At 66.4% G+C, this 52,691-nt stretch carries 44 protein-coding genes and 2 pseudogenes; 19 read left to right on the top strand and 27 right to left on the bottom strand.

The annotated features are described in order from the left end of the window. Nucleotides 1-1,446: 1,446 nt before the first annotated feature. The 6 genes from VI480_RS15655 to VI480_RS09145 form a co-directional block, all read right to left on the bottom strand. Complete coding sequence (locus tag VI480_RS15655; RefSeq protein ID WP_416246669.1) at nucleotides 1,447-2,103, bottom strand: DUF2290 domain-containing protein; 657 nt, start codon at nucleotides 2,101-2,103, stop codon at nucleotides 1,447-1,449. A 25-nt stretch (nucleotides 2,104-2,128) separates the two neighbouring features. Beyond that, the gene (locus VI480_RS09165; RefSeq protein WP_323672527.1) at nucleotides 2,129-4,291 is read right to left on the bottom strand and encodes a DEAD/DEAH box helicase; all 2,163 of its coding nucleotides are present in this window, start codon (nucleotides 4,289-4,291) and stop codon (nucleotides 2,129-2,131) included. Nucleotides 4,292-4,433: 142 nt separating this feature from the next. Further along, nucleotides 4,434-5,345 carry an alpha/beta hydrolase gene (locus VI480_RS09160; RefSeq protein ID WP_323672526.1) on the bottom strand — a complete coding sequence of 304 codons (912 nt, stop codon included), beginning with the start codon at nucleotides 5,343-5,345 and terminating at the stop codon, nucleotides 4,434-4,436. 48 nt (nucleotides 5,346-5,393) lie between these two features. Continuing rightward, complete coding sequence (locus VI480_RS09155) at nucleotides 5,394-7,685, bottom strand: penicillin acylase family protein (RefSeq protein ID WP_323672525.1); 2,292 nt, start codon at nucleotides 7,683-7,685, stop codon at nucleotides 5,394-5,396. Nucleotides 7,686-7,808: 123 nt separating this feature from the next. Further along, complete coding sequence (locus VI480_RS09150; protein WP_323672524.1) at nucleotides 7,809-8,732, bottom strand: TIGR01777 family oxidoreductase; 924 nt, start codon at nucleotides 8,730-8,732, stop codon at nucleotides 7,809-7,811. A gap of 87 nt (nucleotides 8,733-8,819) precedes the next feature. Then, the gene (locus VI480_RS09145) at nucleotides 8,820-9,602 is read right to left on the bottom strand and encodes an enoyl-CoA hydratase/isomerase family protein (protein ID WP_323672523.1); all 783 of its coding nucleotides are present in this window, start codon (nucleotides 9,600-9,602) and stop codon (nucleotides 8,820-8,822) included. A 197-nt stretch (nucleotides 9,603-9,799) separates the two neighbouring features. Between VI480_RS09145 and VI480_RS09140 the strand changes: the two genes are divergently transcribed. From VI480_RS09140 to VI480_RS09130, 3 genes are read left to right on the top strand one after another with little or no spacing between them, the layout of a single operon-like run. Next, complete coding sequence (locus VI480_RS09140; protein ID WP_416246668.1) at nucleotides 9,800-10,567, top strand: DUF169 domain-containing protein; 768 nt, start codon at nucleotides 9,800-9,802, stop codon at nucleotides 10,565-10,567. A gap of 55 nt (nucleotides 10,568-10,622) precedes the next feature. Continuing rightward, complete coding sequence (locus VI480_RS09135) at nucleotides 10,623-11,033, top strand: VOC family protein (protein WP_323672521.1); 411 nt, start codon at nucleotides 10,623-10,625, stop codon at nucleotides 11,031-11,033. A 16-nt stretch (nucleotides 11,034-11,049) separates the two neighbouring features. Then, nucleotides 11,050-11,493 carry a rhodanese-like domain-containing protein gene (locus tag VI480_RS09130; RefSeq protein WP_323672520.1) on the top strand — a complete coding sequence of 148 codons (444 nt, stop codon included), beginning with the start codon at nucleotides 11,050-11,052 and terminating at the stop codon, nucleotides 11,491-11,493. A 48-nt stretch (nucleotides 11,494-11,541) separates the two neighbouring features. On the opposite strand, the gene VI480_RS09125 is transcribed toward VI480_RS09130, so the two are convergent. Beyond that, nucleotides 11,542-12,090, bottom strand: a complete 549-nt coding sequence (locus tag VI480_RS09125; protein WP_323672519.1) for a DsbA family protein — start codon at nucleotides 12,088-12,090, stop codon at nucleotides 11,542-11,544. A 145-nt stretch (nucleotides 12,091-12,235) separates the two neighbouring features. Here VI480_RS09125 and VI480_RS09120 point away from each other — a divergent pair, with 145 nt between their 5' ends. After that, complete coding sequence (locus VI480_RS09120) at nucleotides 12,236-13,492, top strand: acyl-CoA dehydrogenase family protein (protein ID WP_323672518.1); 1,257 nt, start codon at nucleotides 12,236-12,238, stop codon at nucleotides 13,490-13,492. 32 nt (nucleotides 13,493-13,524) lie between these two features. Here VI480_RS09120 and VI480_RS09115 read toward each other — a convergent pair whose 3' ends face one another. The 6 genes from VI480_RS09115 to VI480_RS09090 form a co-directional block, all read right to left on the bottom strand. After that, the gene (locus tag VI480_RS09115; RefSeq protein ID WP_323672517.1) at nucleotides 13,525-13,947 is read right to left on the bottom strand and encodes a MaoC/PaaZ C-terminal domain-containing protein; all 423 of its coding nucleotides are present in this window, start codon (nucleotides 13,945-13,947) and stop codon (nucleotides 13,525-13,527) included. Between the two features lie 14 nt (nucleotides 13,948-13,961). Continuing rightward, complete coding sequence (locus VI480_RS09110) at nucleotides 13,962-14,501, bottom strand: FAS1-like dehydratase domain-containing protein (RefSeq protein WP_323672516.1); 540 nt, start codon at nucleotides 14,499-14,501, stop codon at nucleotides 13,962-13,964. 83 nt (nucleotides 14,502-14,584) lie between these two features. Then, nucleotides 14,585-15,415 carry an alpha/beta hydrolase gene (locus VI480_RS09105; RefSeq protein ID WP_323672515.1) on the bottom strand — a complete coding sequence of 277 codons (831 nt, stop codon included), beginning with the start codon at nucleotides 15,413-15,415 and terminating at the stop codon, nucleotides 14,585-14,587. A gap of 4 nt (nucleotides 15,416-15,419) precedes the next feature. After that, nucleotides 15,420-16,715: an O-acetylhomoserine aminocarboxypropyltransferase gene (locus VI480_RS09100; RefSeq protein WP_323672514.1), complete on the bottom strand. Its 1,296-nt coding sequence runs from the start codon at nucleotides 16,713-16,715 to the stop codon at nucleotides 15,420-15,422. A 43-nt stretch (nucleotides 16,716-16,758) separates the two neighbouring features. Beyond that, on the bottom strand, nucleotides 16,759-19,107 hold the full coding sequence (locus VI480_RS09095) for a xanthine dehydrogenase family protein molybdopterin-binding subunit (RefSeq protein ID WP_323672513.1): 2,349 nt from the start codon (nucleotides 19,105-19,107) through the stop codon (nucleotides 16,759-16,761). Between the two features lie 50 nt (nucleotides 19,108-19,157). After that, entirely contained in the window at nucleotides 19,158-21,401 is a 2,244-nt protein-coding gene (locus VI480_RS09090) for a CoA transferase (protein WP_323672512.1), read from the bottom strand. Nucleotides 21,402-21,526: 125 nt separating this feature from the next. Between VI480_RS09090 and VI480_RS09085 the strand changes: the two genes are divergently transcribed. Further along, a complete protein-coding gene (locus tag VI480_RS09085) occupies nucleotides 21,527-22,330 on the top strand; it encodes a class II aldolase/adducin family protein (protein WP_416246667.1) in 804 nt (267 codons plus the stop codon). A 34-nt stretch (nucleotides 22,331-22,364) separates the two neighbouring features. On the opposite strand, the gene VI480_RS09080 is transcribed toward VI480_RS09085, so the two are convergent. The 3 genes from VI480_RS09080 to VI480_RS09070 form a co-directional block, all read right to left on the bottom strand. Further along, nucleotides 22,365-23,792, bottom strand: coding sequence for an NAD-dependent succinate-semialdehyde dehydrogenase (locus VI480_RS09080; protein WP_323672510.1), 1,428 nt, complete (start codon nucleotides 23,790-23,792; stop codon nucleotides 22,365-22,367). A gap of 156 nt (nucleotides 23,793-23,948) precedes the next feature. After that, a complete protein-coding gene (locus tag VI480_RS09075) occupies nucleotides 23,949-24,938 on the bottom strand; it encodes a hypothetical protein (RefSeq protein WP_323672509.1) in 990 nt (329 codons plus the stop codon). Then, nucleotides 24,938-25,489, bottom strand: coding sequence for an HIT family protein (locus tag VI480_RS09070; protein WP_323672508.1), 552 nt, complete (start codon nucleotides 25,487-25,489; stop codon nucleotides 24,938-24,940). The genes VI480_RS09075 and VI480_RS09070 overlap by 1 nt, the downstream gene beginning before the upstream one ends. Between VI480_RS09070 and VI480_RS09065 the strand changes: the two genes are divergently transcribed. Both VI480_RS09065 and VI480_RS09060 read left to right on the top strand, forming a co-directional pair. Further along, a complete protein-coding gene (locus tag VI480_RS09065; protein WP_323672507.1) occupies nucleotides 25,488-26,087 on the top strand; it encodes an HhH-GPD-type base excision DNA repair protein in 600 nt (199 codons plus the stop codon). The genes VI480_RS09070 and VI480_RS09065 overlap by 2 nt on opposite strands. Nucleotides 26,088-26,346: 259 nt before the next feature. Next, a complete protein-coding gene (locus tag VI480_RS09060) occupies nucleotides 26,347-28,176 on the top strand; it encodes a vWA domain-containing protein (RefSeq protein ID WP_323672506.1) in 1,830 nt (609 codons plus the stop codon). A 112-nt stretch (nucleotides 28,177-28,288) separates the two neighbouring features. Here the strand turns inward: VI480_RS09060 and VI480_RS09055 are convergent, their stop codons facing one another. Continuing rightward, a complete protein-coding gene (locus VI480_RS09055; protein WP_323672505.1) occupies nucleotides 28,289-29,887 on the bottom strand; it encodes an AMP-binding protein in 1,599 nt (532 codons plus the stop codon). 61 nt (nucleotides 29,888-29,948) lie between these two features. Between VI480_RS09055 and VI480_RS09050 the strand changes: the two genes are divergently transcribed. After that, nucleotides 29,949-30,875 carry a carbohydrate kinase gene (locus tag VI480_RS09050; protein ID WP_323672504.1) on the top strand — a complete coding sequence of 309 codons (927 nt, stop codon included), beginning with the start codon at nucleotides 29,949-29,951 and terminating at the stop codon, nucleotides 30,873-30,875. A gap of 19 nt (nucleotides 30,876-30,894) precedes the next feature. On the opposite strand, the gene VI480_RS09045 is transcribed toward VI480_RS09050, so the two are convergent. Further along, nucleotides 30,895-31,704, bottom strand: a complete 810-nt coding sequence (locus tag VI480_RS09045) for a methyltransferase domain-containing protein (RefSeq protein WP_323672503.1) — start codon at nucleotides 31,702-31,704, stop codon at nucleotides 30,895-30,897. Nucleotides 31,705-31,802: 98 nt separating this feature from the next. Between VI480_RS09045 and VI480_RS09040 the strand changes: the two genes are divergently transcribed. Next, nucleotides 31,803-34,241 (top strand): xanthine dehydrogenase family protein molybdopterin-binding subunit, encoded by a 2,439-nt coding sequence (locus tag VI480_RS09040; protein ID WP_323672502.1) that lies wholly within the window; start codon nucleotides 31,803-31,805, stop codon nucleotides 34,239-34,241. 88 nt (nucleotides 34,242-34,329) lie between these two features. Continuing rightward, nucleotides 34,330-35,217 (top strand): 3-keto-5-aminohexanoate cleavage protein, encoded by an 888-nt coding sequence (locus VI480_RS09035; protein WP_323672501.1) that lies wholly within the window; start codon nucleotides 34,330-34,332, stop codon nucleotides 35,215-35,217. Between the two features lie 35 nt (nucleotides 35,218-35,252). Here VI480_RS09035 and VI480_RS09030 read toward each other — a convergent pair whose 3' ends face one another. After that, nucleotides 35,253-35,453 (bottom strand): ferredoxin, encoded by a 201-nt coding sequence (locus tag VI480_RS09030; protein ID WP_416246666.1) that lies wholly within the window; start codon nucleotides 35,451-35,453, stop codon nucleotides 35,253-35,255. Between the two features lie 179 nt (nucleotides 35,454-35,632). Between VI480_RS09030 and VI480_RS09025 the strand changes: the two genes are divergently transcribed. After that, on the top strand, nucleotides 35,633-37,978 hold the full coding sequence (locus tag VI480_RS09025; RefSeq protein WP_323672499.1) for a molybdopterin-dependent oxidoreductase: 2,346 nt from the start codon (nucleotides 35,633-35,635) through the stop codon (nucleotides 37,976-37,978). Nucleotides 37,979-38,205: 227 nt separating this feature from the next. Here VI480_RS09025 and VI480_RS09020 read toward each other — a convergent pair whose 3' ends face one another. The 3 genes from VI480_RS09020 to VI480_RS09010 form a co-directional block, all read right to left on the bottom strand. Continuing rightward, nucleotides 38,206-39,357, bottom strand: a complete 1,152-nt coding sequence (locus VI480_RS09020) for a type I restriction endonuclease (protein ID WP_323672498.1) — start codon at nucleotides 39,355-39,357, stop codon at nucleotides 38,206-38,208. 197 nt (nucleotides 39,358-39,554) lie between these two features. After that, nucleotides 39,555-39,929, bottom strand: a complete 375-nt coding sequence (locus tag VI480_RS09015) for a hypothetical protein (protein WP_323672497.1) — start codon at nucleotides 39,927-39,929, stop codon at nucleotides 39,555-39,557. 93 nt (nucleotides 39,930-40,022) lie between these two features. Continuing rightward, nucleotides 40,023-41,141 (bottom strand): type I restriction endonuclease, encoded by a 1,119-nt coding sequence (locus VI480_RS09010; protein ID WP_323672496.1) that lies wholly within the window; start codon nucleotides 41,139-41,141, stop codon nucleotides 40,023-40,025. 897 nt (nucleotides 41,142-42,038) lie between these two features. Here VI480_RS09010 and VI480_RS09005 point away from each other — a divergent pair. Continuing rightward, on the top strand, nucleotides 42,039-42,467 hold the full coding sequence (locus VI480_RS09005) for a molybdopterin dinucleotide binding domain-containing protein (protein ID WP_323672495.1): 429 nt from the start codon (nucleotides 42,039-42,041) through the stop codon (nucleotides 42,465-42,467). A 37-nt stretch (nucleotides 42,468-42,504) separates the two neighbouring features. On the opposite strand, the gene VI480_RS09000 is transcribed toward VI480_RS09005, so the two are convergent. Beyond that, entirely contained in the window at nucleotides 42,505-43,782 is a 1,278-nt protein-coding gene (locus tag VI480_RS09000; RefSeq protein ID WP_323672494.1) for an ATP-binding protein, read from the bottom strand. 514 nt (nucleotides 43,783-44,296) lie between these two features. Between VI480_RS09000 and VI480_RS08995 the strand changes: the two genes are divergently transcribed. From VI480_RS08995 to VI480_RS08985, 3 genes are all read left to right on the top strand, one after another. After that, complete coding sequence (locus tag VI480_RS08995; protein WP_323672493.1) at nucleotides 44,297-44,650, top strand: hypothetical protein; 354 nt, start codon at nucleotides 44,297-44,299, stop codon at nucleotides 44,648-44,650. A gap of 397 nt (nucleotides 44,651-45,047) precedes the next feature. Continuing rightward, nucleotides 45,048-45,347 carry a DUF2442 domain-containing protein gene (locus VI480_RS08990; RefSeq protein WP_323672492.1) on the top strand — a complete coding sequence of 100 codons (300 nt, stop codon included), beginning with the start codon at nucleotides 45,048-45,050 and terminating at the stop codon, nucleotides 45,345-45,347. Between the two features lie 31 nt (nucleotides 45,348-45,378). Next, nucleotides 45,379-45,705, top strand: coding sequence for a hypothetical protein (locus VI480_RS08985; RefSeq protein ID WP_323672528.1), 327 nt, complete (start codon nucleotides 45,379-45,381; stop codon nucleotides 45,703-45,705). Here VI480_RS08985 and VI480_RS08980 read toward each other — a convergent pair. From VI480_RS08980 to ilvD, 4 genes and pseudogenes are all read right to left on the bottom strand, one after another. After that, a pseudogene (locus VI480_RS08980) lies at nucleotides 45,671-46,171 on the bottom strand (dihydropteroate synthase); the annotation flags it as partial. The gene VI480_RS08985 and the pseudogene VI480_RS08980 sit on opposite strands and share 35 nt — an antisense overlap. 102 nt (nucleotides 46,172-46,273) lie before the next feature. Beyond that, the gene (locus VI480_RS08975) at nucleotides 46,274-46,822 is read right to left on the bottom strand and encodes a thioesterase family protein (protein WP_323672491.1); all 549 of its coding nucleotides are present in this window, start codon (nucleotides 46,820-46,822) and stop codon (nucleotides 46,274-46,276) included. Between the two features lie 65 nt (nucleotides 46,823-46,887). Next, nucleotides 46,888-48,366 carry an MFS transporter gene (locus tag VI480_RS08970; RefSeq protein WP_323672490.1) on the bottom strand — a complete coding sequence of 493 codons (1,479 nt, stop codon included), beginning with the start codon at nucleotides 48,364-48,366 and terminating at the stop codon, nucleotides 46,888-46,890. An 85-nt stretch (nucleotides 48,367-48,451) separates the two neighbouring features. Further along, nucleotides 48,452-50,287 carry a dihydroxy-acid dehydratase gene (gene ilvD / locus VI480_RS08965; RefSeq protein ID WP_323672489.1) on the bottom strand — a complete coding sequence of 612 codons (1,836 nt, stop codon included), beginning with the start codon at nucleotides 50,285-50,287 and terminating at the stop codon, nucleotides 48,452-48,454. Between ilvD and VI480_RS08960 the strand changes: the two genes are divergently transcribed. The 4 genes and pseudogenes from VI480_RS08960 to VI480_RS08945 form a co-directional block, all read left to right on the top strand. Then, complete coding sequence (locus tag VI480_RS08960; protein WP_323672488.1) at nucleotides 50,286-50,408, top strand: hypothetical protein; 123 nt, start codon at nucleotides 50,286-50,288, stop codon at nucleotides 50,406-50,408. The genes ilvD and VI480_RS08960 overlap by 2 nt on opposite strands. An 18-nt stretch (nucleotides 50,409-50,426) precedes the next feature. Further along, entirely contained in the window at nucleotides 50,427-50,732 is a 306-nt protein-coding gene (locus tag VI480_RS08955) for an arsenate reductase family protein (RefSeq protein ID WP_416246665.1), read from the top strand. 19 nt (nucleotides 50,733-50,751) lie between these two features. Continuing rightward, complete coding sequence (gcvT, locus tag VI480_RS08950; protein WP_323672487.1) at nucleotides 50,752-51,894, top strand: glycine cleavage system aminomethyltransferase GcvT; 1,143 nt, start codon at nucleotides 50,752-50,754, stop codon at nucleotides 51,892-51,894. Nucleotides 51,895-51,963: 69 nt separating this feature from the next. Then, nucleotides 51,964-52,691: pseudogene (locus VI480_RS08945) on the top strand (glycine dehydrogenase (aminomethyl-transferring)); the annotation flags it as partial.

Below are 52,691 nucleotides of genomic sequence, written 5' to 3'. Positions count from 1 at the left end.
TCACCAACCACGCCAACTTCGAAGCCCGCGGCATCCTCGCCACCTAACCTGATGCCACCGATCCCAGCAGCCCCATCCCACAAAAACGCGAAGGCTCGATCTTGTTATAGCGATTTCCTCACTTTCGGCGAACGACATCGCGTACTGTTGGCCAACTTTCGAGAGGGACACACCGTTGAGAATCGAACGACGTCGATGGATTGCCGCCCAGCTCTCAGCTCCTATGGCTCTACCCGCTGCGGCTTGGACATATTCCAAGAGGGCGTTCCGGGACGGCGCGGGGCCGTGGCCTGAGTTTGACTGTCCGGGCGGGTGTGGCTATCGCAGTCAGCTCCGATGCCACTGCGCAGCCGGACATCGACAGCGCAAACACGCTCGCAGGCATGGCCGGCACAAACTCTCCGAATCGCGCCGGCCCTCACCCTGGCGTAAGTCGGCAAACCAGCGTGAACGGCTCTGGGCCGCGGCAAGCACATACACCGTGGGCGTGACCGCAGCCGTGCCCGATGCCAAGGCCGCACCATGACGGGCATCGTCCAGCCGAACCGTCGGCTCACTGCACGGCTCGTCGGACTTCACGTCAGCGGCGGTACCCCAGCAGACGCCAGCATCGCAGAGAAGTGCATCGGCGCAAGCCACAAGGCCACCTCCAGCTCCTTCATACGACACAGCCAACCCGAAAGAAAATCGTGAAGTCAATCGCGAAACTCCTTCCGCTACTGTTCCTGGCTGGATGCGCTGCAGCCGGGGCAGACACCGAGATAAAGCCCAACTCCGTAGCGGGACTCATTGACAACACTGAATGTGAATTAGTCATGCATCCACGATCGACTACTAATCTGGTACTAGAGGTCAGGTTTGACTATACGGCCCGGAGCGACGAAACCAAGGACCGCAAATTCAGGATCAGCACTTGGATATCGAAGAACCATAAGTGGTCCAGCGAGAAGAAACTCAATATCACTGATTCTAGCAACATGGACCTTGGCGAACTCCAAGCATACGTAGTACAAACTAAGCACATCGTCAGAGCAGGTGCCCAAGCAACGCAGGGTCACGGGTATAAGTGCAAGGTCAGTTTGAGATAGCGCATCGGATAGCACAACTGGTCTGCGGTAGTGGTGCCTAACGTTAGACATCTGTGCGGGCCGGCGCCGAGGTCACGATGATTTACCGAACCGACTTTGAATTCCTACCGGAACGCCCATTACCTGACTGTCGCGTAGCCAACAGCACACGCCCTCCCGATATCAGAGCCGTCCTTAAAGTCAGATCACGGACGAAGTCAACAAATCACGTGTCACACATACCAGGGCCGTCGACAACCATTGTGGCATACGGTATTCGCGGGGCCGAAACCCAGTCTCGCTCGCTATCGGTCGAGTCGTTTTTTCGGACCAGATCGCGCGCCGCCGATAGTTATTTCAACAACGCTCCAGACCAGTCTCACCGTTTCAGACATGGCACCCCTATGTGTACTAGCTTCTGCTCAGCACTCGAGATTGTAGCCGGGAACAATTTAGTGATAGACGGAATTGAGAGTCCTGCAGCAAGAGTTCCCTTTGAGTAGAAACTGTGCAACAAGAACGAGAAGAAGCCCGTCGGTGACACGCCCGCACTAACAGGTATCCTGCAAGCATCATACTGTCCCAATGTTAGATGCGAAACTGGATGTAGCACACTTACTGGGACCCCTGGTCGAGCGTCGAAGTCAAAGCGTAAGGGCACCGTAACGGTCGATTTGGAAATTACATCAGCGTAGATCCGCTCCTGCTCATATAGGCCAGGGTCATTTTGAAATTCCATGAGATCAGGCGAAGGAAAATACGCCAACCGATGCCGCAGCAGTACAGAATCTCGAAACTCATATATTAGTTGTATTAGCGCACCATCCAACATCCGAACGTTGAACGAGCGAGATTCACGCAAAGATTCATAGAGTTCCACATAGGGCACGTCCTTTAACGACGAACCTAGGTAGTTAATGCCAGATATGCTTACCAACCAATCTGTACTTCCCTGTTGTTTTTCGTACGCGTTGTTCTGATCATCGGCGAGACCACTCTTGATCAGGGAAGCTACTAGGCGGTTAATCTCGCCCACCACACGTCGAGACAGTCTTGTCACGTTAGTTGGTGCGGCGCGCCTCGTCGAGAAGATCCAAGAGCTGTTGGCGCTGTCGGCTTGAAATATCCTCGAGCCTCAACATTCCCTCATCGAGGTTCTTGATGAGATCGGCGACCGCCTTGCGACCTGTATCTCGGCTTATCTCTTCCTCATGCGACATGTCGCGATGAACTACCTTTAGCTGCGCTAACTGTTCATTTGTCGGATACCCGAACGCAAGTGCGAAATCCTCGTTGCAAACGCGGGTATATTCCTCCATCAAAGATTCCATGCCGGATCCAACTCCCGATACCCTTAGCCACGCGGTACTACGTGTGATCGCGGTAAATAGACGGTTGCGCATTCGTGCGAGATTTGCTGTTGCATAGTATGACTGATCGGCATTGACCACATACACCATGGCAGCTTCGTTACCTTTTGCCCGATAGATTCCGGTGCATGTGACAGATTCCTCTTGCCGAAATTCGTCGGAATCGGTATCGACGCCTGCAATGTGGCTTCGAATTCCAAGGTCGTGAAGTCGCGCCCGAATGCGCCCTAGTCGACGTCTTGCTGTAATAGGATCAGTGTTGATGATCATGATGTCAGCATGACGCAGACCATCAACGACTAAGTTCACCTTGATTTGCTCAGCGACCCATATGGCCTGCCGTGATTCGTCACCAAAACGCTCAAACCGAATCATGTCGTCCAACTTGGAGTGATTTTCGAGAAACAGAGGGCTCGTCGTTGGATTCCGTTCAAGCCTTACTAGTTCGCCCGCTGAAATGGTTCCCCCCACCGCCTCATAGCCGACATCCGCCCAAAGTTCCGACCTATCAAACATTTGCACCAGCCCGGTGTCCTCATCGAGTGGGTCTCGATATATCCCGAATCCGAGCGCGTGTGCGGCCACAAGAATGGGACGCGGATTCCGATAGCACACACCCAAAATGATGTCGCGTTTAGCCGACTCTTCGCTCTCCTGCTCGAAGCTAACTCTTACTCTTCCGTTATCATCAGTGCCAAAGATGTCCGCTGCAGTTGGCAAACCCTCATTGGTTAGATTTTGGAGCTCGTCATAGGCGTACACGAGTCGTTTCGGTGGCTTCAGGAACTGATAGCAGAGTCGCAAGAATTCGGGCGGCAGGTCTTGCGCTTCATCTACGAGTATCACATCATATGTTTCAGTTGACAACTCGACTTCATCTAATGCAGCTGTTACCGCCCCCACGAACGCGTTGTCGTATCCAAATCGATTCCTAGCACTCTGAAAGTCAAGGTAGTCAAGGCCATTTGTGCGGCAGAATTCATAGTAGATGCCATCACGGGATGTGTTTCCTGGGGCACCCCACGAATTGACAACCCGGATCTGGCTCCAATCCGGTTCTTCACCTGTCTGCTCAAGAACGAAGTTATGAATCAACCGCGTGTAGAAGCCCTTCAGAGAACGAGTGTGAAATGTTACAGCTATGCGCCAATCCGGGTTTCGGGCGTGGAGATATGCAGCCTTAAGTGCAAGAACAATAGTCTTGCCAGACCCGGCGAGGCCACGAATTCGCTGAACTCCTTCGACCGTCTCGATGACTGCTGTGCCTTGGCTACGGTCTAGAGTTGCAATCGAATTCTCGAGCGCCTCAAGTCGCTGCGCACGAGGTCCATCAGTAGGGTTGCGCCTTGCACCTGCAGGCCGGCGAATAGTTGTAATGTTTTGTAGAGCCGAGAGCGCATGGCGGTAAACGGATTCGTTTGCGCGTTTCCACTTCAACTTCGTCAAGTACTCGTCGATATTCGAGCGATTGAGAAGTGGATGCTCTCCCTCGAGTTTCCCTTCTGTTACAGCCGGTGCAAAGGTAGCTGTTGAGATTGGAATACTCAGCTTTCGTTCAGCTATCAAGTCCCTATGGCGCAAGAGGCGAGCGGTAAGTGCACTGTATGCGTCATCTTGTCGCCTTTCAAGATCACCTGTATCGACACCCTCGATGAGGTCGAAGCAGATCAACCCCATGGAAGGAGACACAAGAAGCGCGTCAATGAATATCGGACCATCTGTAGAGGCCATCACCGGATAACCGACGAAGAGCTGTCCAGCGCGCGGTTCCCGATGCAGCGCCTCGATGAGCGCTTCTGATGCAACGGGCTTCGTGCTCGTTCCGCGGATTATGTCGAGCGTCTTGGCGTTCACGCGTCTGTGCTCCTAGCTGTCACGAGCGCCGGTGAAGTGATCCGGGGACCTGGCGACAGTCTTGCAGAACTGTGACCGAACTCACTCTGAATTTGCCTGGACGCTCTCCACCTTCGCTCGGAACGCGAATCCGACTGGACAGCTACGCACGATGTGGCACTGACTGAGCCCCGCTCATCAGGTAGGTGGCAGCCTCGGTGAGGGCTTGGTCGGCCTCTGGCAGGTCGTGGTAGTGCCAGGTGTGCCAGAGGTGCTCCCACAATTGGAGCGTGACGCTGGTGCCCACGGCCGCGGCGCGAGCTTGCATCTCGACCGCCTGAGAGGCGAGCGGCTCATCGGCGGCCGCTTGGACGAGCACCGCAGGCAACCCGCTGAGATCGGCCCGCAGCGGAGACAGGCGAGGGTCAGCAGGGTCGGCATCGGCGGCGTAGCAGTCGATGAGGCGGCTTCCCTCGTCATCGACGAGAGAACTGCCGGGCACCGCAGCGTGGTCGAGCAACGGACTGAACAGCGCGACCGCTGCTGGCTGAGAGCCTCGAGCGGTGGCCGTCACAGCGGCGCCGAGCGCGAGCGCTCCCCCGGATGAGTCGCCTGCGAGCGCCACGGGGGTGTCGTCGCCTGCGAGCGCGAGGTACACGGCCAAGACATCGTCGAGGGCTGCCGGGAACGGATGCTCCGGCGGTTGGCGATAGTCCACCGACATCACACGCAGACCGCTGGCCGCGAGACGCGCTGTGATCGGGATTGCAACCGCCGCGCTGCCCAGCACGTAGCCGCCGCCGTGTGCATAGACCATCATCGGTGCACCTGCATCCGGCGGCGGACCCGCAACCAGGCATGCCACGCCGCCGATCACCTCCCGCCGGTGCGGCACATGCGGATCGTCGTCTTCGCCCCAGAGTGCATTGGTCTCGGCTCGCCAGCGCGCCACCGCCGCGTGGTCGGAGAGATCGGGCATCGTGATCGGCACCGATGGCTTGCGTCGCGCCTTGTAGGCCTCAGCCTCTGACGACAGGCGGTGCCGACGGATGACTGGCGCAGCGTCTGTGCTCACGCTGACCAGGCGATGGAGCCGGCGCAGCGGTATAGATGCGGTGCCGGTCTAGATCTCGTGCTCATGGGCAGTGACGGAGGCCACAGCTTGCGAGCTGTAGGCCATCGGGATCAGCTCGCAGGCCAGCCAGGCCTGCCGCTGGTCGAGGTCGTGGCCGCTGCCGCGTACGCCCGACACGCCATGGGGAACCACCCAGCCGGAGCTGTCCCAGTCACCGAGGTCGAATGCGTACCGGGCGACGGAGCCGTGAATGGCTCGCTCGCCGGTCTCTGGCGCGGTGCCGCCCTGGCGGACCGTGTCACCGTCGCCGGCGCAGCCGTCGATCGGCGGGTGCAAGTCCCGTGCCGCGGCGAGTGCCGAGGCGAGCGGGTGCGGCGAGCCCATGCGGTGCACCCGTCCCCACGTCCATTCGCGGGGGTCGTCGCCGAGGCGCTGCGACAGCTCGGCTGCGGTCTCGTCCACGCAGGCGCTGATCGCCATCCGACGTCCGATGGGATTGTCCAGCCCCGGCACGACGTCGAGATTCCGCTCACAGAGCATGCGCGTGGCGGCACCCGCCGCCATGCGGCTGGCCTCGGCGGCAGGGGGCCATCCGGCAGCGCCGAGCTCGGCGCCGGCGATGCCGAGCCGCTCGACAATCGCCTCGATAAGCCGGCGCTTGACGACCGCGTAGATGGTTGCCGGAGCCGAATCGGCGGTCGTGCGCTGATCCCATGCGGCCAGCATGTCCAGCAATCCATGGGACAGCTCATGGCCGCACTCCACGGCGTATTCCGTGATCAAGCCGAGCACCTTCGGGGCTACCAGCGAAGTGACGTCACCGTGCACCGCACTCATGTCGGCCGCTGTGGCGCTGGTCATCGGCATCAGCAGCTCGCAGATGCGGTCATGACGGCTGGGGCCGGCGAAGTCGAGCGAGATGTAGGGGCCGCCGTCGGCGGTTCGGTTGTTGGCCGTCACCAGGAAGCCACGCTCGGGATCGGTCCATGCAGGAAGGTCCTCGAACGGCACCGGCTCGAGTCCATCCCAGGCGAATTCGTCGGTTCCGGGCACCGGCGTCCAGCGGCTGGCCGCAGAGCGCTCGATGACGCGCCCACGGATCTTGAACGCGATCGAACCTGCCCGGTCGGCGGCCAGCAGGTTGTTGACCGGCAGCACCCACCGCCGGACTGCCTCGATCAGCTCGGCCGTCGCGCCTGCGACCAGCATCGGCCAGAGGGCGTCCAGCGTCGTGTCGGCGCCGAACATGCCGGTCCACTGCATCGAGAGCGCGACGCCGTCGGCAGGGTCGCCGAGCACCACCGGACCCCGCGGTGTGGAACCGCAGAGCACCTCGACGGTGCCTTCGCCACGGATCTCCAGCGTCTCGTGGCGCCAGTCAACGGTCGTGCCGTCCGCCAGCCGCCACGAGCCAGCGCCCGCTGCGAAGCGCTCGACGAACACATCGGTGTCGTCGCACATGCCATGGGTGATGCCCCAGGCCACTTCGGCGTTGTGGCCGAAATGCGGGAAACCCGGAACGCCGGGGAAGCCCATCCCGATCGCATCGAACTCGTCGCAGCGGAGGTGGCACTGGTGGTACACGTTCGGGAACTCGATGCCGCGGTGTGGGTCGCCAGCCAGCAGCGGCTTTCCGCTGGCGGTGCGCTCACCGCTGAGCGTCCACGAGTTGGAGGCGCCGTCGGAGTCCATCGCGGCCGCCAGCGCCGCCATGTCGGCTGCGCACGCATCGAGCACGCTCGCTGCATCAGCCAGCAAATCGGGTCGCGGGCCGTCTCCGGGCACCATCGCCGCATCGGCCTCGATGTCGCCGACCGTGGCCATCACAGCTTCAGGGCCGGCTTGGGCCATGATCCGCCCCCGCCACAGCTTGCGGGTGAGGGTTCCCATGAAGATGTGGCGCAGCTTGTACACCGCAACGCAGTGCCACGGTTCCCATGGTTCCGGCGGGGCTGGGTGATGCTCGAATTCAGCCGGGAGCGCGTCCTCGTGTGTAGCGAGCCATCGGTTCACGCCCCGCGCATAGGCCTCGCACATCGCCTGGGCACGCGTCTCCAGCGCCCAGTAGTCGGCTTGGGCAATCGTGGCCATGCCGAGCCGGCGGAAGAAGGCATCCTCCCGGGCACCGGCCATCCCGACCACCTCAGCCCAGCGCCCCAGCGCCCGGCGCCGGTCCCACTCCATCTGCCAGATCCGATCGTCGGCCGCCACCCAGCCCTGCGCCTCGAACGCAGCCTCGGCCGACGGCGCCTCAGCATGGGCGATGCCCCACCGGTCACGCCGGACCGTCACGCCCAGAGCGCCAACGGCGCCGCTGCCAGGACCATCGCTCTGTGCCATGCCGGTCACGCTAGAAGGCCGAAGGCCACGCGTGGCCAGTCCCACGCGATCGATCGCTTGCAGCGCGAGCGCATGCGCGTGCCGGATGTACTGCTCACGGCCGGCGACCGCGGAAGCGCTGTGTCAGATCGCGTCGGCGAGAGCGCCTGGGAGATCGGGGTGGCTGAATTCGAAGCCGTCGTCGGTCAGGGCGTCGGGCATGACCCGTGTCGAGTCGAGCAGCAGTGCTTGGCCCATCTCGCCGAGTGCTGCTCGGATCGCGAACCGGGGTGCCGGCATGAACGACGGGCGTCCTAGCGCCGCGCTCAGCGCACGCTGGAAGTCTCGCTGGCGGACGGGATTGGGGGCCGTCAGGTTGAACGCCCCACTGGCGTCACTGTCGATGAGGTGACGGACGGCCCGCACCTCGTCTTCGAGGCTGATCCAGCTCCACCATTGACGGCCGGATCCCAGCGGACCGCCGGCACCAAGCCGCGTGATCTTTGCCATCCGCTTAATGGCCTCGGCCCCGGGCCCCACGACGAGACCGGTGCGGATGCGCACCAGCCGCACGCCGGCGTCGGGAATCGGCACGGCTGCACGCTCCCAGCGCATGCACACGTCGGCCAGGAAGCCGTCGCCCGGCAGCGACCGCTCGGTCAGCTCCTCTTCGCCCCGGTTGCCGTAGAAGCCGATGGCCGAGCCGCAGACGAACACCGATGGCTTGGCGTCGAGCTCACGGATGACCCCGGCAAGCAGGCGGGTGGAATCGACGCGGCTCGACATGATCGCCGCCTTGCGCGCCGGCGTCCACCGCCCCCCGATGCTCTCGCCCGCCAGGTGGACGATGGCATCCGACCCCTCCAGCGCGGACGCGTCAATCGTCCCTGCGGCCACGTCCCACGCGACTGCTCGCTCGGCCGCTGCTTCATCTGCGGCTAGCGCACCGACCGGATCGGGCCGCCGGGAGATGCCGACGACCTCGTGACCATCGGCACGCAAGCTCGTGGCCAGCGCCCCGCCGATCAGCCCGCGAATGCCAGTGATGGCGACTCGTAAGCGATACATCAGGTCCATCATGTCGCGCCGGGCCGCCCCCGCAGGGACGCGCAGCGCGGCCGCGCGGACTAGTGCCCGACGGGCCTGATGCTCGGGCTACCGACCGACGAAATTGCCGGGGCGGCGTTCGCTGACGGCCTTCATGCCTTCGCGGGCGTCTTCGGTGCCGGACAGGCGGAGCTGCTCGGCGGCTTCGCGCTGGGTGACCTCGCGCACCTTGTCGCCGAGGCCGAGCCGCAGCGTGGCCTTGATGGCCCGCACCGCCAGCGGCGCGTTGGCAGCGATCTCACGCGCCACTTCGATGGCGCGGTCGCGCACCTGATCGGCGGCCACGCACTCGTCGGCCAATCCCAGCTCCACCGCCTCGTCGCCTTTGTAGCGCTTGGCGCCCAGCAGCACCTTCGCGGCGCGCTCGGGGCCCAGCAGCAGCGGCATGGTCACGCTCATGCCGAAGCCCTGGTGAATGCCCAGCGAGGCGAAGTTGGCGCAGAACCGCGCTTCGGGGCAGGTAATGCGGATGTCGGGCACCATCGCCAGGCCCAGGCCGCCGCCGATGGCGGGGCCGTGAATGGCCCCGACAATCGGCAGGGTCACGTCGAAGAGCCGGCCCGACCCTTGGTACAGCTGCAGCGTGGCGCTGCCGCCGACCTTCTCTTCGGCACCGCCGCCGACGCCCTCGCCGCCCAGGTCGGCGCCGGCGCAGAACGAGCGGCCCTCGGCCGCCAGCACGGCACAGCCGATGCTCATGTCCTCTTCCAGCTCCACCATGGCGTCGGCAATGTCGTGCACCTGGCGGTAGCTCAGGAAGTTGTGCGGCGGGCGATCCATGACCACCAGCCCGACGCGCCCGTCCCGCTCGATCCTCAGTCCGTCTGCCATTGCCCCGTCTCCGATCACCCGGTCTGCTGACCCAGTCTCTGCTCGCTCGGCGGCTCACGCTAGTGGTCGCCGAACTAGCGTGACCGTTCGAACACGGCAGCCGGAAACTCCGGGAACTTCACGGCCGCCGTGCACACGAGGGGGCAGCCGTGACTCAGACCGACACCGCCGACGCAACGAACGAAACCGCAGCGCACGTGCGCACGGCGTCCATCGACTGGGACGAGCTGCTGGCGCGTCTGCAGGCCGTGCTGCGCATCCGCACGACGCCGATCGGCATGAAACTCTTCGAAACGGTCGAGGCGATGAACGAAGTGCCGCGCGTGCGCCGCCCCAACGCCATCCACACCACCGATCAGATCGTGGGGATGGCGTGCCGGCTGAACTGGACCGTCGGCATCACCATGGACGACCTGGTCGGCGCGCAGTGCGGCGCCGTGATCGGGCTGCACCCCCAAGACGACAAGTGGCTGTCGGGCGACCGCATGGCCGGTGTTTGGTACGAGACCCTGGAAGACGCCTCCGCGCACCAGCACGCCATGGACTTCGTGCCCTACGGCACCTATGAGGCGATGGTGGTCTCGCCGCTGTCGTCGAAGCGGCTTGACCCGCCCGATGTCTGCATGATCTACGCCACCCCGGCGCAGATGATCATCTTTATCAACGGCCTGCAGTGGCGCGAGTACAAGAAGCTGGAATGGGGCTGCGTGGGCGAATCGGCCTGCGCTGACTCGTGGGGCCGGGCACTGCGCACCGGCGAGCCCAGCGTGTCGCTGCCCTGCTTCGCCGAGCGGCGCTACGGCGGCGTGATGGAAGACGAGCTGCTGATCGCGCTCACACCCGAAGACCTGGTTGTTGCTGTGGAGGGCATGGAGGCGCTGGCGCGGAACGGTCTGCGCTACCCGATCCCGCCGTACGGCATCCAGACCGACGCCCGCGCCGGCCTCGGTGCCAGCTACGACTGAGCACGCCGGCCGACCAACCTGATCAAGCGCAGAACGAACACAGACAGGGGACAACGTGGCACTGCAACCGACCAAGGAAGGCTTCGACTTGGGCATCGTCACCAGCAACGGTGACGAGATGCTCGCGTTCTACCGCGACGTGCTCGGACTGGAGTTCGAGGCGACGCTCAACATGGAGCAGGTGGGCATCGCCCAGATGCACCGGCTGTGGGCAGACAAGAGTCTGCTCAAGCTCGTGGTGCCTGTGGCCGACGTGCCGACGGGGGCCACAGGCGGCATCACCGGCGCCACCGGGCTGCGCTACTTCACGTTCAACGTCGGCAACTTCGAAGAGGTCATGACCGCCTGCGAGGATGCTGGGGCCAACATCATCTGGCGACGGCTGGAAGCCCGACCTGGCGTGGTAGTCGGCATGGTCGAGGATCCCGACGGCAACTGGGTTGAATTCATCGACAACCCCGGCTGATCATCGAAAGCCCGCTATGCCTGATCCACGGCGCACGACGATCCACCATCTCCTGGACGACGCACGCTCGGGACTGGAGCGAGTCGCTCCTGCTGAGCTGGCCAATCTGATGGCGGCCGCGAGTCGCGCCGAGGGCGGACGGCTGCGGGTCATCGACATACGGCCGCGAGATGACCGGGAGAGGACCGGCGTCATCGAAGGTTCCGAGCACATCGGGCAGTTGGTGCTGGAGTGGCGCCTCGACCCGGACTCGGGCGCTTCGGAGGGAACCGCTGCAGATTTCGACGACCACCTCGTCATCCTCTGCAACCAGGGCTACAGCTCGAGCCTTGCCGCAGCTCAACTGCAGCGATTGGGCTTCAGGCGGGCAACCGATCTCGACGGCGGAGTCGAAGGCTGGATCGAGGCCGGTTTGCCAGTAGTGCCGCCACCCGAAGCGAGCGGCAGGCCTGCCGACTAGCTGAACGGGCTGTCGACTGGCGCAGCGACGCCTGCCGCCGCGCGACGCTCAGCCGGTGGCTGGTGCCGGCCGCTCGCGCAGTCTCGTGATGACGTCGGCCATGAAGTCGTCGTCCTGCGCCCCCGGTATCACGAGCCGACCGTCGAACAGCCAACTCGGTGTGGCGCTGATCCCCCACTCATTCGCTCGGGTCATCGATGCGCGCAGTGCCGGCAACAACTCGTCGTTGGCCACCACTCGGCGCAGCACGGCGGGATCGATGGCCACGTCGGACGCCAATTCGACCAGCACATCGGGATCGGCGACATCGAGCTCATCTTCCCAATAGGCCGCATAGAGCCGGTCGTGATAGCGCTCGGCGGCGTCGGGGTCGGCATGCTCGACGGCCAACGCGGCCTGGTGTGCCTTGGCGCTGTTTCGCAGGCGCTTGGGCACCACGAACGTGATGCCTTCGGCCTCGGCCATCGTGGCGATCCGCTCGAAGCTCATGCGGACATCGACGCCCTCGAGCGGCACTTCGGGATGGATCTCGTACGCCAGCCAGGTGATGTCGAGGTTGTGCCGTTCAGCCAGACGGACCGCCCGGGCCCGTGCCAAGTGGCACCACGGTCACAGGTAATCCGACCACACCAGCACCGACATCGCCTCAGCAGTCGTCATCGCCTCGACCTCCGTGGCACATCCTCGCACACCGGCTCCTGCGGCTCGGCGGGATCACAGGCCGCCGGGTAGGTTGCCGCGCATGGACTTCACCATCCCCGCGGACATCGCGCAGCTGCTCGACGACCTGGACACGTTCATCGACGACGTCATCAAGCCCATCGAGAACGAAGACGACAACATCCGCTTCTTCGACCACCGGCGAGAGGACTCGCGCACAGACTGGGAACGCGAGGGCTTGCCCAACGCCGAGTGGGAAGCGCTGCTGGTGCGGATGCGCAAGGAGGCCGACAAGGCGGGGTTCCTGCGCTGGCACCTGCCGAAGCGCTTCGGCGGCAGCGACGGCACCAACCTCGGGATGGCCATCATCCGGGAGCATCTCGCTCGCCGCGGCTTGGGATTGCACAACGACTTGCAGAACGAGAATTCGATCATCGGCAACTTCCCAACCGTGCTGATGATGGAGCGCTACGGCTCAGAAGCCCAGCAGGAGTACTGGATCCCCAGGATGCTGGAAGGCCAGGCCCGCATCGGGTTCGGCCTGACCGAGCCGCTGCATGGCTCAGATGCCACCTGGATGGAGACCACGGCCGTGCGCGACGGCGACGAGTGGGTGATTAACGGCGAGAAGTACTGGAACACCGGCCTGCACCACGCCACCCACGACTACATCTTCGCCCGCACCTCGGGGAACCCCGGCGAGGGGCACGGCATCACCTGCTTCATCGTCCCGGTGGACACACCCGGCTTTGCGGTCGAGAAATTCATGTGGACGTTCAACATGCCCACCGACCACGCCCATGTCCGGCTGACCGATGTGCGGGTGAGCAACGACGACATCCTGGGCGCCGAAGGCCGGGGCCTGCAGACGGCGCAGCTGTTCGTGCACGAGAACCGGATCCGCCAAGCGGCGTCATCGGTGGGCGCCGGGCTGCACTGCATCGACGTGGCCGTCGACTATGTGAAGAACCGCACCACGTTCGGCAAGCCGCTGGCGCAGAACCAGGCCATCCAGTTCCCGCTGGCTGAGCTGTACACCGAGGCCGAGATGACCCGGGCACTGATCTGGAAGACCGCTTGGCAGATGGACGAGGGCATCGACCACATGGAGATCACCGACAAGGTGGCCATGTGCAACTACCGCGGCAACCGGTTCTGCTGCGATGCGGCGGATCGGGCCATGCAGAGCTGCGGCGGCAACGGCTACGGGCGCCATATGCCGTTCGAGCACATCTACCGGCACCACCGCCGGTACCGGATCACCGAGGGTTCAGAGGAGATCCAGATCCGCAAGGTCGCCGGCAAGCTGTTCGGCTTCGCCGGCAGGGCGAAGGGCTAACACAGCGCCGGAAGGGCGAAGGGCTAGCGCCGTCAGTCGTCGAGACGGGCGGTGGCTTGGCCGGTGAGAACTGGCCGGTCGTCCTGGTTGGTGGTGGTGATGGTGAGATCGACCACCCTCTGGCCGTCCTCGTCACGGATGTCGGCAACCTCGGCCTTGGCGGTGAGGGTGTCGCCTGGCCACACTTGGCTGGTGAACCGCACGCCGTAGTAGGTGAGGCGGCCGTCGCCGACGAAGTTGGTGACCATGCGGCCGGTCATGCCCATGGTGAGCATCCCGTGGGCGAACACCGTCGGGTAGCCGGCCACCTCGGTGACGAACTTCTCGTCGGTGTGGACGGGGTTGTAGTCGCCAGACGCTCCTGCGTACTGGACGATCTGGGTGCGGGTGAGGTCGTCGACGATCTGCTCGGAGTAGCTGTCGCCGACGTTGAGCTGCGATGCGCTGAGTGCCATGTCTGTCTTCCTTCCTAGTCCTCAATGACCTTCTCGGTGACGACGCCGACGCCCTTGGCCGTGATGACCAGCTCGTCGTCCTCGTCGCGGTACTCGGTAACGGCCTCGGAGAACTTGAGAATGCCTGCCCGCTTGGACTGCTTCTCCCACCGCTCGCCGTCGTAGGTGACCGTGTGCAGCACGTCACCGGGCTTCAGATGCCGGTGATAGGTGAAGTGCTGCTCGGCGTGCAGGCCTCCTGCCGCGGCACCGGACTGCTTGTCGCCCTCACGCTCGTCTTTGACGTCGTCGCCATCGGCTTCGGACAAGTCACGCACCAAGGTGCCCGAGGCGGTGCGGCCGCTGCCGAACCACTTCTTGTCGGGTTTGGGGCGCAGGAAGTAGTCGGGGTCGAATTGCGCACTCGACTGGGCGAAGGTCGGCGGCGCGATGATCGAGCCGACCTCAGTGCCAGCCGCGTATTCGGGGTCGCTGTAGATCGGGTTCGTGTCGCCGATGGACCTCGCGAACATCAGGATGTGCGAGGCCTCCACGGGAAATCGCTCGACTGCCATGTCCGGCTCCTTTTGCGGCAGGTTGCGTCAGATCGCCGCCGGACCATGATGGCAGCCACGCACGCACGGCGCAGCCGAACCGTTCAGGCCAGAGCCTTCGCCAATGCGCCGCGGACGGCGGCCGGATCCTCGTTCATCATCATGTGACCGGCTCCGGCAAGGTGAACGACGTCGCAGTCCGCGAAATCGGCGATCAGCGCCCCGGCCGCTCGGGGCGGCGTCATCTTGTCCTCGCTGCCGACGATGACCGTGACCGGGCACTGGACCCGGGCAGCGACGTCGCCGGCCTCGTAGGCGGCGCAGGCAGACAGGTCGGCGTGGATCACGCCGTCATCGGCCCGTTCCAGCAGGGCCACGCTGCCGCCGAGCATCCACAATCCCGGCGTGGGGTTGGTAGCAACGTGAGCGCGGTTGCCGTGTCCCCATGCCGTCATGAGCTCTGGTGCCAGCAGCTCGTTGTTCTCGGCTGCGCCCAGCAGCGCCGGATGGACGGGCATGCCGGCGGCAGTGCCCAGCAGAACCAGCCGGGCGATGCCATCGGGATGTGCCGCGGCCGCCTCGGTGCACACCAGCGATCCCATCGAGTGACCCACCAGTCGGACTTCGTCGCAGCCAAGCTGCTCGCGCACGGCCGCGATGGCCTCGGTGAGCCAGGCAGCCATCTCGGCGACCGAACCCAGCGGCTCGCCGTCGCTGTTGCCGTGACCCGGCAGGTCGATGGCGAGCGGCGTGTAGCCGTGGTGCGCCAACCAGCGGGTCTGCAGCTGCCACACCGTCCGGTTCATGCCTGCGCCATGCACGAGGAGTACTACTGGCGCTTCAGCTGCTGACGCCGCGTCGGGAACCACGCCCCCGGCGGCCACACCGACGGCCTGACCGCGGACATCGAGCGAGAAGGCTTCGGTAGCTGTCATCGGTTCAACCCTTCTGCGATGCCCGCAGGGCGCGGGACAGGTCCGAGATGATGTCGCCCGGGTGCTCGAGGCCCACCGACAGCCGCACCAGGTCCTCGCCGACGCCGGCAGCGACCAGATCCTCAGCGCTCATCTGCTGGTGGGTGGTGCTGGCGGGATGGATCACCAGCGTCTTGGCGTCGCCCACGTTGGCGAGATGGGAGGCCAGCCGCACCGCCTCGATGAAGCGCCGTCCGGCCTCGCGGCCGCCTTCGACGCCGAAGCTCAGGATTGCGCCGGCGCCCCGCGGCAGCAGCCGCTTGGCCAGCTCGTGGTCGGGGTGCGACGGCACCGACGGGTGGCTCACCCAGCTCACGGCGTCGTGGGAGGTGAGGAACTCGATCACCGCCTCGGTATTGGCGACATGGCGGTCCATGCGCAGAGGGAGAGTCTCAACGCCCTGCAGCAGGTGGAATGCCACCGCCGGGCTCATGGCGGCGCCGAAGTCGCGCAGACCCTCCGCTCGGGCCCGCATCGACAGCGCTTGGGGACCGTACTCGTCGGTGAAGGCGATGCCGTGGTAGCCCGCATACGGCTCGCTGAGCGTCGGGAACTTGCCCGAGGCGGCCCAGTCGAAACGGCCGCCGTCCACCACGACGCCGCCGATCGCCACGCCATGCCCGCCGAGGAACTTGGTGGCGCTGTGCATCACGATGTCAGCGCCCAGCTCGATGGGGCGCATCAGATGCGGCGTGGTGAAGGTGGCGTCGAGCATCAGCGGCAGTTCGGCCTCGTGCGCCACTGCGGCCACGGCCGGGACGTCGAGCACCTCGATGTTGGGATTGCCCAGCGTCTCGGCGAACAGCACCTTGGTGTTGGGCTGTATGGCCATGCGCCACGCATCGAGATCGCGGGGATCCACGAACGTCGTGGTGATGCCGAAGCGGGGCAGCGTCAGGCTCAGGATGTTGTGAGTGCCGCCATAGATGTTGCGGCTGGCCACGATGTGATCGCCCGCTGAGGCGATGGTGGCGCACGCCAGGTGGAACGCCGCCATGCCGCTGGCAGTGCACACCGCGCCGACGCCGCCCTCAAGCGCGGCGATCCGCTCCTCGAGCACGGCCACCGTGGGATTGGAGATGCGGCTGTAGATGTGGCCGGGAATCTCCAGGTTGAACAGGCTGGCCGCCTGCTCGGTGTCGGTGAAGCTGAACGACGTGGTCTGGTAGATCGGCACGGCTCGCGCCCCGGTGGTCGGGTCGGGCCGCTGGCCGGCGTGCAGCGCCAGCGTGTCGAAGTGCAGGAAATCCGGCTCGACCATGGGTGCCTCCGGGGTCGCTTGCCTGCATTCAAGCACTGCTTTGCTATTGAGCGGCTCGAATCGCTTCCCAGACGCGCTGGGGTGTGACGGGAATGTCGATGTGGGTCACGCCGAGGTGGGCAACGGCGTCGATGACGGCGTTCTGAACGGCGGGCGGGGCGGCGATGGCCCCGTTCTCTCCGATGCCGCGGGTGCCGAGCTCATTGCGTTCGGTCGGCGTGCCGAGCCGGGCGGTGTCGATGGGCGGCAGATCGGCGGCGGCCGGGATCAGGTAGTCCACGAGCGTGGTGGTGCGGGGCGTGCCGTCGGCGTCCCACTGCCCCGCTTCCATCAGCGCCTGGGAGATGCCGGCGACCGCGCCGCCGTGCTGCTGACCCTCGACCGATGCCTCCGACAGCATCCGCCCGCAGTCGTCCACGGCAGCAAACGCCAACAGCTCGACGCGGCCTGTCTCGGCGTCGACCTCCACGACTGCGGCGTGGGTGCCGTAGGGATGGGTCACGCCGGCGCTGCGCTCGGTGACGGTTGCGCTGATTCCCTCCGGCGCCGCAGCAGCAATGTCGGCCCAGCTGGTCAGCCGGGATGGCACGCCGGCAACGTGCGCGCCGTCGGGGGTGAGACTGATGTCGTCGGGGCTGGCTTCGAGCAGTTCTCCGGCCACTTCGCAGATGCGCGCACGCAATTCGGTCGCGGCTTCGGCGATCTGGCTGCCCAGCACCGACGCGGTGCGCGAACCGCCGGTCACCCCGCCGTACGACGATGTCGCCGAGTCGGCGTCATTCACCCGCACGGCGCCTTGGGCGATCCCGACCCGGGCGCTCGTGATCTGGGCCCACAGGCTGTGATGCCCCTGGCCGTGGCCGTGGCTGCCGCAGGTCACCAGCACGCTCCCGTCCGCGCCCAGCTCCATCGAGGCGTAGTCGGGGTCGTCGCCGCTGCCTGCGCTCTGGCTGTAGCAGCCGTAGCCGATCCCGATCAGTGCCGAGCGGCTGCTAGCGGCCCGGCGTTCGGCTGCCATCGCCTGCCAGCGCTCGACGTCGATGAGTTCTTGCGCTGTGTCGAGCGCACGGTGCGGGTCGCCGCTGTCGAGCACGATGCCGGTGCCCGTGTCGAACGGCAGCTCGTCGGCACGCAGCAGGTTCCGGCGGCGGACATCGGCGGGGTCGAGGCCCAGCTTGCGGGCACCGGCGTCGATGGCCCGCTCGAGCGCAGCGTTCACCTCGGGCTGGCCGGCGCCGCGGTAGGCACCGGTCGGCGGGGCATTCGTGACCGCGGAGCCGATGCGATAGCGCAATCGCGGCACCCGGTACAGGCCGGTGCTCTGGCGGTAACTGGCCGCCGTCAGCATCGGTGCCATGTGCGGGTACGCGCCGGCGTCGCACCACATGACCACGTCGATCCCGACGATGCGGCCGTCGGGGTCGAAACCCATCCGGATGCGGTGCCGCTGGCCCCGCCCGTAAGGCATCGAGACGAACTGCTCCTGGCGGCTCTGCACCCAGCGCACCGGGCGTTCCAGCAGCTGAGCGGCTCGTGCCGCCACGAAGAACTCCGGCACGGGGTCGCCGCGGCCGCCGAACCCCCCGCCGACCTGCGATTCGCGAACTCGCACTGCCGTCACCGGGATGCCCAGCAGGCGCCGGTACAAGTACGGCGCGCTGTGCACGCCTTGGCCGGTGCTCCAGATGTCGATCTCGCAGTTGGGCGACGCCCCCTGCGCCAGCGGCGTGCCCCGGATCAGCTCGAACGGAGTTGCGACGATGGCGCACGGCTCGATCGGCAGCGACGTGATCCGGTCGTTCTCGCAGACCAGCTCCACCACGCACTGAGCGCCGGCGCAGGGATCCTCACCGGGTGCGGCTGGGGGCGCAGCAGCGTCGTCGAGCACCGTGGGCGGTGACAGGAAGCCGCCGCCGTCGGGGGGATCCAGCGGTCGCACCACGTTGGTTCCTGCATCGGGAAACAGCAGCACGTCGCCGGCTGCGGCCTGCTCGGCGTCGATGACCGCCGGCAGCTCGTCTATCTCGACGGCAACCAGCTCAGCGGCGTCGAGGGCGTGCACGGGCGAGTCCGCCAGCACGACAGCGATCGGCTCTCCGACAAACCGGACGCGCTCGGTGGCCAGCAAAGGCCGGGCCATCTGGCCGCCGAGCGTGGTGGCCCGGTAGTACTCAAGCGGCTCCAAGCCCAGCCCCGCCGCTTCGAAGACCGCAACGACGCCCGGCGCCTGCTCGGCTTCGCGCAGATCCACGTTGCGCAGGTCGCCGTGGGCCACCGTCGAGCGCACAAACGCGGCGTGCAGGCAGCCGTCGGGCAACGGCAGATCGGCCGTGAACGTCGCCTCGCCGCGCAGCATCGGCAGATCCTCGGAGGCAAGTCGCGCCGTCGCCATGGGTTCACCGTAGTGACGCTGATTGCGTTCTTCGAGCCGAGCCGGAACCCTCAGTCGGCCGCCGCAGGCTGCGTGCCAGCGCTCCCAAGCGTGGCGAGCTCGGCGGTGATCTCTGTTCGGTGCTCGTCCAGGTAGGGAGCTCGGCGCATCGGCACGTCGATGCCTCCGACGAGTGAGCCGAGCTGGATCATCGGGCCCCACTCGGTCTCGGGCAGCTCCACGACGTGGCTGTTCTGGAGTGCGACCGCTGCGCCTACGAAGCCGCGCCGCTCGGCCGGCAGGTCGCTGGTGCCTTCCGGCGTCGTCTGGTGCCAGATCCACTCGGGGCCGTCGGCATCGAAAACTTCGAGGTAGGTGCGCTCGGGCCCGGCGCCCCGGTAGTCCATGCCGCCCTTCTCGGCGGGCGGCCGCCCCTCGTACTGCACGAACTCGGCTGCCTGTGCTGCAGTGACGGTCTGGGTGAGCGACGTTCGTACTGTCCGGCCCTCGCCGTCGGCCAAGCGCCGGTAGAGGGAGCAGAGCACGCCGAACGCGGCGATCATCGGCGTGGCGGCGTCGTGCACCGGCACCGTGAGGAACACCGGCTCCTCGTCGCCGCCTTGCGCCGCCATGATCCCGCCCAGAGCCTGCAGCAGAGGATCGAACGCCGGCACCTCAGCCATGGAGTCATCACGTCCGTAGCCGGGGCTCTTCACCAGCACCGCGTCGGGGCGGATGCGCCGCAGATCCTCATCGGCGACGCCTAGGCGTGCCGCGACGCCGGGGCGGAAGTTCTCCACGATGACGTCGGCGCCGGCCACGAGCTGCGCCATGACGACGTGATCGGCAGCGTCTTTGAGGTCGAGGCAGATCGAGCGCTTCGATTGGTTCCAGCCGTTGAAATACGGGCCGAGCACGCGGAATGGATCGCCGCCGGGCTGTTCGATCTTGATGACCTCGGCGCCGAGCATGGCCAAGTGGCGGGTGATGACGGGTCCCGCGATGAAGGAGCTGAGATCGACCGCTTTGACGCTCCGCAGCGGTGCGGTGCCCGGCACCCAAGGCTCCGATTCTGGCTGGGCCGGCCATGCACCTGTTTCCAGCTCGGCTTCGACTGCGGCGGTGTGCTCGCCTAGCCGCGGTGCCGGCTGCAACGCAACCTCGTCGCTGCCGTCGATCCACATCGGCTGGGGCGGCGTGCGCACCGAGCCGACTTCAGGATGCTCAACGGTCGTGTCGAGTCCGTTGACCCGCGCGAGCACTGAGCTTATGAATTCGTCGCGGGTCTGGGTCGGCTGGCAGGGCACATCGTGAGCGCCGAAGATCTCCAACCATTCGTCGAGCGGGCGGGCCGCGAAGGCGTCTTCGAGTATCGGCGTGATCTCCGCCAGCGGCTCGAGATCGAGCAGGCCCCACGGCGGGTCCGGGAACCGCTCGTCGCCCAGCAGGTCTTCGCGGCCGATGGCTCGCAGCATCGCCACGTAGAAGGGATAGGTGCCGCAGGCCACGAACATCCAGCGGTCGTCGGCGGCCCGGAACAGCCGGTACACGGGAAGCCGACCAGCCGAGCCGAGCGGGCAGGAGCCGTCGCGGTCGAGGTCGGCCATCTCGGGCACTTCGAAGTCGCCGATCTGCATGGCGCCCGAGCCGGACACCTCCGAAACGGTGTAGGTCGGTGCCGACCCGTGGGCTCGCCGTGCGTACAGACCCGCTGCGGCTGCCATCGCCCCGAGCATCCCGGCGCCATAGGAGGCCAGCGGCACCACCAACTCGACAGGGCCATCGGAGTAACTGATCTGGTTCCAGCCGATGCCGGTCACGGCGGCTACCTGTGACGGGGTGCCGGCACGGGTCGCGTACGGTCCCTGGTTGCCCCACGTTGGGCACGAGATGATCACGGCGCTTGAAGCATGTCGCCGCACGGCCGCGGCAGTCGGAGCGTCGGGCACGAACACGACGTCGGCGCCGGCAAGCAAGCCACCCAGCAACGGCGCTGTCATCGACGCCGCCGTCGGCCGCAGGATGCCGGGCAGCGACGCCGGTGGCCCGTCGACATCAGCAGGCAGCAGCGCGCGTTCCCATTCGACGCCGTCAGGCACCAGGGAGCGCTTGTTGCGGCTTACCGCGTGGAAGCCGGGATCGGCGCGGTACGGGTCGCCGCCGGGCGGCTCCACCTTGACCACATCGGCGCCCTGATCGGCGAGGAAGCGCGCGGCGTACGGCCCGGCGATGCCGGTGGTCAGCTCCACGACCCGCACACCGTCGAGGCAGCGGCCCGGGGCGTTGCCGTCTCGGGCTACTGCATATGTGCTCACCGGCGCGACTGTAGGTGGACGGCTCGGCAGTCCGCCCGATGCACCGCGCTGGGCGCAGTGGAGCCGATGCGGGCGCAGCGACGACCAGGGCTGCTCCCCGGTCACCGCGGCCCGAGCGTCGTACGATGTCCCTCGTGACGACCACAACCGATGCCACCGCCGACCCATTCACCGAGATCCCGATCCCGCAGGCGCCGACGTTCGACACGATCGAAGCCGAGCGGCAGCACCGCAAGGAGCGCCTCGCTTCGGTGTACCGGGCGTTCTCGCTGTTCGGCTTCGAGGAGGGCGTGGCCGGCCACGTCACCGCACGCGACCCCGAATGGACCGACCACTTCTGGGTCAACCCGTTCGGCGTGGGCTTCGGCCAGATCAAGGTGTCCGACCTGCTGCTGGTGGATCACGACGGCAACATCGTGGAAGGGCGCTACCCGCTGAACCAGGCGGCCTTCGCCATTCACAGCGAAGTGCACAAGGCCCGGCCTGACGTGATCGCCGCGGCGCATACCCACTCGCTGTATGGCAAGACGTGGTCGAGCCTGGGACGCCTGCTGGACCCGCTCACCCAGGACGCCTGCGCCTTCTACGAAGACCACGCCCTGTTCGACGACTTCACCGGTGTGGTGCTCGACACCTCCGAAGGCAAGCGCATCGGCCAGGCGCTCGGCAGCTGCAAGGCGGTGATCCTGCAGAACCACGGGCTGCTCACCGTCGGCCAGACCGTGGACGAAGCTGCGTGGTGGTTCATCACCATGGAGCGCACCTGCCAGAGCCAGCTGCTGGCTGAGGCGGCTGGCACGCCGATCCCGATCCGCCACGAATCGGCCAAGCTCACGGCGTCGCAGACGGGCAGCCCACTGGCCGGCTGGTTCAGCTACCAGCCGATCTACGACAAGGTCCTCGAGCGAGATCCCAGCTTCCTCGACTGAGCGTCGGCGCCGTCCCGGCGCGGGCGTGCACCGCCTACCACTCGGCGGCGATGTACTGCGTCTCGCAGAACTCGTAGATGCCCTCGCTGGCGCCCTCGCGGCCCAGGCCCGACTGCTTCATGCCGCCGAAGGGCGCCGCGGGGTCCGACACGGCACCGCGATTCAGGCCGATCATGCCGGCCTCGATGCGCTCGCTGACCGCGAGACCCTTCGCCAAGTCCTGCGTGTACACGTAGCCGATGAGGCCCATCTCGGTGTCGTTGGCGGCTGCGATCATGGCGTCGGTATCGGTGAAGCTGGAGATCGGTGCCACTGGGCCGAAGATTTCCTCACGAGTGATGGGCGCGCCGTGCTCGACGCCACCGAGCACGGTCGGCTCGTAGAAGAAACCCGGACCGTCGATGGCAGCGCCGCCGGTGACCGCAGTCGCTCCCCCGTCGACCGCTGAGCGGACCAGGCGGTCGATGTTCTCCACTGAGGCTGCGTTGATCATCGGGCCGCAGGTGACATCGGGATCACTGCCGTTGCCGACCTTCATGGCGCTCATTTCCGTTGCCAGTCGGTCGACGAACTCGTCGTGAACCGGCGCTTCGACGAAGAAGCGGTTGGCGGCGGTGCAGGTCTCGGCGGAGTGGCGCATCTTGGCGACCATGGCGCCAGCCGTGGCTGCTTCCAGGTCAGCGTCGGCGAACACGACGAATGGGGCGTTGCCGCCCAGCTCCATCACCACCTTGAGCACCCGGTCGGCGCAGCGCTTCAGAAGGACACGGCCGACTTCGGTGGAGCCGGTGAACGACAGCATGCGCACTGCCCGGTGGTCGACGACGGCGTCAAGCCAGGCCCCGGCGTCGGCCGTGGGCACCAGATTGACGACGCCGGGCGGCACACCGGCCTCGCCCAGCAGCTCCGCTACTCGCAGCGAGGTGAGCGGCGCTTCCCGGGGCGGCTTGATGACCACCGCGTTGCCCGCTGCGAGAGCCGGGGCGAGCTTGCGGGTGATCATCGCGGCAGGGAAGTTCCACGGTGTGATCATCGCCACGACACCGACGGGAGGGTGACGGGTGATGATGCGGTTGGCGCCCGAGGGGGCGACGCTGATCGAGCCGTGGATGCGCACCGCCTCTTCGGCGTTCCAGCGGAAGAACTCGGCGGCATAGGCCACCTCGCCGATGGCGTCGGCGCGGGGCTTGCCGTTCTCCAGCGTGATGAGGTCGGCCAGCTCGTCGGTGTGCTCGATCAGGATCCGGTGGGCGTCGCGCAAGATCTCCGAGCGGACGCGAGGCGCCGTGGCCGCCCAGCCGGGCTGCGCTGCGGCAGCCGCGTCGCACGCGGCGACCGCATCGGTTGGCGTCCCCGCCGCGACGCCGGCGGCAACGTCGCCGGTCGCCGGATCGAGCACGTCGATCAGCTCGCCGCCTGCGGCGCCGTGCCAGCGTCCTCCAATGAGCATCTGCGTTTGCATCGCGCCAGCATCGCAAATCAACCGCTCGCTGCGCGCCATCGCAACCGGGCCTCAACGCTGCAACCATTCACGCTTCGGCAATACCGCGGGGTTGCCGCTGAGCCGAGGGGCCGCTCGCAGTGCCGCAACAGCCCGCTCTGCTGCGAGTCCGGACGGTCAGTCGCCGTAGTGCAGCAGGCCCTTCTCACCGGCGCGCATCTCTTCGACGGCACGCTGCGCATCACCGATCGCGCCTTCGAACTGGGCGATGACGGCGTCGCGGTCGGAGGTGAACTCCAGCTCGTCGATCAGATGCGCCAGGCGATCCTTGCTCCGCCATGCCGCGAACTTGGCCCACTCGGTCCACAGCGTCTCTGGGTCGTCGATGCCGATCAGGTCGGACGTGCGACTCTGCTCGTCGACAGCGGCACCGGTCGCCACGTAACCGTTCACCATCGAGATGCGCTCGCACATCTCGTCGAGCGGGCCGGCGCGGTGCACCACCATGTCGCCGTGCAGCGCCACGGCATAGCCCGGTCCGGGAAACTCGGGAGCGACGGTCCGCTCAGTCGGGACCTGCTCGCCAGCCTCGGCCAGCGCTGCGGCCTCGTGCTTGGTGCCCCCGAACCACTCGAAACGCCCGCCGGCAACCTGCGCAGGATCAGTCACCGCCAGCACGTAGTCGAGCGGCAACGTGTCGTGATGCCACTTGTCGATGCCCACGTCGATCCGCGACGGCTCATAGTTGATGTGGCCGAGGTGCACCGGCATCGGATGCGGGGCGATCTCGATGCCGTAGATCGCTTCGAGGTGCGCTGTCACCTCGGGGCTGAGGCAGAGATCGCGCAGCCAGCGTGAGCGGTAGCAGCCGCCGCGCACAGTCCGCTCGATGCGCTCGCCCGCCGGGCGGATGAAACAGCGCAGCCGCCGGGCGGTCTCCAGCATGATCGCCGCACCCTCGTCGCTCAGCATCCGGAACGGCGACGACAGCGCCACCGGTGTGGCCTTCGTGGCAACCTCGGCGGCGTCGTAGCCGAGGTCGGCCAGCATCAGCACCTCGGCGGGTTCCTCCAGCTGCAGATGCCGGACAGGATCGAACGCCGGCTCGCCGTCCAGCCACTCGTAGCCCCGCGGCTGCGTCTGCGGAAAGGGAATCGCCTCGCCCATCAACGCCTGTCCTGCGAGTTGACCTTGGCAGCAACGGCAGCCAAGTGTTCGTCGTTGGCCCGACTGGCTGCGATCTCGGTGGTCACGTAGCCGGGGTACGCCTCAAAGTACCGGTCACCACGGGCCGTCGTTCCCGACTCGGGGCTCGGCTGCAGGCCGGCAGTCCGATGCAACGGGATGACCTTGGCGTGCAAGTGATCAATCATCATGCCCTCGAACGCAATCGCGCAACGGTCGACATCGTCGTACGCAGCAGCGATCTTGACAGCAACCCGGCGCGCTGCCTCGAACAGCCCCGCAGCGACGTGATCGTCTGCTCGTGCGATGTCGCTGGGCAAGCACTGCTTGGTGATCACCACGCTGAAGCCCTCCGTGTTGGGGAAGATGTCCAAGAATCCAAGATGGCGTTCGTCCTCGTAGACGACGTGGCACGGCTCAGCACCAGCCACGATCCGGCAGAACACGCACTCCCCCATTTGCCGCATTCTGGCCGCTGTGGCCGCGTGGCGGTACTGCCACTCGAATTCAGTGGCGGTAGCGTGCGGCTGCATGGCAAGCAGTATGGGCGACAGCCGGGGGACGCTGGCGGTCACGGGCGATCCGGTGGCCGATCAGCTGGTGCTGGACGACCCGTTTGCGCTGCTGCTCGGGATGATGCTGGACCAGCAGATCCCCATGGAAAAGGCCTTCAAAGGGCCGGCGCTGCTCGCCGAACGGCTGGGTGACCGCTTCTCGCCTGCCTCCATCGCCGAGATGGATCCCGATGAACTGGAGGCGGCCTTCAAGACCAAGCCAGCGGTGCATCGCTTCCCCGGGTCGATGGCGAAGCGCTGCGGCGACTTGGCCCGCCACCTCGTCGAGCACTACGACGGTGACGCGGGCGCCATCTGGGCCGATGTGCGCAGCGGCAAGGCGCTGTACGACCGGCTGCGCGCCCTCCCCGGCTACGGCGACGAGAAGGCGAAGATCTTCGTAGCGATCCTGGCCAAGCGCTTCGGCGTTGCGCCCCGCGGCTGGAAGGCCGCGGCCGGCCCGTTCGCCGACCGCCAGCCGCGCTCGGTGGCCGACATCGACGGTCCTGACGCGCTGGCCGAGGTCCGCATCTGGAAGAAGAAGCAGAAGGCCGCCGGCAAGTCGAAACAAGACTGAGCCTCCGGCCGGCTCCGGCGGTCTTCGACACGATCTGAACCGTTCTCCCGGCTTGGGCGCGCAGGCACGAGGGTTGCGTTCTGTTGCGTACCTGTGTCGGACCATCGTCGAAATTTGCGCCTCCGTGACAACGCTGTTGCTCCTCTGACATAGGCGGAACGCACTCCCCCGCACCGGCGTCGGGCCATCAAGTCGCACGTCCCGCAGCACGTCTGCAGGGTTCGAGCGGCCGAAGGCAACTGACACAAGGGGGACTGACATGTTGCACTTCCGCACACCGGACCGACCGAGACGAACCCGCGGATTCGCTTGGCGAATCGCCGCCGTCCTGCTGGCGTTCTGCTTGGCAGCAGTGGCATGCACGTCGGCCGACACCGATGCCGACGGGACAGCGGCGACGCCGGATGGCGACGCAATCACTCAGACGACGGCCGCTGCCTCGAGCGGTCGGGAACGTCCGGATACGACCCGGTACTCCGAGGACATGGCCGACGACGAGGAATCGGGGGCGCTCGGCGGCGCAGCCGCAGAAGAGGACATCGAGGCGGCCATCGCCGGCGGATCGGCCGAGGAGGAAATGTCGGACGAATCGGGAGGCCAGTACTCAGGCGGCGGACTGTCGCAAGCCGGGTCAGCGCAGTCAGCCCCAGAGCCCGACCATGAGCCTTACGAGCCGCCCCGTCGACGCCACATCGACCCGGACAACTTCGTGGACTACGGCGTGAACCCGTTCGTCGACACCGCCGACGATCCCTTCTCGACGTTCGCACTCGACGTCGACACGGCGTCGTACACCGTCGCCCGCAACTTCCTCGACGGCGGCCAGCTTCCGCCGTTCGAAGCCGTGCGGGTGGAGGAGTTCGTCAACTACTTCGACGGCGGCTACCCCGACGAGATCGACGAGTTCACGATCAACGTGGATGCCGCGCCGTCGCCGTTCGCAGACGACGGCGACCTGCTCCTGCGGGTGGGCGTGCAGGCACCGCACGTTGTGTCCGACGCCGTGGAGCCCGACAGCATCATCCTCGTGCTCGACAGCTCGGGCTCGATGAACCAGGAAACCGGCACCGGCGACTACCGCACCCGGCGCATCGAGCTGGTCTATGACGCCGTCGACCTGCTGCTCGAAGGCCTCGAGCCCGAGACCCGGGTGGGTGTGGTGGCCTACGACGACCACGCCCGCACGGTTGCGAGGCCGTCCGCTGCCGGCCGCAACCATGACGACCTGATGCGACGCATCCAGCGAGATGTGCGGCCCGGCGGCAGCACCAACGTCGCCGACGGCCTCGTGACCGGTTTCCGCATGGCCGAAAGCGAAGCGAGCCGGGGACGCCATGTGCTCGTGCTGCTGTTCTCCGACGGCGTGGCCAACGTGGGCGCCACCGAGACCGACCGGATCCTGCGCCAGCTCGGCGAGCGCTCCGACATCGGCCTGTCCACGATCGGCGTCGGGCTCGGCCCGTTCAACGACGAGCTGATGGAGCAGCTCGCCAACCGGGCCGACGGCTCCTACCACTACATCGACAACCACGACGAGGCGCGGCGGCTGCTCGGCGGCGACATCACCTCGTTCGTCTCGGTTGCGGCCCGCGACGCCAAGATGCAGGTGATCTTCAACCCCGACACCGTGGCCGCCTACCGGCTGCTGGGCTTCGAGAACCGCGACGTGGCCGATCGGGACTTCCGCAATGACGCCGTCGACGCCGGCGAGGTCGCCATCGGCCAGAGCGCCACTGCGCTGTACGAGCTGGCGCTGGTCGAGCTCGACAGCCGCAGCCGTCGCAGCAGCGAGACGCTGGCAAAGGTGACGCTGCGCTACCAGCGTCCGGCCAGCGAGCGGATCACCGAGACATCGGCCACGATCAGGCCCCGCGACACCCACCGCAGCTTCGACGATGCCGACCGGCACTTCCGGCTGGCTGCCGTGGCCGCCGAGTTCGCCGAGGTGCTGCGCGACAGCTGGTTCGTGGACGACTGGTCCATGCGCATCCTCAGCAGGGAAGCCGACGCCGTCGCTCGAGATTTCCGGGGCAGCGACGACGTGGCTGAGCTGGCCCGGCTGATCGACGCCGCCCGGCGCCTGCAGTAGATCGAATCGGCCCGGGCTGTCCCGCCGCCCGGACCGGTCCGGGCGACGCCCCGGCAGCGCTCATCGGCTCAGGAGCGTTAGCCGGGGCGCCGCCGCGCCCGTGCCAGCTGCGCTAGGCGCCGAGACGTTCGGCGGCCAGCTCGCGAAGGTCGGTCTTGAGCACCTTGTTCGACGGGTTCAGCGGCAGCGCTTCGACGTTCCAGAAATATCGGGGCACCTTGTAGTTGGCCATCTGCTCCCGGCACCACGCCCGCAGCGCATCGGCTTCAGGAGCGCTAGCCGGCGACGGCACCACGAATGCGGCGCCGACCTCTCCGAGCCGCTCGTCGGGCACGCCGATGACCGCCACCTGGCCGATCTGGGGATGCTCGGACATGACGTTCTCCACCTCGGCGGGGTACACGTTGAAGCCGCCGTTGATGTACATGTCCTTCTTGCGGTCGGTGATGTCGATGTAGCCGAGCTCGTTCATCACGCAGATGTCGCCGGTGTGCAGCCAGCCGTCAGCGTCGATGGTCTTGGCGGTCTGCTCGGGATCGTCGAGGTAGCCGGTGGTGACGCAGTAGCCGCGCACCAGCAGCTCGCCCGGCTCGCCGGCCGGCACGTCTCGACCGTCGTCATCCACCACGCGCAGCTCGATGCCCGCCAGCGCCTTCCCGCTCGTGGAGGCCACCAGCTCCGGCGGGTCGCCTGCCGAGCAGATCGTGGCCAGACCGTGCGTCTCGGTCATGCCGAACGCAGTGATGACTGTCTCGAAGCCGAGCCGTTCACGCATCGCCACCACCGTCTCCACCGGAATCGCCGCCGCTCCGGTGATCGCCGAGCGCAAAGTGGATATGTCGTACCGGTCGAGTCCCGCGAAGTTGACCATCGACTGAAAGATCGCAGGCGGGCCCGGCAGCACGGTCACCCGTTCGGACTGGATCCGCTCGAGGACAGCCTCAACCTCGAATACGGGATGAGGCAGGATCGTGGCCCCTCTCACGATGCACGGCGTGATCGAGCCGCAGAATCCGAACGCGTGAAAGAACGGGTTGATGACCAGCATGCGATCGCCGGACCGCATGCTCAGCTCGTCGGCGTACTGGCTGAAGCCGCGAATGATCGCCCCGGGCCGGATCATGACGCCCTTGGGCAGCCCCGTCGTGCCGGAGGTGAACATCACCAACCCGAGATCGTCGCCGGTAGCGGCCGCAGCACGGCGGGCGGCTTCTTTGTGTCCCTCGGTCGTCGCTGCGGTGACGAAGTCCTCGAACGAGGTCGTGCCCGGCGGGGTGTCACCGCGCAGGATCACCGTGCGTTCGAGCGAATCGATGGTGTGACCTTCGGCCGCGGCGGCCTCGAGGTCGCGCACGTAGTCGTACCCGAGGAACCCCACCACGGTGAACAGCAGCTTCGCCCGCGCCCGATCGAGCACGTACGCCGCCTCGCGGCCCCGGAAACGGGTGTTGACCGGCACGATGACGCCGCCCGCCCTCAGCGTCCCCATGGCCGCAATCACCCACTCCCATGCGTTCGGCGCCCACAGGCCAACGGCGTCACCCGGCTTGAGGCCATTGGCCACGAGTGCCGCTGCGCATGCGGAAGTGCGCTGAGCCAACTCGGCGAACGTCATAGACATGTCGCCGTCGCGAATCGCCTCGGTGTCACCGAAGGCTGCTGCGGCCCGTTCCACCAATGCGGGGTAGTTGTCGGGAATCGTGCTGTCCACGGCGGACAGTCTTGCCGTTCCGAAGCGGTCGCTGACGAGACGCAGGGGCCAGACTTGCTTCGTGATCGTGTGCTGCGGTGAAGCACTGGTCGACGTGCTCGACGGCGATGAACGCCGTTCAGTGCCCGGCGGCGGACCGATGAATGCCGCCGTCGCGGCAGCTCGACTGGGTGCGCCGAGCGCGTTTGTCGGCCGGGTGTCGACCGACGCCGGCGGAGAGCTCATCTGGAAGCACCTGCAGCGCAACCAAGTCAACGTGCGAGCATCCGAACGAGGTCCCGAAGCCACGGCGCGAGCCATCATCAGCCTCACGCCGAACCCGTCGTTCCGGTTCGAAGGAAGCAACACCGCCGACACCGCACTCGGGTCGGCCGATCTGGCCGCGCTCGGGCCGGGCCCGCACATAGTGCACGGGGGCACGCTCGGCATGTTCCGCGGGCGCACCGCCGACGTCCTGGCCTCGCTTGCCGAGCGTCACGACGGCCTCGTCTCGCTCGACCCCAATGTCCGGCCCGCCATCATCGAGGATCGAGACCGGTGGCATCGCTTCCACGAGCGCTGGCTGGGTGTCTGCGATCTCTACCGGGCCTCCGATGAGGACCTGGAGTGGATCTGGCCCGGGCGTGCCGCCGAGGACTGCGCCGCAGAGCTGCTTGCCGGCCGGATAGCGACGGTGATCATCACCCGCGGCGGCCATGGCGTCACCGTGTACACCGCGGAGGGCCAGCTCGAGGTTGCTGCCCCTCAGGTTGACGTCGTCGACACGGTGGGCGCCGGAGATGCGTTTGTGGGCGCTGTGCTGGCTTCGTTGTGGGAGCGGCTCGGCGCCGACCGGACTGCCTTCGCTGCGCTCGACTTGCGGCAATGGCGAGCCATCGCAGAGCGTGCGGCTGTGGCAGCGGCACTCACCTGCACACGTGCAGGCGCAGACCCACCCGATGCCCGGGATTTGGATTTGGCACTCAAGGAGTACGAAGGCGGCGCCTAGCGAGCAAGGCGCTGCGGGCTCAGGTGGCCTGCGCCAGTGCCTCGCTGTGAATGAAGTGGAAGTAGCCGTCTGGATGGTCGGCCCATACTCGCCAGCCAGCGGCAATCTGTTCCATCTCGGCCGACGTCGCATAGCCGTAGTCGACGGCTTGACGAGCGAAGCTTGTGTTCAGGCACCGATCGGCCCATGAGTAGCCCCAGTTGCGCCGCGTCTCGGGCGTCCAGAACTGCCACACCGACGCCGACATCTGCACCTCGGGAAGGCCCGCAGCGCGGAACCACGCGAACAAATGCCGGCCGGCATCGGGTTCGGCGTTGTTGTGGCGGCAGACCTGCCGGTACACCTCCCGCCAGCGGGTGATCTCGGTGCTCGAGGGATAGCCCCGCATCGTCGAGTAGTCCGAATCGCGCACCGCCACCCAGCCGCCGGGGTGGACCACACGGGCCATCTCGGAAATCGCCGCCACCGGGTCGGACAGGTGCTGGCAGACCTGGTGCGCATACGCCACGTCGAACGCACCGTCGTCATAGGGCAGCTCGTACACCGACTCGTTGGCCAGCGTCACATTCTCGACGCCGGCTTCAGCGACCGTGGCCGCGGCAGTCGCCAAGATCTCGTCGGTCACTTCGATGCCGGTGACGTGGCCGCGCTCAGCCCATCGAGCCAAGCCGACGGTGATCGAGGCCGGACCGCAGCCGACATCGAGGATCCGGGAGTCGGGCTCGATGACGTGACGCGCGAACGCTGCGCAGTCCTCGGCGGTGCGCCTCGCATGCTGGGCTACCACCGCGGGCTGATGGCCGTGGGTGTACACGTCGCCGCCGGTCACGGCGGCAGCGTACGGCACAGTGCCGCCGGTCACGGCGGCAGCGCAACGACCGCACTCGTCCGGACTGGTGTGACGGCCCGTAGATAGCCTCGCCGCCCATGGCCGGATCGATCCTGGGCAACGAAGTACGACGCAGCGAGGACCCCGAGCTGCTCACCGCGGGCGGTCGCTACGTCTATGACCATGACGCCGACGGCATATGCCACGCGGTATTCGTGCGCTCCCCTGTCGCCCACGCGCATATCGGCGGCATCGACACCAGCGAGGCACGCCGGGCGCCTGGCGTGATCGAGATCGTCACCGCAGCAGAGCTCGGTGTGGCCCCGCACCACGGGTTCGTCAAGGTTGCCGACGAGTTCGCCCGCGCCCCGCTTGCGGACGGCAAGGTGCGCTTCGTGGGCGAAGCGGTGGCCGTTGTCGTGGCCGAGACCCTGGTCCAGGCCGTCGACGCCGCCGAGCTCGTGGCCGTCGACTACGAGCCGCTGCCCGCCGCCACCGATGCCGAAGCTGCGCTCGCCCCCGGCGCGCCGGCGCTCTTCGACGGGCGGCCCAACAACGTCGCCACCGAGATCACCGACCCGCCGGGCGTCGACCCGCTCGACGGCGCCGCACATGTCGTGAGGGGCCGGTACGTCAACCAGAAGATCGCCGCAGTGCCGCTCGAGCCGAACTCGTGTGCAGCCGTGCCCGGCGACGACGGCCGCATGACCGTGTACTGCGCGACGCAGATGCCGCACCTCACGAAGATGCAGCTGGCAGGCGCGCTCGGCTGGGATGCCCAGCGCCTCCGTGTCATCGCTCCCCACGTCGGCGGCGGTTTCGGCGCCAAGGCCGGCCTGTACCACGAGCACACCGTGGTGGCGGCGCTGGCCGACCGGCTGGGCCGCCCGGTCACCTGGACGCCGGGGCGCAGCGAGGACATGACCACGCTGGCGCACAGCCGCGCGCAGGTGCAGTACGCCGAGCTCGGCGTGCGCGACGACGGCACGTTCACCGGGCTGCGGGTGCGCCTGGTGGGCGACACGGGCGCCTACCCCAACATCGGCACGATGCTGCCAGCGGGCACCAAGCGGATGTCCAACGGCACCTACGCCTTTCCCGCAATCCGGTTCGACGTGGCCACGGCGGTCACCAATACGACGCCCACCGGCGCCTACCGGGGCGCCGGGCGGCCCGAGGCGGCCGCCCTGCTCGAGCGGCTCGTCGATCAGGCCGCCATCGAGACCGGCATCGATCCCATCGACATCCGGCTGCGCAACTTCATCTCCCCCGATGCCTTCCCCTTCGACACGCTCACCGGCGTCACCTATGACAGCGGCGACTACGCCCTGCCCCTGCGGCGTGCCGTCGAGCTCGCCGGCTACCACGATCTGCGAGCCGAACAGCGCGCCCGGCGCGAGCGCGGCGATGTGCGCCAGCTCGGCATCGGCATCGCCAGCTTCGTGGAGATCACCGCCGGCGGTCTGACCAGCGAGTTCGCTGCGGTGCGTATCGAGTCCGACGGCGGTGCCACCATCCGCGTCGGCACCAGCGCTCATGGGCAGGGTCATCACACGACCTTCGCCCAGATCGTCTCGGCCCGTACCGGCATCGATGTGGAGCGCATCGGATTCATCCAGTCAGACACCGACCTCGTGCCGCGCGGCGGCGGCACCGGCGGCTCGCGCTCGGTTCAGGTGGGCGGCTCGGCGGTCGCCAACGCCACCGACGTGCTCATCGATCGAGCCCAGCGGCTGGCGGCGCACCTGCTCGAGGCCAGCGTCGACGACATCGTGCTCGACGCCGCGGTGGGCACGTTCAGCGTGGCCGGCGTGCCGGCCCGATCCGTCGACTGGGCACAGCTGGCCGCGGCGGTCGACGATGCACCAGATGCACTGCTCGGCGACCCGACCGAGGCCGAGAGCAATGCGGCCGAACGGGGCGAGCCCATCGACCCGGGGCTCGCAGCGCAGCTCGACTTCGATCAGGGCGAGGCCAGCTTCCCGTTCGGCGCGCACGTCGCGGTGGTGGAGGTCGACACCGACACCGGCGAAATCCACTACCTGCGCCACATCGCGGTCGACGACGCCGGCACGGTGATCAACCCGCTGCTGCTTCAGGGCCAGCAGCACGGCGGCATCGCCCAAGGCGCAGCGCAGACGCTGTACGAGGAAGTGGTGTTCGACGCCGACGGCAACCCGCAAACCGGCACGCTGATGACCTACCTGTTCCCGTCGGCCGCCGAGTTCCCCAGCTTCGAGGTGCACAGCACCCAGACGCCCTCGCCGCTCAACCCGCTGGGAGCGAAGGGCATCGGCGAGGCCAGCACGATCGGGTCGACGCCGGCGCTGCAGAATGCGGTGATCGATGCCGTGGCGCATCTGGGAGTCCGGCATATCGACATGCCGATGAACCCCCAGCGCGTGTGGGAGGCAATTGAGGCGGCCAGAGCCGGCAGCCCGGCTGATCCTTGGCAGGAACCGCCCGAGATCTTCGCCGCCATGGCGGCCGGCCAGGACGTCGATCCCGAAGGTCTCGCCGCTGCCGAAGGCATCTGAGCGACCGGCGCACAGGCGACTCAGTACACGACTGCACGGTGCCGATCAGATGGACCGGCCATCCGGGCGGGCTGTGAGACAATTTGCGATGCCTGACGTCTTCATCACCTGTGCAGTGACCGGTGCGGGTGACACTGTGGGCAAGTCCGACAAGGTGCCCTACACGCCCGCCGACATCGCCCAGAACGTCATCGACGCCGCCGATGCAGGCGCTGCGATCTGCCATGTGCACGTGCGCGATCCGATCACCGGCGACGCGGGCCGCGACGTCGACTGCTACCGCGAAGTGGTGGAGCGTGTGCGGGCATCGAGCACCGACGTTGTGCTCAACCTCACTGCCGGCATGGGCGGCGACTTCGTGATCGGTTCTGTGGAGCAGCCGCTGCCGCCCGACCCGGTGCGATCCGACATGGCCGGCGCCACCGAGCGCCTCGTCCACGTTCGCGAACTGCTGCCGGAGATCTGCACGCTCGACTGCGGCACGATGAACTTCGGCGAGGGCAACTACGTGGCCACCAACACCCACGACACGCTCATGGAGATGGCCCGCCAGATCCAAGCGCTCGGCGTGCGCCCCGAGATCGAGGCCTTCGATACGGGCCAGCTGTGGGAGGCCAAGGCGCTGGTAGAGGCCGGAGTGATCGAAGCGCCCGTCATGGTGCAGCTGTGCATGGGCATCCGCTGGGGCGCCCCGCCCGACCTGAATACGTTCATGGCGATGGTCAACAACGTGCCCGACGACTGGACATTCTCGGCGTTCGCGCTGGGGCGCGACCAACTGCCGTACGTGGCCCTGGCAGCGGTGGCCGGCGGCAACGCCCGGGTCGGGCTCGAAGACAATCTGTACCTGGAACGCGGTCGGCTGGCGACCAACGCCGACCTGACTGCACGAGCGAAGCAGATTCTGGAAGCCATGAACTACCGGGTCATCGGACCCGAAGAGGTCCGCGACAAGCTCGAGTTGAAGCGGCGCTGAGGGACGCTCCGTCGTGCCTGGCTGATTTGGCGGGGTTACTCCTCGATCAGCACCGCATATTCGGGGCAGTTCGCCGCAGCAAGGCGAGCCTTGTCTTCCATGCCCGCGGGCACCTCGCCATCGCCGGCCGCGGTGGCGTAGCCGTAGTCGTCCACGTCGAACAGCTCGGGCGCCAGTGAATAGCAGCGGTTGTGACCTTGGCACTTGTCGGCATCCACACTGATCCGCACGTGCATTCCTTCCTGCAGGCCGCTGGGGCCGAGTGTCGGCGGGGCGCGGCGGTGCCCCGGATGGCCCGAAGCTAGCGCGGATGTGTGCTCGGCCCGGCGAGCAAGGCGTCATTGCAAATCCGGCAGCGAACACCGCTGCGCCGTAGCCTTGTCGTGTCCACGCCTCCTGCCGTCGAAGGAACGCCATGTCCGATGCCAACGCCCGACTCGCAGCACTCCGCGCCAAGCGCGCTGGCGAAAGCGCCGCCGCTGCACAATCCAACGGCGCCGAAGAAGACCCCACCAAGGTCTGGCACAAGACAGCCTGCGTGCTCTGCTCCAACAACTGCGGCATCGAGGTACGGCTCAACGGGCGCAAGATCACCCGTGTGCGCGGCGACAAGGAGCACCCCGCCTCGAAGGGCTACACCTGCGAGAAGGCGCTGCGGATCGACTACTACCAGAACGGGCGCGACCGCATCAGCAGCCCGCTGCGGCGCAACAGCGACGGCACCTTCGAAGAGGTGTCGTGGGACGTCGCGATCGCCGAAGTCGCAGAGCGTCTGACCGGCATCCGTGACTCGGTCGGCGGCGACAAGATCCTGTACTACGGAGGCGGCGGTCAGGGCAACCACTTCCCCGGCGCGTATGCCCGCGGCGTGCTGCAGACGCTGGGCGTCAAGTACCGCTCGAATGCGCTCGCGCAGGAGAAGACCGGCATGTTCTGGGCGCAGGGCAAGATGTTCGGCAAGCAGAACCTCGGCGCCTTGGGCGACTTCGAGCACACCGACTGTGCGGTGTTCATCGGCAAGAACCCCTGGCAGAGCCACGGTTTCCCTGAGTCGCGCAACGAGCTCAACAAGATCCGCAACGACGATGAGCGCAAGCTCGTGGTGATGGACCCGCGGGTGTCCGAGACGGCGGCGATGGCTGATCATCACCTGCGGGTCCGACCCGGCACCGATGCGTGGGCCTTGGCGGCGCTGCTGGCGATCATGGTCGAAGAGGGGCTCACCGACGAGAAGTTCCTCGCCGATCACTGCACCGGCTGGGACGAGCTGCGCGACCTGATCTCGGGTGCCGACATCGCCGACTGTGCTCGCAAGTGCGGCATCGACGAGGCTGAGCTGCGTGCGGCGGCACGCACGATGGGCACGGCGAAGTCGCTGTCCACCGAGGAGGACCTCGGCATCGAGATGGCGCCCCACTCCACGCTGAACAGCTGGCTGCAGCGGCTGCTGTACCTGGTGACCGGGAACTTCGCCAAGCCGGGCGGCATGAACCTGCCGCTGCGGCTCGCCCCGATCTGCGGGCACTCTGGCGAGGGCGAGGCCGACCCCGTCACCGGCAACGCCATGCTCTCGGGCCTCGTCGCCTGCGCGGCGATTCCCGACTGCATCGACACAGATCACCCGAACCGCTTCCGGGGGATGATCGTGGAGTCGGCGAACCCGCTGCACACGCTGCCCGACTCGAAACGGTTCCGCGAGGCCTTCGCCAAGCTGGAGTGCCTGGTGGTGATCGACGTCGCGATGACCGAAACGGCTCGGGCGGCCGACTACGTCCTGCCGGCCTGCTCGCAGTACGAGAAGCCCGAGGCGACGTTCTTCGCCGGCGAGATGCCTGCGAACTACTTCCAGGTGCGCCACCCGATCCTCGAGCCGCTGGGCGAGTCGCTGCCCGAGGCCGAGATCCACAGCCGGCTGGTGGCTGCGATGGGCGGGCGCCCCGCGGGCACCGATGGACTGGCTGATGCCGCCCAGCAGGGTCGTGAGGCCTTCATCGAGGCGCTGGGGCAGGCGTCGACGTCCGATCCTGATGTGGGGGCCAAGCTGCCGGTCGTTCTGTACGACTCGCTGGGGCCGACGCTGGGCAACATGGCGCCCGCGGCGATCATGTTCGGCTCTGCGATGCAGGCTTCGATGCGCTACCCCGACGAGGTGCGGGCTGCGGGCGTCGAGGGCGAGGGGCTGGATCTGGCCAGCAACCTGTTCGACAAGCTCGTCGACTCGCCGTCGGGAATGATCTACAGCGTCAGCGAGTACTCCCAGACGTGGGACCGCATCGCACACCCCGACGGCAAGATCCACCTGTACATCGAGGAGCTCGAAGACGAATTCCGGTCGCTGGCCGACGAGGAACCGGCCATCGGCCAGGACCGCTTCCCGTTCGTGCTCTCAGCGGGCGAGCGCCGGTCGTCCAACGCCAACGATGTGATCCGTGATCCCGAGTGGCGCAAGAAGGACAAGGCCGGCTCGCTGCGGATCAATCCCGACGACGCCACCACGCTCGGCGTGGTGGACGGCGACCGGGTGCGGATCGTCTCCAAGCGGGGCGAGGCCGAAGCACCTGCGGAGGTCACCGACACGGTCATGGCCGGCCACGTGACACTCCCCCACGGGTTCGGCACCGAGTATCCCGACGAGGACGGCGAGCACAAGATCCACGGCGTGGCCGTCAACGAGCTCACCGACATCGAAGACCGCGACTGGCTGTCACTCACCCCGCACCACAAGCACGTCCGGGTAGCCCTCGAACCAGTCGCCGGTTGAGCCACCCAGAAGCAACTCAGCTGGCTCCATGAGGTCAAATTGCATCGCGACGGTGCTCGGGTAACGGCCACTTCCCAGGATGTCGCTGTCCAAGGCGGCACGCCCGGTGCCAAGTGCGGCGCGGATAGGTCAGTTGCAGCCTTCGGAGTCATCGGAAACGCGGGTCAACATCGGACCCTCGGCTGCCTGCCCCGCTCAGGCCCTCAGTGGAGTCCCGGCGAAGCGACTCAACCGGCGGCGCCGTGTATGAGCCGTACACCTTCATCGGTGCCCCAAGACAAACCAGCAATCTTGGCCATCATGCGCATCCGCCTGGCCTGCGCATTCGTCTTGAGGTTTACGTAGATCCACCATTCGGAAGACCCGTCAACTTGTCGGTAGCTCTGCCCTCGAATCTGGCCTTCCAGGTAGTCATTCAACGCGTCATCTCGCACCGCCGGCGGTCGCTTGTGAGCGCCGGGGGCGGCTTCGTCGCGGTATCGCTCCAAGAAGTCCGGACTCTGTCGTTGCATTGCACCCGCCAGCAGGGCCATCGCCGCCTGTCCGTTCCCGACCTCGTGTCGATTTCCTCTGATTACGACTCCAACGATCCGGCCCGCCACCACTGCTGAGTCCTGACCCGCGGTGGACCATGACGGCACTTGTTCGCTCGATACCGGATCCTCGTACTGATTCGAGGGTGCAGCTGGTGCGTCGAGCCGATCGGCGAGAGCTGACAGGAATTCATCGACGTCCTGGGCCCATGGACGCGATCCGATGCGTTGCTCAACTTTCTCGACCAGCAGGTCCCGCAGCATGTCATCGGGCTCCCGCAGCAGTTCCGCCCACGCAGATTCGAGTCCGCTCTTGCCAATCGCCCGATCCTTGACCTGCTTGAGGCGTGCTTGCGCTGCGTCATGGCCTCTTCCCGACAGCACCGCGTCCCGCGCCATGAACTCTCGGAGATCCTGGGCCACCCGGCCGAGGTCATCCGACTCGGTCAGCGTCAGGGGAGCGAACCGGCGCTCGGCTGGCTCGCCCGCCGCCATGCTCAGATACAGATCCCAGGTGTCGCCGTCGGTCAGCACCAAGATCGGCACGCCCTTGTGCGCCGCATAGCGAAACAACTGCTCCTCTGCCTTGACGTTGAGGTTGCCCTGTCTCTTGGCTTCGATGAAGACCAGCGGCTTGCCGAGTGGGCCGAGAAGCGCCTCATCCACTCGTTTTCCGTCAACCGGATACTCGACCTGCCATTGCCTTGGGTCGGCGTCGTCCCACCCCAACTCGCGCAGGATGGGCCGGATGACAGACGCTTGCACCATGGCTTCGTTCGCCAAAACGCCAGATGCAAGGGTGGCTCGCGCCTTGGTGAGTGCTTCTTCCAGTCCGCTAGAACTCACCGCTCGAACCTCCCGGCACGCCAACGACTGCCCGACTTCGACAGGCATCGTAGGTCAGGCCCGGTGCGGGTCGGCCAAGTTGAGCCAGCAAGTACGTCGCGGGCCTCAGTCACGACGCGACGAGGGGAAAGCGTGATGATCACCAGCGCCGAAGTCAGCCGCCCCCGCAGAGAGTCTCGGTGCCCTGCCCGCGGCTCTCAGCGATCCAGCAATCCGCGTGCGGCCAGTACCATCGTGTCGAGCGTCTCCGCATTCTCGCGTGCAACCTCAAGCATCCGCTCACAGCCTGCGGCATCCATGTGTTCGATGATCTCGCCCAAGTCTTCGAGGTGAGCCATGAGTTCGCGTAGGTCCCGGCGGGCCGCTTCCTCGTCGGAGCTATCAAGAGCAGCCGAGAACGATTGCCACGTCTTATTCGCCTTCTGCATTTCCCATGCAGCATCGGGGCCGAGGCCGGCGCAGGTCATCACCCTGTCGGCGCTGGCCGGTGCACTGCTGACCGCATCGGATGAACTGTCCGCGCACCCACCGGCCAGCAGCGTCCCAGCCACAACGACGGCAAGCCACCTCATCGCATCACTCCCATCCGGGCACAGCCCTGCAGGCTGGTGTCCTTGCACTCTTCACGACCGACCTCCTCGGTGTCATTGGGGTCAGTCTCCGAGTCACTCGATGTTCTCGGCCAGCGTGTCAACGAGACCCTGCTTGCGTAGGCCGGAGGTGCCGAGACCGAGGCGTACTGCCCAGTCCCTGAGCTCGACAACCTTCAAGGATGCGAGGTAGGCCTGCACATCCACGAACTCTTCAGCGGCCTCGCGTATCTCGTCGGCGGCTGTCACCCAGCCGCGGTAGAGGCCTTGTGCGTGTAGGACGAACTCGACATTCTGACTCGATTCACCCAGATCGCAGTCGTGCTCCGTGGGCGCATCCACCTCCCACTCCTCAGCCCACCATTCGAGCACATCCGACATCTCGTCCGGCATGAGGTGCTCAAGTTCATCTCGGGCGTAGTCGGTTCTGGGCCGGTCGTCTGGGAACAGCTCGTCGTAGGTGTACGGGCGCGACGGTCCCGGCGCCGGATCGCCTTCTGGCAACGCATGCGCACCTTGTTCGCGAAGGAAATCCGCTATCTCGGCAGAAGGGGGTCGGTGACCTGCCCCTTGTTCGATCCTCTCGGTCAGCAGCGACCGCAACGTCTCATCGGATCCATCGAGCAATGCTCGCCATGCGATTTGGATGTCGCGCCTTCTCTCACTTCGTGCCTTCTCATCCACGAGTCGCGCTTGCGCAGCCCGTATGGCGTCGTCGTTGAGTACAGCATCTCGTCTGAGAAACGTACGAAGCGCCGATGCCGCCTCCTCAAGATCTGCGGACTCTGCCAAGGTCAGCCTCAGGAAGCGCCGCTCAGCCGGCGATCCCGCTGCCTTCCGCAGGTAGAAGTCCCACGTCTCACCGTCAGTGAGCAGCAAGATCCGCACCGGTTCATTCCTGGCATAGCGAAACAGCTGCCGAAGGGCGCTGTCGTACCGAGCCACGTCCTGCAGATGACCCTGCTTCTTGGCCTCGATGAAGACCAAGGGGTGGCCAAATTCGTCGAGGAGCGCCTCGTCAGCTCTTCCATAACCCGTCTTGTATTCGGCCCGCAGATGCGAAGAATCAGCGTCATCCCAACCCAGGCTGCGCAGGATGGGGCGAATGACCTTGACCTGCACGTTTGTCTCAAGCACCAAGTTTCCCGGCGAGAGCTCAGTGCTCACCTTGGCGAGCCGTTCCTCCAGTTCCATATCAGCCTCCCCGTGCGCCGAGCATCGCGCCGCGCCGGAGGAGGATCATAAATCAGGCCTGTTCTCGCTCAGCTTCGTTGAGCGGATTGTTCACGCGACCGTCGAGGTCGGCTCGCGAGCACTTGCTGCGTTCGGCTCGCGGTCTCAGCCCAGTCTCGGGTGCGGGAACAGATCCAGCCGATGACCTCCAACAGATGCCCATGCTCGCGGGCGAGGTCCCACTGGTGGATTGGCTCGTGGTGCGCGATGCGATTTCGCAGTGCGTGAAAGCGTCGCATTCGATGAGCCACGTCAGCGCGAACTTGACGGGCATCGTGGCTAGCGGGATGCCCAGGAAAGACAGCGGCGAGGCATGGCACCCACATCGACGTGTGATACGAGGCTTCGCACAAGAAGCGCCAGAACCCGAAGTTCAGCTCGGCGATGACTCGGCCGTGCATCTCGCCACGCTGCCCACCGCGGGTGGCGCGCTGGCGAGCCCCATGGATATCGGCTCGAGCTCGCGAGGTACGCCGACCGGGGAACAGATGCGACTGCCGGTACCAAGAGGTGCGCCAAGATTCGGTCGCGCCATGTCGGACGAGCGCTTGGTCAACAGCGTTGCGGAACACCACTTCGAGCCGTCCGAGGTCTTCGTACATGGCTGCTGCCGCCCCGAGGTTCCAGTCGTAGAGCGCGATAGCTGAGCGAAGGTCGCCCGCCGTTGAACTGAGGTAGGAACTCAGCCGGTCACGTGTGAGGCGATCCGCGAGAAGCGATACGTCAGGCGTTGACATTCGGACCGCGGAGCGTATAGTCATCTCTGAAGACCCCGGAACCGTCCCTGCTTCGGCAAACGGCCGGGGTTACGCCGTTGGCGGGCGATTGCTCTGCGCGCCGGTCGATGAGTTCAGGTCGTTGAACGACGAGGAGCCCGCCGGTGCTGCCAGTGACCGTTTCCCGTTCGTGCTCTCTGCCGGCGAGCGTCGTTCCTCCACCGCCAACGACGTCGTGCGCGACGCTGACTGGCGCAAGAAGGACAAGGACGGCTCATTGCGCATCAGTCCCGACGACGCCACCGCGCTCGGCGTGGTGGACGGGGATCGCATCCGGATCGTGTCCAAGCGAGGCGAGGCCGAGGCCCCTGCAGAGGTCACCGACACGGTCATGGCCGGCCACGTGACACTTCCCCACGGTTTCGGCACCGAGTATCCCGACGAGGACGGCAAGCACAAGATCCACGGCGTGGCCGTCAATGAGCTCACCGACATCGAAGACCGCGACTGGCTGTCACTCACCCCGCACCACAAGCACGTCCGGGTAGCCCTCGAACCAGTCGCCGACTGACCTGCCGCTGAACGCAGTCTGCCTGCGAGGCAGGCAGTCAGGGACCCAGGGTCGTGATCGGGATGACGGCTATGCCGTCTCGGAGCTCGACGCCGATACCGGTCGCAGTGATCACTGCGAGCCTGACGGGAGAACCCATCTTGGCGGTGTCGACCCGATCTCTCAGGCTGCGCAACGACTCGACTGCTTCGGCGACGCCATCGTCGCTTCCGAGCTTGACTTCGAAAGCGGCCCATTCCCCATCAGCGCGCTCCAGAATCACATCGACTTCCAAGCCGTACTCGTCCCGGTAGTGCGATAGCTGGCATCCCTCGAGTTGCGAGTAGATCCGCAGGTCGCGCACCACCAGCGACTCGAAGAGCAATCCGAAGAATTCCAGGTCGGCCCGCAGCCGGGCGCTGTTGGTCCGCAAGGCGGCGACAGCGAGAGACGGGCACACGAGATGCCGCGTCGGAGTTGTGCGCAACGCAATTCGAGATCGCAAGTGCGGCTGCCATGCCGGCAGGTCCTCGACGACGAACAGCCTCTCGAGAGCCTGCATGTAGCTCTTCACCGTGCGGGGATGCACCGGCACTTCCCGATCACCTGACGCGTCGTTGGCGATCGTCGCATAGGAGGCCTTCGTGGAGACATTTCGCCCTAGCGAGGCCAGCACACGCCGGACCCCCACGGGATCGCGTTTCACGTCGTCGACCGACGCGATGTCTGCCCTGCTGATGTCATCGAGGTAGTTGCGCAAGTACCTCTGGGCCGCTGCGGGCGTCGCGGAGACAATCCTGGGCCAGCCGCCGCGACATACGAGGTCGACCATGTCGGCGATCGGGACGCCGGGACGATTCGGCCGACACGGTGCGCCGTCGATCATCGCAGTCAGTGACACGCTGCCGTCTGACTCACCGGATTCGAACAGCGACATGGGTCGCATCCGCACCCGCGCCACTCGCCCGGCGCCCGAGTGCCGGGTGATCTCGTCGGGCGGGTTGGCCGAACCGGTGAGTATGAACTGGCCCATCTGCGCCCGGTCATCGCAAGCTCGCCGCATGGGATTCCAGATGCCGGGGACCTGCTGCCACTCGTCCAGCAGACGGGGAACCGCTCCATCGAGCAGTCCCGCCGGATCGACCGACGCGGCCAAGCGGGCGCCGGGCAGAGTGTCGAGCAGTGCTTCGCTGCGCGCGAAGCGTTTGCCGGTCCAGGTCTTGCCACTGGCACGAGGGCCGTCCAGAAGCACGGCAGGGCTGGCTTGCAGGGTCTCAGACACTTCCCGATCAACGACACGGGGCCGATACCCGGCTGGAACGAGAGTGTCAGCCACGCTCCTGAAGTCTAGCAAAGTGCTGCTTTATCGCCTGTACAAGTGCTGGAATATTGTCTAATGGAGTGCCGAAACACCCGACCCTGCGGTGAATCCGCCGGATCCGCATGTCGATGCAGCGCTCAACCCAGGATCGGTCGCACGTCGCGGTCACGCACCAAGTCCGCCGCCTCTGCCATGTCCTGCATCATGCCCAGCTTCCGCGTTTGATTCACCCCGGTGAACACATGCCAGTCGCTGTGGTTGGGCAACTGGACATACCGCCGCCTGCATCGTGCTGCTAGTCGTTTCAGCGTGCGGCGACACCGACCGATCCGACGACGGCACAGCTGTCACCGAGGTCGTCGCGGATGCCGCCGCGATCACGGTGGCGTCTACCGCGCCTATGACGACGACCGCAGTTGCGCCAACAACGACGACGGCTACCACCGCGGCCCCGCCAACCACGACGACGACAACTACTGCGGCTCCAACGACCACGACTGCAGCGCCGGGCGTCACCCTCGAGACATGCATGGAGATGCTGGCCACGCTGCTGCGGCGTGGCATGGAGCCTGGCCGCTACGCCGACGCCAACGAGGAACGCTGTGTCAAGACGATGGCACTTCCCTGCTCTGAGGCCAAGGAGAACTACAGGGAGACAATCGCGGAGGCGAAGCAGATGGCCGAGGACGACGAACTATTCGGAGGTACGCCGACCGGGGAACAGATGCGGCTGCCGGTACCAAGAGGTGCGCCAAGATTCGGTTGCGCCATGTCGGACGAGCGCTTGGTCAACAGTGTTGCGGAACACCACTTCGAGCCGTCCGAGGTCTTCGTACAGGGCTGCTGCCGCCCCGAGGTTCCAGTCGTAGAGCGCGATAGCTGAGCGAAGGTCGCCCGCAGTTGAACTGAGGTAGGAACTCAGTCGGTCACGTGTGAGGCGATCCGCGAGAAGCGATACGTCAGGCGTTGACATACGAGCCGCGGAGCGTGTAGTCATCTCTGAAGACCCTGGAACCGTCCCTGCTTCGGCAAACGGCCTGGGTTACGCCGTTGGCGGGCGATTGCTCTGCGCGCCGGTCGAAGATGAACTGATGTGTCGTCGAGAGTGCGTTCGGAACTTGTCCTAGTTTCGCGGTGGCGCGCCGAGAATCGCATACGGACGCTGGTGACGCCGTGTCCGGCCGTGCCGTCCCCAGACCCGCCAAGTCCTCGAACGGTGCCAAGCTCATCCAAGGCGCAAGACGCCGCTGCAGCGGCGTATGCCTCAATAGGCTGCCGTTATGGCGGCGGCTGATAGGAGGGTGCGTCCGGTCGAAGTGCGCGCCTTGGCGCCGCACCGCATCTGGCTCCGTTACGAGGACGGGGTCGAGGGCGAGGTGGACCTGTCTCATTTGGCCGGCTGTGGGGTCTTCGCGGCGTGGAACGATCTGTCGTTCTTCTCCGCAGTGCGGCTCGGCCCCGGCACCTCGATCGCGTGGGGCGACGACTTGGACCTCTGCGGTGATGCGCTCTATATGGAGATCACCGGGATGACCCCCGAGGAGATGTTCCCCACACTGATGGCCGACGCAGGTGCCTGAGATCTGCCGCTTCTACGGCATCGTCATTCGGATGTTCTGGAACGACCACAGACCGCCTCACTTCCACGCCGAATACGGCTGTCGGGAGGCAGTGGTGCGGCGATGGCGGTGTGGTGGTCGCGGACTTGGGCGGGGCGGTGGGCTCGGACGTAATCGGGTTCTTGGGAGAGCGCCAGGTCGAGCAGTTCCAGACGATCGGGCGTCTGCAGCCACGGCACCGGCACGTACAGGGGCAGGTCGAAGCGGCGCAGCTCCCCCAGACCGCTGTAGATGGCTCGCTGATAGGCCGCTCGTTCGGGCCAGTCCATGTCGTGGGGGCCGAAGCCGACGCCGCAGTCGAGCAGCAGCCGCTGGGTGACGCCCGCCCGGCGCAGCCGTTCGATGCGCGACGCGAACCACTCGACCATCACCGTGACGGGATCGCCTCTCACGTCACGCACGCTGCGGAAATCCCGCCCCAGCATGAACGGCAGCACCACCGGCACGCCGCTCTCGGCCGCAAGCTCGACCATCTCCGGCGATTGCAGGGCGTCGCCGGCATTCAGCACCGTGGCCCCCGCGTCCAGGGCCCGACGCGCTGTCTCGGGCTTGCGGGTGTCGATCGCCAACTCTGCGCCCAGCGACAGCAGCCCACGCAGCGGCCCCTCCACACGGCGCCATTCGTCGTCAGCACTCACCTCGTTGCTGCCGGGCGTAGATCCCTCCCCGCCGAGGTCGAAGTAATCGGCCCCCTCGGCCAGCAACTCGGCTCCTCGCGCAGCGGCTTCGGCACAGCCCTGCACCACAGAGAAGTCAGCCTTCGAGTCCGGAGAGGCGTTGACCACGCCGAAAATCTCCACGGCCGCAACATAGTCACGGCGCTGCAACCCCGACCGAGGTCGGTCCCATGACGCCGGACCGACGATGACGAAGCTCTTCTCGGGGCCTCAGTCGAGGTCTGGGTGCCGGAGCGCGTCCGCCGAGGGTCGGATGCCGATCGTGTGGCCGACTTGGGGCGGCAGCGGCAGATGCTGATGTGCCTCCCAGATCTCGCCGAGCCGCCGGTACGGCTCATCGGCCATCGGCCCCACGCGTCGAGTCGGCCCGTCGATGTGCAGCGACATGACTTCGCAGGTGGCGACGAGGTAGTCGTCCCGAGTCTGGGTCATGGCCTGGAATGCGTGAATTCGCTTCCGGTCGAAGCCCAGCAACTGCATCGAGATCACGTACGGCTCATCGGGCCCGATCTCTCTCACGTAAGTGATGTGGTTCTCCGCGGAGAACGTGGTGATGTCGCGAGTCTCACGGTGTGCGGTGCCAAGGCCGATGAAGTCCATCCACGGCGCGATCGCATCGTCGAAGGCCACCAAGTAGTAACCGGCGTTGAGGTGGCCGTTGTAGTCGATCCATCCCTCCTGAACGGTTCCGCTCAGCACTGGGACAGGGGCGCGGGGAACGTCGTCGGTGGGCTGGGGGCTCGGTGTTCGGCTGCTCACGCCGCTCGTCTCCTGGGCATCGGTATCTCCGGATTCGTGCCGAGCCAGTGAATCTACGACCGCGCTCAGTTGCTGCGGGCCACATCCGCGACCGTGACCGGCGGCACCGCACCGGTGCCATCCGGCTCACCGTCGTCGGCGACGGGCCAGAACACCTGCGGCGGCGCGTCGCGCAGGGCAGCCGAACGGGGGTGCGCCATCGCGGCCACGAGCCTCTCGGGTCGCTGCCCGTTGGACCCCGCCTCAACCATGGGTGCGGGCCTCTGTGCTGCGGGCGCGGGCACGAGCGGCCGGGATTGCGGCGGGGGCGGCGAGCCGGGCGGGCCCACATAGGTCGGCAGCGCCAGCGGATGACGGGTCATCGGCATGAGCACGAAGACGCCTGCCAAGGCGATGACTCCCACCATGACGATCGGCATCGTGATGCCGCCGCTGACATCTCGTGTGAAGCCCAGCAGCGGAGGGCCGATCAGTGCGCCTGTTCCGGCGAAGAAGAAGAACCTGCCGACGAGCGTCCCGATGCCCGCGAGTCCGAACAGGTGGGCGGTGACATCGCCCAGCAGTGCAACGTAACCGCCGTAGGAGACACCGAGCAGAGCAGCGAACGCCACCAGCAGCCCGTACTTCGTCTCGAGCGTGCCGACCCGCGTCGTGACGAACCAGATGGCGTAGGCAACGGGCAGGCCTGCGAAGGCGATCTTCAGCAGGCGGACCGATCCCAAGGGTCTCGCCAAGCTCGTCAAGGCGAGCCGACCCACGATGCTGGACAGGCCAACGGTAAAGCCGAGCAAGCCCGCTGCAATCTCAGGCACGCCGTCATTGATGGCAAAGGGAATGAGCAGCCCAATTGTGCCGATCACAGCAATCGTGAAGAGAACGCCCGAACTGCCCATTTGCCAGAACGTGCTCGTCCGCACGACCAGCGACAGATGCCGACGAGGATCGCCCATCTCCATCGCGGGCGGTTGTCGGATGACGAGCAGTCCGAACACCAGGATCACTGCTGCGATCACGGCCAGCCAGCGCATGCCGACGCGCCAGTCGTAGGTACGCAGGAGCCACTGAGCGAACGGGATGTAGATCATCGTCCCGAGTCCCGAACCGGTGGCCACGATGCCTTGAGCGATGGCCCGGTACTTCGCAAACCACATTGCGGTGAGCGCAAAGAGCGGGGCGTTGAACAGTCCTCCCCCGAAGCCCAGGCCGAAGCCGAACAGCACGTAGCCGTGCCACAGCACCGTGACCTGCGAGGTAGCCAGCAGTCCGCCGACGAACAGCAGCCCCCCGGCGACGATCAGCGGCGCGATGCCGAAACGGTCGTACATGCGGCCCGATACCAAGGCGCTGCCGAAGTACAGGAACACCGTGATGCCGAACACGATCGAAATCGGCCCCAAGCCGGTGTCGAATTCTTCGGCCATCGCATTGGCGAATGCCGTGAAGCTGTAGATAGTGCCGAATCCGGCCATGACGACGATTGCAGCGCCGCTGGCTGTGACCCAGCCGCGTGCTGAGTCCAGATGCGTCGGAGCGCTGGCCGTCACCCGTACGAGGCTACGGCGGGGCCGGGGCCAGTGCGGAGGAACGCCTCAGATCGGCCGCTCGCGGCGGGCGGATCGGCGGGACGAGTCAGCCGAGCAGCGAGAGGTCGCGCACCGCGCCGCGGTCAGCGCTGGTCGCCATGGCTGCGTAGGCCCGCAGCGCCGTGCTGACTTGGCGCGGCCTGGGCTCCGCTGGCTGCCAGCCTGCGGCATCCTGCTCGGCGCGGCGCCGCTCCAGTTCGGCAGCGTCGACCGCCAGGTTGATCGTGCGGTTCGGGATGTCGATCTCCACGATGTCCCCATTGCGGACCAGCCCGATGAGCCCGCCTGAGGCCGCTTCCGGCGAGACATGGCCGATCGACAGGCCTGACGTGCCGCCGGAGAAGCGTCCGTCGGTGACCAGCGCACAGGCCTTGCCGAGCCCCTTCGACTTCAGGTACGAGGTGGGGTACAGCATCTCCTGCATGCCCGGGCCGCCCTTGGGGCCCTCGTAGCGCACCACCACGACGTCCCCGGCGGCGACCTCATCGCCGAGAATGTGCTCGACCGCCTCGTCCTGGCTCTCGACCACGTGAGCCGGGCCGGAGAACACCCAGATGGACTCGTCCACCCCGGCGGTCTTGACCACGCAGCCGTCCGGCGCGAGGTTGCCGTACAGGATCGCCAGCCCACCATCGGCGGAGTACGCACAATCGACCGAGCGGATGCAGCCGCGTTCGCGGTCGACATCCAGCGTGCGGTAGCGCTCGGACTGGCTGAACGCCACCTGTGTGGGGATGCCCGCCGGACCGGCCCGGAAGAACTCGTGGAGCGACGCATCGTCGTTCGTCGCCACGTCCCAGCGGGAGATGGCATCGAACATGGTCGGCGAATGCACGGTCGGCACCTGATTGGCGATGAGCCCGGCCCGATTCAGCTCGGCCAGGATCCCCATCACGCCGCCGGCGCGGTGCACGTCTTCGACGTGGAATAACTCCGACGCGGGCGCCACCTTGCAGATGTTGGGCACCTTGCGAGACAGCCGGTCGATGTCGGCCATCGTGAAGTCGAGCTCCGCCTCTTGGGCGGCGGCCAGCAGGTGCAGGATGGTGTTGGTGGAACCGCCCATCGCGATGTCGAGCGTCATCGCATTCTCGAACGCCTCGAAGCTGCCGATGGACCGGGGCAGCACCGATTCGTCGTCCTCCTGGTAGTAGCGGCGGCACAGCTCCACCACGAGGCGCCCTGCCTCCAGGAACAGCTCACGACGGTCTGAGTGGGTCGCCACCACGGTCCCGTTGCCGGGCAGCGACAGGCCGAGCGCCTCGGTGAGGCAGTTCATGGAGTTGGCGGTGAACATGCCCGAGCACGAACCGCACGTGGGACAGCCCGACCGTTCCATCTCGGCCACGTCCTCGTCGCTGACCGAATCGTCGGCGGCTACCACCATCACGTTGATGAGGTCAACCTTCTGCGTGGCCAGCTTCGTCTTGCCGGCTTCCATCGGGCCGCCCGAGACGAACACGGTGGGGATGTTCAGCCGCATGGCGGCATTCAGCATGCCCGGTGTGATCTTGTCGCAGTTCGAGATGCACACCAGCGCGTCAGCGCAGTGGGCATTCACCATGTACTCGACGGCGTCAGAGATCAGATCTCGCGACGGCAGGCTGTAGAGCATCCCGTCGTGGCCCATGGCGATGCCGTCGTCGACGGCGATGGTGTTGAACTCCTTGGCCACGCCCCCCGCAGCCTCAATCTCACGGGCGACGAGCTGGCCCAGGTCCTTCAGATGGACATGGCCCGGCACGAACTGGGTGAACGAGTTGGAGATGGCGACGATCGGCTTGCCGAAGTCCTCATCGGTCATTCCGGTGGCACGCCACAACGCTCGAGCCCCAGCCTGATTTCGGCCTGCTGTGGAGGTGACAGATCGGTAGCTCGGCATGGCTTCAGCCTACGTGGCCGCGCCCGTGTCGATTCGCGAGGCACCTGTCCACGTTCGGGCGGCTCGCGCAGGTAACTTCGGCCTCATGGACGAGGTGACCATCTATCACAACCCGCATTGAAACTCTTCCCGGAATGCCTTGGCGGTCGCCGAGGAAGCTGGAGTCGAGGCCGACGTCGTCCTGTACATGAAGACGCCGCCCGACCGGGACACGCTCGAACACTTGGTGTCGATACTCGAGGACCCCGTCGAAGATCTGGTGCGTAAGGACTCGCAGTTCAAGAAGCTGAACCTGAACGCCGACGACTACGTCGGCAATCCCGACGCAGTGGTGGAGCTGCTGAGCCAGCGCAAGGCGCTCATGCAGCGACCGGTGGTCGTGCGCGGCAACCGGGCCATTGTCGGACGTCCGAAGGGTCGCATCGCCGAGCTCCTGGCCGACTGAAGCTGAGCCGGACCGGTTGATGACTGACGCCAACGGCGGCGTACGTACCCCGCTGTTCGACCTGCACACCGAACTCGGCGGCCGGATGGTCAACTTCGGCGGTCATGCGCTGCCCATGCGCTACGGCGACGGCACTGTTGCCGAGCACCGCGCCACACGCACGATGGCGGGACTGTTCGATGTCAGCCACATGGGCATTGTCGAGCTGCGCCCCGCGGCCGGAGACGACGTGCCTGATGTGGCAGCCTGGCTGGAACGCCGCGTGCCGGGCGCTATCACGAGCCTCGCATCGGGACGGATGAGGTACACGCAGTTCACGACGGCTGCAGGCGGCGTGCTCGATGACCTGATCGTGTCGTGTCATGCCGATTGTCTGCGCATTGTGGTCAATGCGGTGCGCACCGACGCCGACCTGTCGATGCTGCGGGAAGCCAACGGCGGCTCCGACGACGGCCGTGTGCGCATCGAAGTCCGCACCGATCTGGCGCTCATTGCGCTGCAGGGGCCCGCAGCCGTCGACGTGCTGGATCGCTGGGCGCCGGCAGCCGCAGACCTAGCGTTCATGTCGACATCCACGCTGCCGATCGACGGGGTCGAGTGCGAGGTGTCGCGCTGCGGGTACACCGGCGAGGACGGGTTCGAAGTCGCCATTCCTGCGAGCGAGGCGACCCATATCGCACGGCTGCTGTTGGGAAGCGACGAAGTGTCGCCGGCAGGGCTCGGCGCCCGCGACACGCTGCGACTCGAGGCAGGCCTGCCGCTGGTCGGCCACGAACTCACCGAGGCGACGACCCCGGCCGAGGCCGGACTGGGCTGGTCGATCCCGAAGCGCCGGCGCGCCGAGGCCAGCTTCCCCGGCGCGGAGATCATCACGGCGCAGCTACGTGACGGGCCGCCGCGCCAGCGGGTCGGCATCGCAGCCGCCGGCCGCCGGCCGATTCGCGACGGCGCCGCTCTGAGCACCTCCGACGGCACCAGCGTCGGCATGGTGACCAGCGGCGGCTTCGGCCCTACCGTCGAAGCACCGATCGCCATGGCCTACGTAGCGGCCGAGCACTCGGCAGACGGCACAGAGCTGTTCGCCCAGGGCCGCAAGGGTCCTGAGCCGTGCCGGGTCGCCCCGCTGCCGTTCGCGGAGCACCGCTACTGGCGACCGTCGTGACGACAGACGGAGCTATGGCACTGACGATGAACGAGACCGCACGAGACCCCTTGCACGGAGGCATGGCGCATGAGTGAACCCCCGGTACCTACGAGCGCAGAAGGGGCATTTGCAGCACGTCACATCGGCCTGCAGCCCGACGACGTCGCCGTGATGCTCAAGCGGCTCGGGTTCGGCTCGCTCAGCGACCTCATCGATGCCGCCGTACCAGCCGAGATCCGGATCGACGAGCCGATCGTGCTCGACGGCATCGACCGTCCCCTTACCGAGACGGAAGCCACTGCGGCGATGCGCTGGCTGGCCAATGCCAACACGCAGGTGCACTCGTTGATCGGGCTGGGCTACTACGGCACGCTCACGCCCGCAGTCATCCGGCGCGGCGTGCTGGAAGACCCGTCGTGGTACACGGCATATACGCCGTACCAGCCCGAGATCTCCCAAGGGCGGCTCGAAGCGCTGCTCAACTACCAGACGATGGTGTGCGACCTAGTGGGAATGGAGATTGCCAACTCATCACTGCTCTGCGAAGGCACTGCGGCTGCTGAGGCAATGGCCATGGCCCGCCGCATCACGCGCAGCGGGCCGGACTGCTTCTTCGTCGATGCCGACTGCCATCCCCAGGTCATCGATGTGGTTCGCACGCGTGCCCAGCCGCTCGGCATCGACATCATGGTGGGCGACCCGGCGACCGATCTGGCGCCTGCCAAGGTGTACGGCGCGTTGCTGGCCTACCCCGGCAGCAGCGGCGCTGTCCGCAACCTTCAACCGGTGATCGAAGCTCTGCACGGCACGGGCGC

Source organism: Candidatus Poriferisodalis multihospitum (genome assembly GCF_028283155.1).
Classification (GTDB): domain Bacteria; phylum Actinomycetota; class Acidimicrobiia; order Acidimicrobiales; family Poriferisodalaceae; genus Poriferisodalis; species Poriferisodalis multihospitum.
The sequence above is the reverse complement of the archived record's forward strand: the minus strand, read 5'-3'. Positions and strand labels throughout refer to the sequence as shown.

Bases quoted from the DNA above. Each gene is read 5' to 3' on its own strand.
- VI480_RS08985 (WP_323672528.1), top strand. From the start codon at position 45,379: ATGTTCTGGAACGACCACAGACCGCCTCACTTCCACGCCGAATACGGC.
- VI480_RS09085 (WP_416246667.1), top strand. From the start codon at position 21,527: ATGTCCCTCGTGACGACCACAACCGATGCCACCGCCGACCCATTCACC.
- VI480_RS08995 (WP_323672493.1), top strand. From the start codon at position 44,297: ATGGAGATGCTGGCCACGCTGCTGCGGCGTGGCATGGAGCCTGGCCGC.
- VI480_RS09130 (WP_323672520.1), top strand. From the start codon at position 11,050: ATGCCTGATCCACGGCGCACGACGATCCACCATCTCCTGGACGACGCA.
- VI480_RS09065 (WP_323672507.1), top strand. From the start codon at position 25,488: ATGGCAAGCAGTATGGGCGACAGCCGGGGGACGCTGGCGGTCACGGGC.
- VI480_RS09070 (WP_323672508.1), bottom strand. From the start codon at position 25,489: ATGCAGCCGCACGCTACCGCCACTGAATTCGAGTGGCAGTACCGCCAC.
- VI480_RS09155 (WP_323672525.1), bottom strand. From the start codon at position 7,685: ATGGCACAGAGCGATGGTCCTGGCAGCGGCGCCGTTGGCGCTCTGGGC.
- VI480_RS09145 (WP_323672523.1), bottom strand. From the start codon at position 9,602: ATGGCAGACGGACTGAGGATCGAGCGGGACGGGCGCGTCGGGCTGGTG.
- VI480_RS09080 (WP_323672510.1), bottom strand. From the start codon at position 23,792: ATGCAAACGCAGATGCTCATTGGAGGACGCTGGCACGGCGCCGCAGGC.
- gcvT (WP_323672487.1), top strand. From the start codon at position 50,752: ATGACTGACGCCAACGGCGGCGTACGTACCCCGCTGTTCGACCTGCAC.
- VI480_RS09120 (WP_323672518.1), top strand. From the start codon at position 12,236: ATGGACTTCACCATCCCCGCGGACATCGCGCAGCTGCTCGACGACCTG.
- VI480_RS09030 (WP_416246666.1), bottom strand. From the start codon at position 35,453: ATGCACGTGCGGATCAGTGTGGATGCCGACAAGTGCCAAGGTCACAAC.
- VI480_RS08960 (WP_323672488.1), top strand. From the start codon at position 50,286: ATGGCTTCAGCCTACGTGGCCGCGCCCGTGTCGATTCGCGAGGCACCT.
- VI480_RS09095 (WP_323672513.1), bottom strand. From the start codon at position 19,107: ATGGCGACGGCGCGACTTGCCTCCGAGGATCTGCCGATGCTGCGCGGC.
- VI480_RS09115 (WP_323672517.1), bottom strand. From the start codon at position 13,947: ATGGCACTCAGCGCATCGCAGCTCAACGTCGGCGACAGCTACTCCGAG.
- VI480_RS09100 (WP_323672514.1), bottom strand. From the start codon at position 16,715: ATGGTCGAGCCGGATTTCCTGCACTTCGACACGCTGGCGCTGCACGCC.
- VI480_RS09035 (WP_323672501.1), top strand. From the start codon at position 34,330: ATGCCTGACGTCTTCATCACCTGTGCAGTGACCGGTGCGGGTGACACT.
- VI480_RS09105 (WP_323672515.1), bottom strand. From the start codon at position 15,415: ATGACAGCTACCGAAGCCTTCTCGCTCGATGTCCGCGGTCAGGCCGTC.
- VI480_RS09060 (WP_323672506.1), top strand. From the start codon at position 26,347: ATGTTGCACTTCCGCACACCGGACCGACCGAGACGAACCCGCGGATTC.
- VI480_RS09015 (WP_323672497.1), bottom strand. From the start codon at position 39,929: ATGAGGTGGCTTGCCGTCGTTGTGGCTGGGACGCTGCTGGCCGGTGGG.
- VI480_RS09025 (WP_323672499.1), top strand. From the start codon at position 35,633: ATGTCCGATGCCAACGCCCGACTCGCAGCACTCCGCGCCAAGCGCGCT.
- VI480_RS09010 (WP_323672496.1), bottom strand. From the start codon at position 41,141: ATGGAACTGGAGGAACGGCTCGCCAAGGTGAGCACTGAGCTCTCGCCG.
- VI480_RS09040 (WP_323672502.1), top strand. From the start codon at position 31,803: ATGGCCGGATCGATCCTGGGCAACGAAGTACGACGCAGCGAGGACCCC.
- VI480_RS09075 (WP_323672509.1), bottom strand. From the start codon at position 24,938: ATGGGCGAGGCGATTCCCTTTCCGCAGACGCAGCCGCGGGGCTACGAG.
- VI480_RS08990 (WP_323672492.1), top strand. From the start codon at position 45,048: ATGGCGGCGGCTGATAGGAGGGTGCGTCCGGTCGAAGTGCGCGCCTTG.
- ilvD (WP_323672489.1), bottom strand. From the start codon at position 50,287: ATGCCGAGCTACCGATCTGTCACCTCCACAGCAGGCCGAAATCAGGCT.
- VI480_RS09110 (WP_323672516.1), bottom strand. From the start codon at position 14,501: ATGGCAGTCGAGCGATTTCCCGTGGAGGCCTCGCACATCCTGATGTTC.
- VI480_RS09150 (WP_323672524.1), bottom strand. From the start codon at position 8,732: ATGTATCGCTTACGAGTCGCCATCACTGGCATTCGCGGGCTGATCGGC.